Annotated in this window: 55 protein-coding genes (2 of these 55 only partly in view); 24 read left to right on the top strand and 31 right to left on the bottom strand. The window is 51.7% G+C overall.

Annotation, left to right across the window (positions count from 1 at the left end):
• A protein-coding gene (gene rimP, locus LWL52_RS00200; RefSeq protein WP_242916109.1) for a ribosome maturation factor RimP crosses the window boundary here: on the bottom strand, positions 1-121 show its 5' end (the start). 353 nt of this gene lie to the left of the window's left edge; only the first 121 of its 474 coding nucleotides appear in the window; the start codon lies at positions 119-121; its stop codon lies off the left edge, out of view.
• Positions 122-443: 322 nt separating this feature from the next.
• Here rimP and LWL52_RS00205 point away from each other — a divergent pair, with 322 nt between their 5' ends.
• The 5 genes from LWL52_RS00205 (at position 444) to LWL52_RS00225 (ending at position 7,458) form a co-directional block, all read left to right on the top strand.
• Positions 444-1,577: an endonuclease/exonuclease/phosphatase family protein gene (locus LWL52_RS00205; RefSeq protein WP_242916110.1), complete on the top strand. Its 1,134-nt coding sequence runs from the start codon at positions 444-446 to the stop codon at positions 1,575-1,577.
• A 121-nt stretch (positions 1,578-1,698) separates the two neighbouring features.
• Positions 1,699-3,192, top strand: coding sequence for a cysteine--tRNA ligase (gene cysS / locus LWL52_RS00210; protein WP_242916111.1), 1,494 nt, complete (start codon positions 1,699-1,701; stop codon positions 3,190-3,192).
• A complete protein-coding gene (locus LWL52_RS00215) occupies positions 3,182-4,195 on the top strand; it encodes a M28 family peptidase (protein ID WP_242916112.1) in 1,014 nt (337 codons plus the stop codon). The genes cysS and LWL52_RS00215 overlap by 11 nt, the downstream gene beginning before the upstream one ends.
• Positions 4,196-4,758: 563 nt before the next feature.
• Positions 4,759-6,060 (top strand): amidohydrolase family protein, encoded by a 1,302-nt coding sequence (locus tag LWL52_RS00220; protein WP_242916113.1) that lies wholly within the window; start codon positions 4,759-4,761, stop codon positions 6,058-6,060.
• Between the two features lie 180 nt (positions 6,061-6,240).
• Positions 6,241-7,458 (top strand): amidohydrolase family protein, encoded by a 1,218-nt coding sequence (locus LWL52_RS00225; RefSeq protein ID WP_242916114.1) that lies wholly within the window; start codon positions 6,241-6,243, stop codon positions 7,456-7,458.
• A 37-nt stretch (positions 7,459-7,495) separates the two neighbouring features.
• On the opposite strand, the gene LWL52_RS00230 is transcribed toward LWL52_RS00225, so the two are convergent.
• Positions 7,496-7,681: a hypothetical protein gene (locus LWL52_RS00230; protein WP_242916115.1), complete on the bottom strand. Its 186-nt coding sequence runs from the start codon at positions 7,679-7,681 to the stop codon at positions 7,496-7,498.
• Between LWL52_RS00230 and LWL52_RS00235 the strand changes: the two genes are divergently transcribed.
• From LWL52_RS00235 to LWL52_RS00255, 5 genes are all read left to right on the top strand, one after another.
• The gene (locus tag LWL52_RS00235; protein ID WP_242916116.1) at positions 7,665-8,723 is read left to right on the top strand and encodes a class I fructose-bisphosphate aldolase; all 1,059 of its coding nucleotides are present in this window, start codon (positions 7,665-7,667) and stop codon (positions 8,721-8,723) included. The two genes, LWL52_RS00230 and LWL52_RS00235, sit on opposite strands and share 17 nt — an antisense overlap.
• A gap of 155 nt (positions 8,724-8,878) precedes the next feature.
• Positions 8,879-9,784: an acetyl-CoA carboxylase, carboxyltransferase subunit beta gene (gene accD, locus LWL52_RS00240; protein WP_242920613.1), complete on the top strand. Its 906-nt coding sequence runs from the start codon at positions 8,879-8,881 to the stop codon at positions 9,782-9,784.
• A 241-nt stretch (positions 9,785-10,025) separates the two neighbouring features.
• The gene (locus LWL52_RS00245) at positions 10,026-10,775 is read left to right on the top strand and encodes a YiaD family glycine zipper/OmpA-like lipoprotein (protein ID WP_242916117.1); all 750 of its coding nucleotides are present in this window, start codon (positions 10,026-10,028) and stop codon (positions 10,773-10,775) included.
• Positions 10,776-11,068: 293 nt separating this feature from the next.
• Positions 11,069-11,776, top strand: coding sequence for a YiaD family glycine zipper/OmpA-like lipoprotein (locus LWL52_RS00250; RefSeq protein WP_242916118.1), 708 nt, complete (start codon positions 11,069-11,071; stop codon positions 11,774-11,776).
• 175 nt (positions 11,777-11,951) lie between these two features.
• Positions 11,952-12,317: a hypothetical protein gene (locus tag LWL52_RS00255; protein ID WP_242916119.1), complete on the top strand. Its 366-nt coding sequence runs from the start codon at positions 11,952-11,954 to the stop codon at positions 12,315-12,317.
• A gap of 93 nt (positions 12,318-12,410) precedes the next feature.
• On the opposite strand, the gene LWL52_RS00260 is transcribed toward LWL52_RS00255, so the two are convergent.
• Together LWL52_RS00260 and LWL52_RS00265 are read right to left on the bottom strand one after the other, a co-directional pair.
• Positions 12,411-13,049 (bottom strand): DUF2238 domain-containing protein, encoded by a 639-nt coding sequence (locus LWL52_RS00260; protein ID WP_242916120.1) that lies wholly within the window; start codon positions 13,047-13,049, stop codon positions 12,411-12,413.
• A 149-nt stretch (positions 13,050-13,198) separates the two neighbouring features.
• On the bottom strand, positions 13,199-13,888 hold the full coding sequence (locus LWL52_RS00265) for an MBL fold metallo-hydrolase (RefSeq protein ID WP_242916121.1): 690 nt from the start codon (positions 13,886-13,888) through the stop codon (positions 13,199-13,201).
• Between the two features lie 220 nt (positions 13,889-14,108).
• Here LWL52_RS00265 and LWL52_RS00270 point away from each other — a divergent pair, with 220 nt between their 5' ends.
• Positions 14,109-14,816, top strand: a complete 708-nt coding sequence (locus tag LWL52_RS00270; RefSeq protein WP_242916122.1) for an endonuclease III domain-containing protein — start codon at positions 14,109-14,111, stop codon at positions 14,814-14,816.
• 198 nt (positions 14,817-15,014) lie between these two features.
• Here the strand turns inward: LWL52_RS00270 and LWL52_RS00275 are convergent, their stop codons facing one another.
• The 6 genes from LWL52_RS00275 to LWL52_RS00300 form a co-directional block, all read right to left on the bottom strand.
• Positions 15,015-16,163, bottom strand: a complete 1,149-nt coding sequence (locus LWL52_RS00275) for a DUF3179 domain-containing (seleno)protein (protein WP_242916123.1) — start codon at positions 16,161-16,163, stop codon at positions 15,015-15,017.
• 38 nt (positions 16,164-16,201) lie between these two features.
• Entirely contained in the window at positions 16,202-16,516 is a 315-nt protein-coding gene (locus LWL52_RS00280; RefSeq protein WP_242916124.1) for a putative quinol monooxygenase, read from the bottom strand.
• Positions 16,517-16,633: 117 nt separating this feature from the next.
• Positions 16,634-17,827: a hypothetical protein gene (locus LWL52_RS00285; RefSeq protein ID WP_242916125.1), complete on the bottom strand. Its 1,194-nt coding sequence runs from the start codon at positions 17,825-17,827 to the stop codon at positions 16,634-16,636.
• A 326-nt stretch (positions 17,828-18,153) separates the two neighbouring features.
• Complete coding sequence (locus LWL52_RS00290; RefSeq protein WP_242916126.1) at positions 18,154-18,867, bottom strand: hypothetical protein; 714 nt, start codon at positions 18,865-18,867, stop codon at positions 18,154-18,156.
• Between the two features lie 230 nt (positions 18,868-19,097).
• Positions 19,098-19,991, bottom strand: a complete 894-nt coding sequence (locus LWL52_RS00295) for a S66 peptidase family protein (protein ID WP_242916127.1) — start codon at positions 19,989-19,991, stop codon at positions 19,098-19,100.
• 121 nt (positions 19,992-20,112) lie between these two features.
• Positions 20,113-20,721, bottom strand: coding sequence for a porin family protein (locus tag LWL52_RS00300; RefSeq protein WP_242916128.1), 609 nt, complete (start codon positions 20,719-20,721; stop codon positions 20,113-20,115).
• Positions 20,722-21,015: 294 nt separating this feature from the next.
• On the opposite strand from LWL52_RS00300, the gene LWL52_RS00305 reads away from it, so the two are divergent.
• Entirely contained in the window at positions 21,016-21,468 is a 453-nt protein-coding gene (locus tag LWL52_RS00305) for a hypothetical protein (protein ID WP_242916129.1), read from the top strand.
• A gap of 9 nt (positions 21,469-21,477) precedes the next feature.
• Here LWL52_RS00305 and LWL52_RS00310 read toward each other — a convergent pair whose 3' ends face one another.
• The gene (locus tag LWL52_RS00310; RefSeq protein WP_242916130.1) at positions 21,478-21,861 is read right to left on the bottom strand and encodes a RidA family protein; all 384 of its coding nucleotides are present in this window, start codon (positions 21,859-21,861) and stop codon (positions 21,478-21,480) included.
• A 327-nt stretch (positions 21,862-22,188) separates the two neighbouring features.
• Between LWL52_RS00310 and LWL52_RS00315 the strand changes: the two genes are divergently transcribed.
• Together LWL52_RS00315 and LWL52_RS00320 are read left to right on the top strand one after the other, a co-directional pair.
• A complete protein-coding gene (locus LWL52_RS00315; protein ID WP_242916131.1) occupies positions 22,189-23,172 on the top strand; it encodes a radical SAM protein in 984 nt (327 codons plus the stop codon).
• Positions 23,173-23,299: 127 nt separating this feature from the next.
• Positions 23,300-23,818 carry a gamma carbonic anhydrase family protein gene (locus LWL52_RS00320; protein ID WP_242916132.1) on the top strand — a complete coding sequence of 173 codons (519 nt, stop codon included), beginning with the start codon at positions 23,300-23,302 and terminating at the stop codon, positions 23,816-23,818.
• 79 nt (positions 23,819-23,897) lie between these two features.
• Here LWL52_RS00320 and LWL52_RS00325 read toward each other — a convergent pair whose 3' ends face one another.
• Complete coding sequence (locus LWL52_RS00325; RefSeq protein ID WP_242916133.1) at positions 23,898-25,211, bottom strand: hemolysin family protein; 1,314 nt, start codon at positions 25,209-25,211, stop codon at positions 23,898-23,900.
• 1,149 nt (positions 25,212-26,360) lie between these two features.
• On the opposite strand from LWL52_RS00325, the gene LWL52_RS00330 reads away from it, so the two are divergent.
• Positions 26,361-28,577: a cytochrome c biogenesis protein CcdA gene (locus LWL52_RS00330; RefSeq protein ID WP_242916134.1), complete on the top strand. Its 2,217-nt coding sequence runs from the start codon at positions 26,361-26,363 to the stop codon at positions 28,575-28,577.
• Between the two features lie 88 nt (positions 28,578-28,665).
• Here LWL52_RS00330 and LWL52_RS00335 read toward each other — a convergent pair whose 3' ends face one another.
• The 5 genes from LWL52_RS00335 to LWL52_RS00355 form a co-directional block, all read right to left on the bottom strand.
• On the bottom strand, positions 28,666-29,661 hold the full coding sequence (locus LWL52_RS00335; protein ID WP_242916135.1) for a DUF1574 family protein: 996 nt from the start codon (positions 29,659-29,661) through the stop codon (positions 28,666-28,668).
• A gap of 1 nt (position 29,662) precedes the next feature.
• The gene (locus tag LWL52_RS00340) at positions 29,663-31,144 is read right to left on the bottom strand and encodes an MBOAT family O-acyltransferase (RefSeq protein ID WP_242916136.1); all 1,482 of its coding nucleotides are present in this window, start codon (positions 31,142-31,144) and stop codon (positions 29,663-29,665) included.
• 257 nt (positions 31,145-31,401) lie between these two features.
• Positions 31,402-32,010 (bottom strand): superoxide dismutase, encoded by a 609-nt coding sequence (locus LWL52_RS00345; protein ID WP_242916137.1) that lies wholly within the window; start codon positions 32,008-32,010, stop codon positions 31,402-31,404.
• Between the two features lie 77 nt (positions 32,011-32,087).
• Entirely contained in the window at positions 32,088-32,543 is a 456-nt protein-coding gene (locus tag LWL52_RS00350; RefSeq protein WP_242916138.1) for a nucleoside deaminase, read from the bottom strand.
• 103 nt (positions 32,544-32,646) lie between these two features.
• On the bottom strand, positions 32,647-33,174 hold the full coding sequence (locus LWL52_RS00355; protein ID WP_242916139.1) for a hypothetical protein: 528 nt from the start codon (positions 33,172-33,174) through the stop codon (positions 32,647-32,649).
• Between the two features lie 199 nt (positions 33,175-33,373).
• Between LWL52_RS00355 and LWL52_RS00360 the strand changes: the two genes are divergently transcribed.
• From LWL52_RS00360 to LWL52_RS00395, 8 genes are all read left to right on the top strand, one after another.
• Positions 33,374-33,817: a hypothetical protein gene (locus LWL52_RS00360; protein ID WP_242916140.1), complete on the top strand. Its 444-nt coding sequence runs from the start codon at positions 33,374-33,376 to the stop codon at positions 33,815-33,817.
• A gap of 639 nt (positions 33,818-34,456) precedes the next feature.
• Complete coding sequence (locus LWL52_RS00365) at positions 34,457-35,323, top strand: glycerophosphodiester phosphodiesterase (protein WP_242916141.1); 867 nt, start codon at positions 34,457-34,459, stop codon at positions 35,321-35,323.
• A gap of 67 nt (positions 35,324-35,390) precedes the next feature.
• Positions 35,391-37,148: an aspartate--tRNA ligase gene (gene aspS, locus LWL52_RS00370; protein ID WP_242916142.1), complete on the top strand. Its 1,758-nt coding sequence runs from the start codon at positions 35,391-35,393 to the stop codon at positions 37,146-37,148.
• 34 nt (positions 37,149-37,182) lie between these two features.
• Complete coding sequence (locus LWL52_RS00375) at positions 37,183-37,731, top strand: GNAT family N-acetyltransferase (protein WP_242916143.1); 549 nt, start codon at positions 37,183-37,185, stop codon at positions 37,729-37,731.
• Between the two features lie 316 nt (positions 37,732-38,047).
• Positions 38,048-39,787, top strand: coding sequence for a GMC oxidoreductase (locus LWL52_RS00380; RefSeq protein WP_242916144.1), 1,740 nt, complete (start codon positions 38,048-38,050; stop codon positions 39,785-39,787).
• 17 nt (positions 39,788-39,804) lie between these two features.
• A complete protein-coding gene (locus LWL52_RS00385) occupies positions 39,805-40,476 on the top strand; it encodes a gluconate 2-dehydrogenase subunit 3 family protein (RefSeq protein WP_242916145.1) in 672 nt (223 codons plus the stop codon).
• A gap of 61 nt (positions 40,477-40,537) precedes the next feature.
• Complete coding sequence (locus LWL52_RS00390) at positions 40,538-41,311, top strand: 3-keto-disaccharide hydrolase (protein WP_242916146.1); 774 nt, start codon at positions 40,538-40,540, stop codon at positions 41,309-41,311.
• Between the two features lie 116 nt (positions 41,312-41,427).
• On the top strand, positions 41,428-42,228 hold the full coding sequence (locus LWL52_RS00395) for an NIPSNAP family protein (RefSeq protein ID WP_242916147.1): 801 nt from the start codon (positions 41,428-41,430) through the stop codon (positions 42,226-42,228).
• Positions 42,229-42,315: 87 nt separating this feature from the next.
• Here the strand turns inward: LWL52_RS00395 and LWL52_RS00400 are convergent, their stop codons facing one another.
• The 6 genes from LWL52_RS00400 to LWL52_RS00425 form a co-directional block, all read right to left on the bottom strand.
• Entirely contained in the window at positions 42,316-42,513 is a 198-nt protein-coding gene (locus LWL52_RS00400) for a lipoprotein (RefSeq protein WP_242916148.1), read from the bottom strand.
• A gap of 228 nt (positions 42,514-42,741) precedes the next feature.
• Complete coding sequence (locus LWL52_RS00405) at positions 42,742-44,127, bottom strand: NADH-quinone oxidoreductase subunit N (RefSeq protein ID WP_242916149.1); 1,386 nt, start codon at positions 44,125-44,127, stop codon at positions 42,742-42,744.
• 36 nt (positions 44,128-44,163) lie between these two features.
• Positions 44,164-45,627, bottom strand: coding sequence for a complex I subunit 4 family protein (locus LWL52_RS00410; RefSeq protein WP_242916150.1), 1,464 nt, complete (start codon positions 45,625-45,627; stop codon positions 44,164-44,166).
• A 12-nt stretch (positions 45,628-45,639) separates the two neighbouring features.
• On the bottom strand, positions 45,640-47,598 hold the full coding sequence (gene nuoL / locus LWL52_RS00415; protein ID WP_242916151.1) for an NADH-quinone oxidoreductase subunit L: 1,959 nt from the start codon (positions 47,596-47,598) through the stop codon (positions 45,640-45,642).
• A gap of 46 nt (positions 47,599-47,644) precedes the next feature.
• Positions 47,645-47,974, bottom strand: a complete 330-nt coding sequence (gene nuoK, locus LWL52_RS00420; RefSeq protein ID WP_242916152.1) for an NADH-quinone oxidoreductase subunit NuoK — start codon at positions 47,972-47,974, stop codon at positions 47,645-47,647.
• A 101-nt stretch (positions 47,975-48,075) separates the two neighbouring features.
• A complete protein-coding gene (locus LWL52_RS00425) occupies positions 48,076-48,222 on the bottom strand; it encodes a hypothetical protein (protein WP_242916153.1) in 147 nt (48 codons plus the stop codon).
• A gap of 96 nt (positions 48,223-48,318) precedes the next feature.
• Between LWL52_RS00425 and LWL52_RS00430 the strand changes: the two genes are divergently transcribed.
• Positions 48,319-49,335, top strand: a complete 1,017-nt coding sequence (locus LWL52_RS00430; protein WP_242916154.1) for a DUF6929 family protein — start codon at positions 48,319-48,321, stop codon at positions 49,333-49,335.
• Positions 49,336-49,902: 567 nt separating this feature from the next.
• On the opposite strand, the gene LWL52_RS00435 is transcribed toward LWL52_RS00430, so the two are convergent.
• The 8 genes from LWL52_RS00435 to LWL52_RS00470 form a co-directional block, all read right to left on the bottom strand.
• On the bottom strand, positions 49,903-50,418 hold the full coding sequence (locus LWL52_RS00435) for an NADH-quinone oxidoreductase subunit J family protein (protein WP_242916155.1): 516 nt from the start codon (positions 50,416-50,418) through the stop codon (positions 49,903-49,905).
• 4 nt (positions 50,419-50,422) lie between these two features.
• On the bottom strand, positions 50,423-50,932 hold the full coding sequence (locus LWL52_RS00440) for a NuoI/complex I 23 kDa subunit family protein (protein ID WP_242916156.1): 510 nt from the start codon (positions 50,930-50,932) through the stop codon (positions 50,423-50,425).
• Positions 50,933-51,006: 74 nt separating this feature from the next.
• A complete protein-coding gene (gene nuoH / locus LWL52_RS00445; RefSeq protein ID WP_242916157.1) occupies positions 51,007-52,062 on the bottom strand; it encodes an NADH-quinone oxidoreductase subunit NuoH in 1,056 nt (351 codons plus the stop codon).
• Between the two features lie 3 nt (positions 52,063-52,065).
• The gene (locus LWL52_RS00450; RefSeq protein ID WP_242916158.1) at positions 52,066-53,046 is read right to left on the bottom strand and encodes an NADH-quinone oxidoreductase subunit G; all 981 of its coding nucleotides are present in this window, start codon (positions 53,044-53,046) and stop codon (positions 52,066-52,068) included.
• Between the two features lie 192 nt (positions 53,047-53,238).
• Entirely contained in the window at positions 53,239-54,585 is a 1,347-nt protein-coding gene (gene nuoF, locus LWL52_RS00455; RefSeq protein WP_242916159.1) for an NADH-quinone oxidoreductase subunit NuoF, read from the bottom strand.
• A 142-nt stretch (positions 54,586-54,727) separates the two neighbouring features.
• Complete coding sequence (locus LWL52_RS00460) at positions 54,728-55,261, bottom strand: NADH-quinone oxidoreductase subunit NuoE family protein (RefSeq protein WP_242916160.1); 534 nt, start codon at positions 55,259-55,261, stop codon at positions 54,728-54,730.
• A 61-nt stretch (positions 55,262-55,322) separates the two neighbouring features.
• On the bottom strand, positions 55,323-56,531 hold the full coding sequence (gene nuoD / locus LWL52_RS00465; protein WP_242920615.1) for an NADH dehydrogenase (quinone) subunit D: 1,209 nt from the start codon (positions 56,529-56,531) through the stop codon (positions 55,323-55,325).
• A gap of 100 nt (positions 56,532-56,631) precedes the next feature.
• Positions 56,632-56,980, bottom strand: partial view of an NADH-quinone oxidoreductase subunit C gene (locus LWL52_RS00470; RefSeq protein WP_242916161.1) — the 3' portion only. Its footprint extends 158 nt past the window's final position; 349 of the gene's 507 nt are visible here — the last part of the coding sequence; the start codon falls outside the window, past its right edge; its stop codon occupies positions 56,632-56,634.

Genomic DNA, 56,980 nt, shown 5'->3' on the forward strand with positions numbered 1-56,980 from the left:
CCAGCACCGTGATCTTGGGCCGCACCGGCGTGTCAGACACGGCCACATCCACAACAAACAGGTCCTCTTGCGGAAGACTGGCTTCCGCGGCCTCTTTTATGAATTTTGCAGTTATTGCCATAGCTAACGGTTAAGAAATAAAGAAGGGGACTTCGTGTCCCCTCAACTCTCCTTGGAAATATAGCCACAAATTTACGATAAAAACATCATATACACAATAGTGTTCGTTTGAGGCGTATATTTTAATTCTGTAACAGAACTATATTCCAGCAAAATCCGGGGCAGGGCCATTGCACGTTGCGCAATAACCAGTGGAGGGTTTGTTCGGTAATAACACGCCGCAGTGCGTTAAAGTTCGCGCGTTTACTGCCCCTGCAGCCTGCAGGCAAGATATTATACCCTGGCATGAGATAGATAGACGCTTTCTTTGTAAGTTTGCTACAATGGCGGAAACGTTTAAGAAAATAAGACGGCGGATATGGCTCATTTTCAACATCGTGGTGGTGTTGTGGGTGCTGGCGGGCGTGCTATGCCTGCAGGTGCCGCCTTACAAGTTCTGGCCCGCCGGTTTTGTAGCCTTTTCGCTGCCCGGTGCCCTTGTCTTAAATTTCCTGTTTCTGCTGTACTGGGCGCTGCGCCGCTCCTGGGTAGTAGTGCTGCCGCTGGCGGTGCTGGTGCTGGGCCACAATTATTACAGCCGGCTGGTGGCTTTCCGGGTTGGGGAGAAAACAGCGCCCGCAGGTGCCAAAACGCTGCAGGTGCTTTCTTACAACACGCATATTTTTAATGCTTATTTAGGCACCCCAAAGAGCCAGCAGACCACCGCCGGCGAAATGATCGACTGGATTGCCACCCACCCGGCCGATGTGTACTGCCTGCAGGAGTTTTACAGCAAGCGCCATTCCAATGTATACAACACCATCAGCAAAATAGGCGTGCGCTACGACAAGTATAGGTTCTTTTCTGTAGCCAACATAGACCGCGAAAAGGGCGATATCGGCATTGTGATCTTTTCCAGGTACCCTATAGTTAAAAGGGGCGTGATCAACTTCGAGATGGCCAGTGCCAACCGCGTAATCTGGGCAGATATAGATGTGAAAGGTGACACGGTGCGCATCTACGCGGCTCACCTGCAGTCGATGAGCATCAAGTCGGAAGATATCGAAAACACGTATTATGCCATTGGCGACGAGGCAAGCTTTAAGAAAGAAGGGCGCAACGTAGCGCGCCGGTTGCGGAAAGGGTTCATAGCCCGGGGCCACCAGATCGAGACGCTGCTGGCGCATGTGGCCGAGTCGCCGTACCCGGTTATTGTTTGCGGCGATTTTAACGATATCCCTTTCAGTTATACTTACAACCAGATGGCCAAGCTGCTGGAGAATGCTTTTGTGGAGGCGGGCAGCGGGGTGGGAGCGACCTACAACGGGCCCATACCGTTTCTGCGCATCGACAACCAGTTTTACAGCCCCAGCCTGCAGGCTTACGAGTATAAAACACATTATGAGATGGGCCTTTCAGACCACTTTCCGGTATCGGTTAAGTATGTGCTGCACCCCGACACCGTACCGGCCCGTTAGGAGATAGCAGACAATATGTATAATTTTGGCCCGAATACAGCCAGGCACCGGTTGCCGGCTACACTACTACAACAAAACGCAGCCGTATAAGACCCTCGGAGCTTATGCGCTTACCCATACCATGCAACAAAAACTGAATCTCTACAACACACTTACACGCAAAAAGGAAGAATTTGAACCCCTGCACGCCCCCTTTGTGGGCATGTATGTCTGCGGACCTACCGTGTATGGCGAACCGCACCTGGGCCATGCCCGCAGTGCCGTTACCTTCGATGTGCTTTACCGCTACCTCAAATACCTGGGGTATACCGTACGCTACGTGCGCAACGTAACGGATGTAGGCCATCTGGAAAATGACGCCGACGAAGGAGAGGATAAAATTCAGAAAAGAGCGAAGCTCGAGCACCTGGAGCCCATGGAGGTGGTGCAGCACTACACCAATATTTACCACGAGGAACTGCGCAAGCTCAACGTGCTGCCGCCCGATATTGAGCCCCGCGCCTCTGGCCACATCATCGAGCAGATCGAGATGATCCAGGAGATCCTGAAGAACGGCCTGGCCTACGAGGTAAACGGCTCGGTATACTTTGATGTGCCGGCTTACAACAAGGGGCATCATTATGGCAAGCTCTCGGGCCGCAACATAGACGATTTGCTCAGCAACACCCGCGCCACCGAAGGGCAGGAAGAAAAGCGTTCGCCGCTGGACTTCGCGCTCTGGAAAAAGGCCTCGCCACAGCACATCATGCGCTGGCCTTCGCCCTGGAGCGAGGGCTTTCCGGGGTGGCACCTGGAGTGCTCGGCCATGAGCCGCAAGTACTTAGGCATAACCTTTGATATACATGGCGGTGGGCTGGACCTGATGTTTCCGCACCACGAGTGCGAGATAGCGCAGAGCCAGGCCAGCGACAGCCACACGGATGCTGCCAAATACTGGGTGCACAACAACATGATCACGGTGAATGGCCAAAAGATGGGCAAGTCGCTGGGGAACTTTATCAACCTGAGCGAGCTGTTTAGTGGCAACCACGCCATGCTGGAGGAAAAATACTCTCCCATGACGATCCGCTTTTTCATCTTGCAGGCCCACTACCGTAGCACCCTGGACTTTAGCAACGAAGCCCTGCAGGCGGCGCGCAAAGGCTATACCAAGCTGATGAACGGCCTGCGGGTGCTGGCCAAACTGAGCACCGCCGTGGAAGACGCAGGCACGCCGGATGCCCAACTGAACGAAGAGCTGCTTAAGCTGAGCGAAGACTGCTTCCGGGGCATGAACGATGACCTGAATACTGCGCGCACGATTGCCGCGTTATTTAACCTGCTCAAGAAGATCAACAGCCTTTACCTGGGGCAGCTTCCGATGGCAGCGATAACCAGGGGCACCTTCGACACGATCCGCAGCACTTATACCCAGCTGGTACTGGATGTGCTGGGCCTGCAGGAGGAGCCTTCGGGCGATGTAGAGGAGATGCTGGAGCTGGTGCTGGGCTTTTACAAAGAAGCAAAAGAAACCAAAGCCTACGACAAAGTGGACCACATCCGGGCTGAGCTGAAGAAACAGGGGATCGTAATTAAAGATTTGAAAACAGGAATTGACTGGGCTTATGAAGAATAATATGATAGCGCTGGTGCTGTTGCTCGCTGGTTCGCTGGCCATGTATAGCTGCGACTCTGCCACCAACGGCGGCAGCCAGCAGGTGGCCAGCACCGAAGAAGCCAAGCCGGCGGTAAAAGCGCCGGCTTTTAATGCCGACTCCGCTTATAAGTTTGTGGCCAAGCAGGTGGCTTTCGGGCCGCGCGTGCCCAACACACCGGCGGCACAGCAAACGGGCGACTGGATCATCAGCAAGCTAAAGGAATATGGAGCCGAGGTAAAGGTTCAGAGCTTTCAGATGCGCGCTTTTGACGGCAAAATGCTTAACCTGCGCAACATCATCGCCTCTTATAACCCGCAGACGGCCAACCGCGTGCTGCTGGCTGCCCACTGGGATACGCGCCCTTTTGCCGACAAGGACAGCAGCAACCAGGATAAACCCATTGACGGGGCCAACGACGGCGGCAGCGGCGTTGGCGTACTGCTGGAAATGGCCCGCACTATACACACCGCGCAGCAGAAACCTGCAGTAGGCGTGGATATGATCTTTTTTGACGGCGAGGATTATGGCCAGCCCGATAACAGCGGCATACCCTATAAGGAAGATACCTGGTGCCTGGGCGCGCAATACTGGAGCAAAAACAAACACGTGCCCAACTATAAAGCCAACTACGGCATCCTGCTGGACATGGTCGGCGCTGAGAACGCCAAGTTTGCCCGCGAAGGTACTTCGATGCAACATGCCAAAGGGATTGTGGACAAAGTATGGAAAGCGGCTAATCACATCGGCTACTCCGACTACTTTAAGTATGAGAATGCTCCCGCCATTACCGACGACCATTCTTATGTGAACAACTGGGCCAATATTCGCATGATCGACGTGATCGAATATAACATGGGCGCCCCCGACGGCGATTATTTTGGCCCTTACCATCACCGCCATACCGACAACATGGACGTGATCAGCCCCCGGACGCTGAAAGCCGTGGGCCAGACCATGCTGCATGTAGTGTATAACGAGTAAGTTATACTTCAAAGCACTTCATAAAAAAAGGTCACCACGCGGTGCCCTTTTTTTATGCTTAACACGATTTTATTTTGCACTTACTAGCTTATCCTGGCCCATCTGTTCGATGGTTACTTTTGCGATATTCTGCGAGGTTTTCTGAAAGTCATTCTCCACTTGCTGCCTGATCACTATGTTATGCGACATAGATACAGTGATCATGTTGCTGTATTGCTTGGTAGCTGCTTGGGGCTCTTCCAAGCACCTGTTAGTTGCGCGGACTGGGCACAGGCATAAAGGAGCATCAACCCAAATAGCAGGAGCGCTGCCAGCACATTTTTGACCGGGAAGTTCATACCTTTTTCATTGCGACCGGGAATTAAGTAAAACACTATAAGAAATAACTGCAAACGGGAAATTGGGATTTGATTTCAAGTAACTGTATATAAAGAAGTTGTGCTTGTAAAAAGGGTGCTTGAAACACATAGAGCAAGCAATTGCCGGGTGAGAATTTTATTTATGCCGCTAAACTCTTAAGTTAAGGCACTCAACTAAACAAACGATTTACTTTACCCTTATTTATGAGATCTGAGAAGCAGTTAGTGGTGGCGCTTGGCCTGGCGGTGCTGCTGGGCAGCAGCCCTGTGCTGGCACAGGAAAAGCCGCATGTTTTTAAAGGGGCCCGCATTATTCCCGTTTCCGGCGAGCCCATTGCACAGGGCGTACTGGTGGTGCAGCATGGCAAAATTACCGCCCTAGGGCCTGTTGGCAAAGTGAAGGTGCCCAAAGATGCCGTGGAGTTTGATATGACCGGCAAGGTGCTGATGCCCGGCCTGGTAGATACGCATTCGCACCTGGGCGAAGGCTCCGGTGGCGATGGGTCGGCGGCACTGCACCCCGATGTGCGGGTGATGGATGGCATCAACCCCATAAGCGATACCTTCAAGCGGGCGCTGGCCGGCGGCATTACCACCGTGAACGTGATGCCGGGCTCAGGCCATTTGATGAGCGGCCAGACAGTATACCTCAAAATGCGCGAAGGCAAGACCATCGAAGACCTGACCTTCTGCACCGATGTGACCAACGGCATCTGCGGCGGCATGAAAATGGCCAATGGTACCAACCCCATGCGGCCGGCTCCTTTCCCGGGCACCCGCGCCAAATCGGCGGCCATGGACCGCCAGCTGTTCCTGGACGCGCAGCAGTATCAGAAAAAAATAAAAGCCGCCAAAGGCAAAGCCGATAAAATGCCGGAACGCAAGCCGCAGCTCGACCCGATTGTAGAGATACTAGATGGCCGGCGCATTGTGCACTTCCACACCCACCGCTACGAAGATATTTTAACGGCCCTGCGCCTGCAAAAAGAGTTTGGCTTTAAGCTGGTGCTGCACCACGTGAGCGAAGCCTGGAAAGCGGTGGATGAGATTAAAGCAGCCGGTGTGCCTGCCTCCATCATCACCCTGGATTCGCCGGGCGGTAAGGTCGAAGCCGTGGGCATTCACAACTCCAATGGCGCCGTGCTGGAGCGGGCGGGCGTGCTGACAGCCTTCCATACAGACGATGGTATTACCGACTCCCGCCTGTTTATGCGCAACGTATCGCTGGCGGTGCGGGCCGGCATGAGCAAGGAAAAAGCGATTGAGGGTATTACGCTGGCCGGCGCCAAAATGCTGGAACTCGATGGCCGCGTAGGATCGCTGGAGAAAGGCAAAGATGCAGATTTTGTGGTGCTCAGCGGCGAGCCCTTCAGCGTGTACACGCACGTGGAGCAGACGTGGGTAGAGGGCAAAAAACGCTTTGACCTGGCCAACCCCGAGGATAAGAAGTTTGCCACTGGTGGCTATAATGCCTACAATGGTGCACTGGATTTCCACACCGATTAAATCTGACAAAGGACATTTTGACAAAGGATAAAAGACGTTCTGAAGCAAGCACCTTATACTTGGCGAGCAAAGCAGAACGCATCGCAATTAATTTGCCGCTTCTATCTGAAAAATCCTTTGTCTAGCAGTCCTATGTCTAACATCTAACATCCTGCAACTAACAGCTAAAACAGAGTCAACATGCATAAAAATATACAAAAGGCTTCTGCCATACTTGCCGCCGGGCTGGCCATACTTGGTGGGCAGCAGGCGCGCGCGCAGATCGCCATCAAAGGTGAAACCGTTTATACCATGGCAGGCGCGCCGGTTAAAAATGGTGTGGTGCTGATAAAAGACGGCAAAATTGAAGCCGTAGGCGCTAACCTGGCCGTGCCGCAAAACTACAAAGTATACCAGGCCAAAGTAGTCACGCCGGGGCTGGTGGATGCCCATACTTCGGTAGGGTTGGCCGGCATTTACAACATCCCGGCCGACCAGCAGCAGCTCGAAAAAACGGCGCCGTTGCAGCCCGAGCTTCGCGCCCTGGATGCTTACGACCCTAACGAGGAGCTCATCGACTGGGTGCGCCGCTATGGTGTTACCACCATCAACACGGGCCACGCGCCGGGCGCCCTGGCCAGCGGGCAAACCATGGTCATCAAAACATCCCCGCAGGGTTTTAGAACGCTAATGGATACCACCAGCATGGTTGCTTTTACGCTGGGATCTACCGTGGCGGAGAACTATAACTCGCCAAAGACCGCTGCCAAAGGACTGGCCATGTTGCGCTCCGAGCTGCAGGCGGCGCAGGTATACGGCAAGAAAATGGCCAATGCCGATGCCAGCAAGCGCCCGGACCGCAACCTGAAACTGGAATACCTGGCCGGTGTGCTCAGTGGCAAGTATAAGGCGCTTGTTACTGCCAACAAAGCCCAGGATATTATGGGCGCCCTGCGCCTGGCCAAAGAGTTTAACCTCAAAATGGTGCTGGATGGCGCTGCAGAAGCATACCTGCTGGTAGACGAGATAAAAGCGGCCGGTGTTCCCGTGATCATTCATCCCACTATGGCGCGCGCCAACGAAGACCTGAAGAACATGTCGTTCGAGACGGCGGGCGTGTTGGCAAAAGCCGGCATCCCGGTGGCTATCCAGAGTGGCTTTGAGGCCTATGTGCCACGCGCCCGCGTGATCCTTTTTGAGGCAAGCGTAGCTGTAGCCAACGGTATGAGCCCCGAGCAGGCCCTGGCCGCCATTACCTCCACCCCCGCCCGCATCATTGGGCAGGAGCAGCGGGTAGGCTCGCTCGAAAAGAACAAGGACGCCGACGTGGTGCTCTTCGATGGCGATCCGTTCGAGTACACCTCGCATGTATGCGCCGTGATCATCGATGGCCAGGTGGTCAGCAACGAGTGTATGTAAGCTGCTGTGGCAGCTATTGGTCTTGGCTACCAGTAGATTAGGGTAACTTTTTGAGGAAATGCAAGTATGGGAAGGAGTTCTGCGTCTGGAATGGCTGCTTGCCCGTTAAGTATAAGGATGGATCGCGTGGCAGCTTCCGGGAGTAGCTTATTTTAGCCGGTTTGCATCCCGGAGCCCACGCATCTTTCATCCCAAATACACGACCCATGACGTTCGATTCCATCGTTTCTCTACTTGCCGCCGATGCCGACAGCCTGCTGCAGCACGAAAGCAAAACCTTCTCCCGCGAGCTGTTGCACGTACCGGGACCTGACTTTGTGGAAAGGATCTTTGTGCCTTCTAACCGCAACCCGCAGGTGCTACGCAACCTGCAGCAGCTCTTCGACCACGGACGCCTCGGCGGAACGGGCTACCTGTCCATCCTGCCTGTAGACCAGGGCATCGAGCATACGGCGGGCGCCTCATTTGCGCCCAACCCGATCTATTTCGACCCGGAGAACATTATCCGGCTAGCCATGGAAGGCGGCTGCAATGCCGTGGCCACCACCTTTGGGAACCTGGCCATCTTGTCGCGGAAGTATGCGCACCGGATCCCTTTTGTGGTGAAGATCAACCACAACGAGCTGATGACCTTTCCCACCAAGTATAACCAGATCATGTTCGGTTCGGTGGAGGATGCCTGGAACCTGGGCGCTGCAGCGGTAGGTGCTACCATCTACTTTGGATCGGAAGAGTCGTCGCGCCAGATCGTGGAAGTGGCCCAGGCTTTTGAGCGGGCGCATGAGCTGGGCATGGCCACCATCCTGTGGTGCTACACCCGCAACAATGCCTTCAAAAAAGACGGCGTAGATTACCACGTCGCTGCCGACCTGACGGCGCAGGCCAACCACTTGGGCGTTACCATCCAGGCCGATATCATCAAGCAGAAACTGCCCGAAAACAACGGCGGCTTTAAAGCCATCGGTTTCGGAAAGACACATGAGAAGATGTATAGCGAGCTGGCCACCGATCACCCCATCGACCTGTGCCGCTACCAGGTAGCCAACTGCTATATGGGCCGCGCCGGCCTGATCAACTCCGGGGGCGAGTCGAAAGGGGAGTCGGACCTGGCCGATGCAGTGCGCACGGCAGTCATTAACAAACGGGCTGGTGGCATGGGGCTGATCTCGGGCCGCAAAGCGTTTCAGAAAGATATGAACGCTGGCGTGGCGCTGCTGCAGGCCATTCAGGATGTTTACCTGGCACGTGAGATTACACTGGCGTAATTTGTAGCACAACTGCAGATAATTACATATTTTTGTAGCCTGCCTTTTTTCCGGCACCTCTGCAGGCGCCCGGAAGGGGCAGGCTACCATTTTTATGCCTTGCTGCAAGGTATACTTGTAAACTTTAATGTGCGGTGAGCACGCTTTGAACTATGATGCCTTGGTTTAAAAGAGTAGAAAAAGGAATCCATACCCCAACCGAAGAGAAAAAAGAGACGCCCGACGGGTTGTGGTACAAGTGCCCGGCCTGCAAAACGGTGACCAGTATGGCCGAGCACCGCAAGAACCTGAGCACCTGCGTAAAGTGCGATTACCACGACCGCATCGGCTCCAAGGAATATTTCGCGATCTTGTTTGACGACAACACCTTTACAGAGCTGGATGAGAACCTGACCTCAGGCGATCCGCTGAACTTTGTAGATTCCAAGCCCTACCCGCAGCGTATAGCCGCCACCCAAAAAAGTACCGGTCTGAAAGACGCCGTGCGTTCGGGCTACGGCAAAATGAACGGGCAGGACATCACCATCGCCTGTATGGACTTTGCCTTTATCGGCGGCTCGATGGGCTCGGTGGTAGGCGAGAAGATTGCCCGCGCTGTGGACCATGCCCGTAAAACCCGTACGCCTTTCCTGATGATCTCCAAATCGGGTGGTGCCCGCATGATGGAAGCTGGTTTCTCGCTGATGCAAATGGCTAAAACCTCTGCCCGCCTGGCCTTGCTGGCCGAAGAGAAGCTGCCCTATATCTCGCTGCTCACCGATCCGACTACGGGCGGCGTAACGGCATCATATGCCATGCTGGGTGATTTTAACATTGCCGAGCCAGGCGCCCTGATCGGTTTTGCCGGCCCGCGCGTGATCAAGGAAACCATTGGCAAAGACCTGCCAAAAGGCTTCCAGAGCGCAGAGTTTGTGCTGGAGCACGGCTTCCTGGACTTTATTGTGGACCGCAAGGCCCTGAAGCAGAAACTAAGCGATTTGCTGGCCATGCTGCGCCCTGCAGATGCAGAGGCACCGGCAGAACCCAAGCTGAAAAACGGCAAAGTGGCAAACGCATCCTAACGTTGGCCTTACGCTAGTATAAAGAGCCGCCTTCTGGGTTATTCCGGAAGGCGGCTCTTTTGATACTGGCCAGCTACATTTTGGCAGTACTACCGCATCAAAAATATATTCTTAAAATATAGAAGCCTTGTTATATAAGTTTGGCATTAGTATTGCGTTAGGCATTGTAACGTATGGCAACATACCTAAAACAGCCCATTTAAAACAGTAAAACGATTCAACCTTTACCAAAGCAAGTATTATGAAACTTATCAAAATGTCCCTCAGCTCCCTGCTGGCAGTTACGCTGTTATTTTCTTCGTGCCAGTCGTCCAAGCCTGTGGCAGGCGTAGGAAACGACGGAACAGTAGTGAGCCAGCCAAAACCTGCCGAGAATGAAAAACCGGGCATGAAAAAAACAACCAAAGGCGGTATTATTGGTGCCGGTGGTGGTGCAGTGTTAGGTGGCCTTATCGGTAACAGATTGGGCAACACGGCAGCAGGCGCTATTATTGGGGCCGCCGTAGGAGGTGCCACAGGTGCCGTGATCGGCCGCCGCATGGACAAGCAGGCCGAAGAGCTGGAGAAAAGCATGGAGAATGCCAAAGTGGAGCGCGTAGGCGAGGCCATCCGGATCAACTTTGACTCCGGCATTTTATTCAAGACCAACTCTGCCGAACTGAGCGCTACAGCCAAACAGGACATTCAGAAGTTTGCCCAGACGCTGCAGAAGTATGAGGGCACCAATGTGATCATCGAAGGCCACACGGACAACACCGGTAGCTATGAGCTGAACCAGCGCCTGTCGGAGCGCCGTGCCGAGTCAGTGGCAGCCTATGCCCGCAGCCTGGGAGTGGATGGCTCGCGCCTGCAGGCCAAAGGCTACAGCTACGATCAGCCGATTGCAGATAACAATACCGTGGAAGGCCGTAGCCAGAACCGCCGCGTAGAGATCATCATTGTTGCCAACGAGGAGCTGAAGAACGCTGCTGAAAACGGCGAAGTAAAATAAATCACTTGCTGCCGCAGGGCAGCAGGAAAATAAATAAGCGCCTGCTCAAAGGCCGGGCAGGCGCTTTTTACAGCAAAGCGGCACGTGCGGCGGAACCCGCAAAATCTTTGCACGTTTAAGTATACAAAATAAGGTATATAATGTATTAAACATCAGCGGAATGGCCGTTGTGGGTTAACGCAAAGCGGCCAGGCACTGGGCAAAACAAGGGTGCAGAACCAAACTTTTACGCGTCTTTGGAGTATTATGCTCAGAATCTGACGGTTCTTTAACACTGACTTAACGAAACAATTATGAAAAATTTAAGAATTTATCTATCCATTATTGCCATACTAGGTATCTTTTTCACTTCGTGTACTAAAAACCAGACAGCCAACACCAGCACTACTGAAAGGAAAGGCATGAGCAAGACTGCCAAAGGTGGCATTATTGGTGCCGGCTCTGGTGCGGTAGTAGGGGGCGTTATTGGTAGAGTAGCAGGTAACACAGCTGCCGGTGCCATTATTGGTGCCGCTGTGGGTGGTACTGCCGGTGCTGTAATTGGCCGCCGTATGGACAAGCAGGCCGAAGAACTTCGCCGTGACCTGGAAGGCGCCCAAGTGGAGCGTGTAGGCGAAGGTATCAAGATCACGTTCAATTCCGGTATCCTGTTCCAGACCAGCTCTGCACAGTTGCAGCCAGCTGCCCAAACAGATATTGCGCAGCTTTCTGAAACACTGAAGAAATACCCGGATACCAACGTGCTGATCGAAGGCCACACCGATAATACCGGTTCCCGTGAGCTGAACCAGCGTCTTTCTGAGCAGCGTGCCCAGTCGGTAGCGGATTATGCCGCCTCTATGGGTGTAGATCGTAGCCGCATGACCACCAAAGGATATGCCTTTGACCAGCCGGTGGCAGACAATTCTACAGAAGCAGGCCGTCAGCAGAACCGCCGTGTAGAGATCGCTATCTATGCCAACGAAAAAATGAAGAAAGCTGCTGAGCGCGGTGATCTATAACCTGCATTTGTGATTAGTGAATAATTGGTGATTTTTTACAGCCGCATCCCCCTGAGGGTGCGGCTGTTTTTTTGAAAGCGCCTCCTGTTAACTCCGCACGTGCCATTTGCGTAAGCGGAGCAGTAACTTTAGGATAGAAGGGAAAATGAGAAGGCGATTAACAATAGTTTGGGGAATGCTTTTGCTGCTTGCTGCCAGCGCCTGCGACCGTGGGACAGCAGCTAAAACGGACAGTGAAGGGGTTGTAAGCCTGACTGCCGCAGGAAGTATAGCGGCGCAGGAACAGCAGGTGCAGCAAGCACTGCACCACGATGCCCGGCTTGCCCGTACCATGCCGCTCACTGAGTTTGCCCGCCATATGCATAGCCGGCAGGCCTATTATAAAAAGTTTGACGAGGTGAATTACGAGGATGACTTTGTGAAGATCGAACTGGCCGGCGAAGTGCTGAAAATAGAAACCCCCGAGGGCAAAGCAGAATTTCATAACGACAAATCAAAGATAAGGGCAAATAACTTCAAGCGGAAGCGGGAATACCGCTAAGCTGCCGTTAGCTTCCTGGCCCGGCAGGGTCGCACACTTGGCTAGTATAGCTTGAATTTCTTTCACAAGCCGCCGGCCCAGAACTACTGCCACTTAGGCTTGCTCTCTCCGGTGATGCAATAGGTATGTGGCCCCCATCGCCAGCAGGGCGCCTGCCAGCGCAAGAGCCATATCTTTCTGGGCATCCCAACTATCGCCCTGCATGCCCAGGTAAGCCATTCCCTGCTGTTTACCCCCAAATACCAGGTCTGCCACAAGCCACTCCACAATTTCATACAGGGCCCCCAAGGCCAGCGTTAGCTGCAGAGGCAAAAGGTAGCGCCAGGGCGAACTTGGTTTTAAGCCATGGCCAAGCACTTCCTGCATGGGGTACGCCAGCAGCAAGCCAAAGCTAAAATGCACAATCCTGTCGTAGGGGTTGCGTTGCAGGTGGTACGTTTGCTGCAGCCACTCTCCCAAGGGGTTTTGGGCATAGTTATACTGGCTGCCGTACACATGCAGGAGCAAAAACAGGAAAATAAGCGTATAACTGCTATCGGAGAGGCGGAAGATGTTGTAAAAAGCTGCCAGCAGGATCAGCACCGAGAGCGTCAGCGAGTTTTCGGTGGCCCAGTTCAGCAGGTCGGGCGTGGTAAGCCCGGTATAAAGCCAGAAAATCACAAAAACCCCGCCGTATACTTTGTGCAGCGTAGGTACCTTTGTTTTGGCAGCAGGCATCATGACCTTCATCATCGTGGGCGCAGCTTGTTTTAGTTCCGGAGCAGGAACAGGTTTAGATAAGACTTGTTTCAGCTGCCAGGCTTGTTTAAGATAGTTAGCTGAATTTAGAGGTTTCGCTTATTTCGACCAATGGCTTTTGAGGCCAGGTATACGGGCCATGCTCATGCCATCAGCTCCTGCTGAAAGTATACCAAGCGAATAGGATTATCGTCCGGATTCTGGGACGGATCGCAGTGATACCCGAATATGTCGACGCCATTCATATAAGGCAATAGCTTTTTGTAATAGGTATGGCTGGTGTTATCGGCATTAAAGGTAATGTCATGAAACACGCAGGTCTTCTTTTTGGGCATGCGGTTGAGTTTATCAAAAAGCGCTTCTGGCCTGCCCAGGTCGCCGGAATACGCAATGCGGTAATCGTTGTCGAATATATAAGCGTAGGTCTGGTAGCTTTCCGAGTGCTGGCCATAGGTATCCACGCACGTAATGCCCTCAAAATGCTCGATTGGTACAAAGTCAGCATACTTGTCAGGGTCTTTCAGCTGTATCTCCAGAAAAGTATAGAGCTTTTGCCTGAACTGTTCGGAAGGATAAATGAGCACAGGCCGGCGGCTCTTTTCTATAATGGCTTTGTGGAGCAGCAGGTTAGCCAGGCTGCCGCAATGGTCGTTGTGCAGGTGCGTGAGCAGGATGTGGTCTACCTGCTGTATCAGGTTTTTCCTGACCAGCTCCGGGTATACGGTAAACCCGCAGTCCAGCAGCAGGTGCATGTCTCCAAATGCTAAGAGCGCCGCCGAATTAAGATAGTCTGTGTCAAAAGCTCCGCCTGTTCCTAAAAATTTTATCTGCATACGTATACCCTGTCAAGCTGTGCTGGCAGGGCATAGGCACCCTGGCTACCACGTATAGCGAAAAATATTGCAAATAGTTGTCTGTTTAATGCTAGCTGATGCGCTAATAAAGCAAGTATAAATGCATGTAAAAACCAGGCGCAGGCAAACCCGGCAGCCGGGCGCTTTAACGCGCTTGCGGCACGTTCGTAAAGAAGAAAATCACCAAGAACCATTGCCGATGGATGCGCATGATCTGCCTGCCGAAGAAAAAATAAAGCTGACCCACGAGCTGCTGAACAAAGCCTATAAACGGCTGAAACTGGATAACCGGCGCGAGCCCATGCACGAGCTGATATCCACCATGCTCTCGCACCGCACCAACCACGTTGACGAGGAGAAAGCCTATTATACGATGCTGGAGCGGTTCGGGGATTGGGAAGGCGTGATGAACGCTGATTTTGATGCGTTGGCTGATGCCATTAAAACCACCCGCTACCCCGGCCAGAAAGTACCCCAGATACAGCAAACGTTGCGAATGATAAAAGAAAGGTGCGGCACGATCAATATCGATTTTCTGAAGGACATGCCTGTGGACGAGGCCATTGCCTGGCTCACCAGTTTGCCGGGCGTGGGCCTGAAAACAGCCACGCTGGTGTTGCTCTTTAACTTCCATAAGCCCGTAATGCCCGTCGATACGCACGTTTTTCGGGTAAGCCAGCGCGTAGGTATACTTGGGGCTAAAGTTACAGCCAACAAAGCCCACGAGGTGCTGCTGCACTTGCTGCCCCCGGACCCGGTAGAGCTCTTTAATTACCACATTCACCTGCTCTGGCATGGGCAGCGCATCTGCACGTTCTACAGCCCCAAGTGCGAAAAGTGCGTGCTCAGCAGCATCTGCAATTACTATGAGGACGTGCGCGAAAAAGGCGTGGACAAAGCAGCCTGAGCGGCGGAAAGATCAGCAACGATTTTATACTTGTAAAGCCAGCTGGCAAATATCCGTTTCTTCGCAGCCGTTACAGGCATCGCTTCCTGCGCTTGCTGCAACAAGCTAAAGTATACTTCAAGGCCCGAAGTATAAAGGAAGGATATTACCAGAACTAACAGAAGTATAAGCTTCAGGAAGTATGGAATTGGCGGTTGTTTACCACTTGGTCATCGGGTGGAAGGTTTTCCAGCTGTGCCAGTATTCCTGGTAGGCGGTTACGCTTTTCAGGTCCGGCTGAGCGGCATCCAGCGATTTTCCAAAAAACGAATAGCGGTTCCCCTGGCTGATGAGCGTGTCGTTTTGAAGGGTAAATGCCTGCTCCCTGTTTTCTCTCGCTAACACGACAAAGCTGCTTTTGTCTTCGGAAAGTATAACCGCAATGGGCTGGCCGTGCACCACATCGTAAATAATGCGCTCCTGCTGCAGCCTGTTCCAGTCGTACGATTTGCTGTCGTTGCCGAGAGATACGCCCACTACCCACGATTTTGGCTGCCACGAACTGGTGTCGCGGCGGGTTAACGTTCCTGTCAGCCTTCCTTTTTCGTAGGTTTTCAAACTATCATATTCTGCCTGAAATTTCTTGTCCGGTTGCATGATCAGGGTTTGCGGGTGCAGTTCCAGCCATTTGGTTAAGGTGGTTTGCATAGAGGGATATTCGGGCAACGTATGGCCGGCCAGTTTGCCTGCAACGGCCTGGCCGGTAGCCTGTCGCCACCACGAGCCGGTTGTTTCGTCCTCGAACATCGCATTGAAATGGTCCATACCTACTAACCTGAAATTTTCAGGCTTGCCGTTCACTACAGGCTCAAACACCCGGCCTGTTCGGCAAACGGTGCAATAAGTTACCATAACCGGCTTGCCCCCTATACTATCGCGCACCTGGTGGTGATAGCCCAGGTACTGAACGGGATACGCTTTTGCCTGCCCTTTGTAGGTTATCCCCAACACCAGCCGGTCTGGGGCAACCGTATTCTGCGCCGCATTTGTGAGCTGCAGTTTGGTAGGCTGGTAGAACATGGTATCGGCTGCCATTTTAAAGTTGGTACCGTAGGCGATCCCGATCACCAGTAAAAGGGCCGCATAAGGCAGCCAGCGGTTCCGGCGTAGCGCACTCCGCAGCCCCAATACCACCATGGCCACAAACAGCACCCGAAAGACCCAGCGCCACGTGTATAGGAAATAGGCCAGCCCGATGCTGTTTATTTCCTGGCTGCCCGGCATGGGCATGATGAAATAAACATTGGCAAGCTCGAACAGGAGCAGTCCGGCAATGCCCAGATAAAACAGTTTGGCTTTTCCTTTCATGGTTATAGCAGTAATGTCTTCCGTGTTCTGGCTTTAAATCAGCGGATGCCTGTGCCTCCTAAGATCGTCAGTTCCTGGCCTTTTTGGGGTTGCCCTGCCAGAATGGGAGTGGCCTGCCCGATCAGTTCTCTTACCCCGGCCACTTTCAGGGAATCGTCATGGTCTTCTTTGCTATCCCATACTTCGGTTACCCAAACGGCGTCCGGCTCGTTTTTATCTTCGCTGATCAGGTATACCTGACAGCCTTTTGCCGTGGAAACCAGCCGGGAGGCCTCCAGCAAGATGGATGCAAGCTTGTCCTTTTGACCGGCGGCAGCTGTTAGTTTTCCGTGAAGCCCGTATTTCTTTGTCATGCTTTTGTTGGTTAGGTGGGGATTGGGAGATAGCTGATTAGTAAGAGGCTTTGGCTAACGGACTTGGCCATAAGGCGGCGTAGCTGGCTTATGGGTGTGGTTAGCCATATTGCTCTTTTATCTTTGATGTTTTGGTAAACACTTATGCCATTTGATTAATTGGGATGCAGCTAAACTTAAAAACTTATTAAACTGACTTAATTCTTCTGCTTTGCATTCATTTCCTTCACTTTCGTAATTTGATTTTGCATGAACAATAGAATTTCTTGTTGAGTATAAAGATTGTGCTACTCTTGTTTTTAACTCTGTAAAATCCGTCTTTTTTCTAAGTGTCTTTGATAAATATGAAGGTAGTTCGCCTTTAATTATTTCTAAATCTATACATTTCTTGAATACTTCCTTCAGCATTCCTAAGTCATTACTTCTCTTATTATATTTCGTTACTAACTCAATAATTGATGTTAAATATTCTGAATCTGGGTCATTTACTTTAGGGTTGGAAAGTTTCTTAGCTAATTCTTCTTGTGTTTCCAGTTTAATGACAATAGGTCCAAAATATTCAAATACTTTATATAGTAACATCAATCTGATTTCTTCATTGTCTGTATGTTTAGAATTTAGATATAATTCAATTGCCTGTGTGTTATAATCGGGTAATTGATTTTCTGAAATCTTTCTTGCGATTACTTCTAATTGATTAAATTCTTTTTCTCTTGGAAAATCATTTATATTAAAAGATGGGCCTGGATGTGGATGATTATAATCAAGAAATTCAAATTTTAAATCATAAGTATTCTCAAGTTCAAACAAAAAGGAATTAATTATGTGATTACATTCTTCATCAATAGGATTTTTGTCACCAAAATTTATTTGAACGACTTGAGGATACTCTGACATAGGGGACATTCTCGAAGTCAGCTGCTTATCAATGATCGCAACCGAATGAATCAATGAAGAACTTTCAATACTTACTTTAATTTCATTGAGAGTTGTTTGAATTTTGTCCTTTGGTGGTTTGTATTTATAAGCAATTGCATTTTTATTTACTGGGTTGACAATTTGGAATGCGTATGACTTTGTTCTCAATCTACCTTTTCCTAATATTTTAACATTCTCTATCTCAGTTGCAGCTTCAATTACCTCATCAAAACCGTAATCTTTTCTTTCGTTTGTATAGATTCCTTGATAGTGATTAAATTTAACTTTCTCCTTTGTCTTATACTTTTCGAAATAAGGTTCTTCTCCTTTTGGATCCCAAATGAAGTAAATGCTTATATCATTTAGTTTGTCGATAGCTTCGTCAATAGTCATTATTTCTTTTTCATTATGCCTAACTATTGTATAACAGTAAACATACGTTTTCTGCAATATGTACGAAGGTGATCGTTTCTGTTAAAAAATAGAGGGAGAATAGCATAAGAACCGTTTTTGGGCGCAACGGCGATTCCCTTTCACAATATAGAAAAATCGTATATAATTGCAATACAAACCATTGTATTGCTGCCACTGTTGATGTTCTCACAATCAGTTCATACTCTAGCAAGAGCCATAAGAACTTAAATGCGGGCAAATAAGGAAATGCTACACAGTTTCTACTTCCGGTTAAGCAGCTGCTGTAGGTAGCTGTAGTTTATTTTTCAGGTGCCGGTTTCTGTATTGTTTGGATTTGCTTCCCGGTATAACTTCTCGCCTATTTTACCTTTATCTCCCAAAGCACGTCCTTTTATAAGCCAGGCTATTCCGAATACCAGCAGCGATAAACCTTCGAACAACAGTGTAGCGTATTTAAAACGGTGACAATGCGCCGAAATGGGCACCATAATGAGGAACAGAATAATAGAATATCCGCAGAAGCGGTAAATATTATTTTCGTTGATGATGCTCACAGGCGTGTTAACCTGATTTTCCTGCCCTATGGTAAAAACATTGATCGCTAAGATCGAGAATGTGCCAAACAATACGGCCGCAAAGCCATAATGCAGGTAGCCCAGGAACGCTGCGTCATACGGAATGATGGTGTACACTTTTTCGCTAGGGTGATTGGGGCTTGTTGGTATCAGGGCAACGCCGATCGCCATAAAACCGGCAATATTAGTCAGTAAGTTGTCATTTTTCCATATCGAAACATTTCCATGGCCTTTATACCGTATCAAAAATAAGCCAACGGCGCATAAGGTTCCGGTAAAGATCTCCCTCAGGTTGGTATAATAGTAATAACTGATAGAGGATTGTACCTGCGTTTTGAAGAAAGGGAACTGAGATAAAAGCACTAACATAACAGGCAGGCTTACTCCTAAATAGCCTATTGCTCTGCGTAGGCGCCGGTATGTATAAACATTAAAATTTTCCATGCTTTATCTGAAAGGGCGAATTCCACAGCACGTGTGTCCGGTTGCTGTTGCATGCCACGGCTTTTACCCGCTCTAGGTAGGAAGGCATTTCTCTTAAATAATAGCGGTAGCAGGCAGCACAACCGGTTTTGAGCGCAACAGCAATTCCCTTCTACAATATATTAAAATTGTATAGCACGGCCATACGAGGTGCTGGCTTTTCTAGGGGATAAGCAGATAATGCTCAATCATTAACAATAGGCCAGTTGCACGCCTATTTCATTCACATTCAGTTGTGCGGTGCGGCCGCAGATCATGGCCAGGTTCAGGGGCTCGTGCCCTACCGGAAAGCCAAAGCTGACTGGGTATCTATACTTGCCTGTGTGCTCCAGGATGATTTCGTAGGCTGTTTTGCCAAAGGGAATGGCATTGTCGTGCATGTCGCTCATGTCGCCGATGAGCAGGCCGGCCAGGTTGGCCAGTTTGCCGCTGCGGTCCAGGTGCACCATCATGCGGTCGATGTGGTAAAGGTATTCGTCCAGGTCTTCGAGGAACAGGATCTTGCCGTCGGTGCTGATATCGGAGCGGGTGCCGGTAAGCGTGAGCAGCATCGACAGGTTACCGCCCACCAGCTGGCCGGTAGCAATGCCGGTCCGGTTAAAGGCATGCGGCGCGGCCGTATAAATAAACTCCTCGCCAAACAATGCCCGGCGCAGCGTTTCGATGGAGGGGGCGGTACCTACTTTTGGAAAAAGCACCGGCATGATGGCATGTATACTTTCCAGCCCTAATGTATGAATGTGGCAATGCAGCGCCGTTACATCACTAAAACCCACCAGCCATTTGGGGTGCTGCTGAAACCTGCTGAAATCAACCTGGTCTACTATGCGGGTGGTGCCGTAGCCGCCGCGGGCGCAGACAATGGCTTTTATACTATCGTCGTCCAGCATATGCTGCAGGTCCTGCAGGCGCTGGGCATCGTCGCCGGCAAACTGGTTGTAGCTGGCCCCGATGGTATTTCCCAGCACCACCTCCAGGCCCCAGCTTTCAAAAGTGCTGATGGCAAGCGCTATTTCCGGTACAGTTATTTTGCGGGCAGGGGCGATAATGGCGATCTTGTCGCCGGGGCGTAAGGATGCAGGCATAGGATGGGTGTTTTATACTCTGAAAGCGAAGGTATGCTTTTTAGCCGACATGTGCCTGAAAAGCAAAAGTGCCTGCGTGGGTGTTACCCCAGGCAGGCGCCTGTTATTTTGTTTGGGCCGCTTACTTGCCAATTATTTTCAAGCCCAGGCTCAGCATGATCTGGCCGTTCTTGATATCATAGTTGCCATTTACGGCATCTTCGTAGCCGCTGTTCAGGGCCTGGTAACGCAGATCGGCTACCAGGTTGCCCACATCCACGCCAAGGCCGGCCTGCCAGCCCCATTCGGCATTGTTCATGTACTGGTCTATTTTATCGCCCTCAAACTTGCCGTTGAGCAGCACACTGGCCACTGGACCGGCATTTACGTGCACCACGTTAAACACCTTGTACCCCAGCAGCAGGGGCACGTCGAGCCGCGTAAATTTAAATTTTTCCACGTGCAGGTCGGTGGTGTTAGGATCGTTGCTATACTCTACCTTACCGCCGGTATAAGTAAAAAGTCCCTCGGGCTGCACAAAAAGATTACCCGCTGCCAGCCGCAGAAATGCCCCGGCATGATAGCCCGTGATGTTATCGCTTTCTTTAAACTGGGTTAAGTTGTTCTTTACATTTTCTACGTCCACGCTGGAGGAGCTAACGCCAGCCTTAATGCCCGCCGTAAAGATCTGTGCCTGCGCTGCCATACTGATGGCACAACAGGCAAGTATGGTTAAAAATAGATGCTTCATAACTGGTTTGTTTTAAATGACACTGCTTTCTCTTGTTGTATTTCAGAGATAACGACAAACAAATAGCCTTTTAGTACGCAGCAGCATAGATATAAGGTAAACGCAGGGTGCAGGCATAATTTCAGATACCGGGTGTGGTTTTGGGGATTTATGATCTGCGCCACGGAAAGGGCAGGGCATAAAGGAGCGATGAAATTCAGCAGATACCGCCTGATCCGAATAAATAAAGCAGGCCTTGCAACCTTCTTATTGAAAAAGGGTCCTATAACAAACCTCACTTTATAAGCTGATAGTATGAAACGACTCTTACGCGCATTCACCCTCCTTTTTGTCGTTGTTTTTGCAGCGGCCTGCAATGCTGATAAAGAAGAAGTAGCGCCTGTTACCTTTACAGGAACATGGCAGTTAGCTACTTATGAGCCAGGCTTAGTTGGAAGAGTCTATTCAGCAAACGAACTCACATACCAACAGTATTATACCCTGTCTGCCGACAGCACTTTCCGCAAATTCCGTTCTAGCGGCGAAGAAGCTACAGGTACGTTTACCAGGAAATACAGGGACGGTAAAAATTATATTGCGCTGGAATACCTGGATGTCAAAGAGCAGAAAGGCGGCTTTTCCATTGCCGCGAGTTGCTCTCCAAACCAAACCTATCTGTGCCTTAATCCTGACGGCACATTATCGGACAACAATCTTGCCTGTGATGTAGGCAATGATATTTACAAAAAAATAAAAGAAGTTAAGTAGCGCGACATACTAGCCTATAATCGCTGTTGCCTCTATCTCCACCAGTAGTTCCGGGTTGATCAGGGCGCTTACCTGGACCATGGTAGTGGCCGGTTTTATACTTTGAAAAACCTCGCCATGTGCACGGCCAACGGCTTCCCACTGGCTGATATCGGTCACAAAGATGCGGGTGCGGATCACGTCCTGCAGCGTAGCGCCGGCTTGTAGCAGGGCTTTTTCTATTTTCTGCAGGGCATACGTTGTCTGTGCGTAAGCATCTCCTTTGCCTATCACTTCATCGCCTTCGGTAGCTGTTGTGCCGGCCACCTCTACGATATTGCCTATGCGCACGGCGCGGCTGTAGCCCACCAGGTCTTCCCACACGGCCCCGGATGAAATGTTCTGTCGGATCATAAAGTTAGAAAGTTAGAAAGTTAACGCTCTTGCTGCGTGTTTTTGCTAGCAAGTCATTAGCTGTAGAAGTATAACTTGTTGGTTAGAGCATATACAAAGGCGAGCGCTTGATGGCTAGTTGCTGGTTGTTAATTGCTGATTCAGCTTTCAGGAGGCGCGAAAGCAAGTATAGCTGACGGAATGCACGACAAAAGCAGAGCAACAAAGTATAACACCCCCCTCTAACCATTCAACAAACAACAATTCAGCAATTCAACAATCAACCTACATTTCCGATTCTCAGGTCAAAACTCGTAATTCGTAATTCTTAATTCGTAATTACAAAAGATGCGCCTTCGGTCCAAACCTGTGCTTTGCAATTATTACGTTACCTACCGCTGTAACGCAAAGTGCTCGTTCTGCGACATCTGGGAGAAACCATCGCCTTATATTACGCCGGAAGATGTGCAGCAAAACCTGCGCGACCTGAAGCGGCTGGGCGTGCGGGTAATTGACTTTACTGGGGGCGAGCCCCTACTGCACCGCCAGATAGACCAGCTGCTGGGCATGGCCCACGACATGGGTTTTGTGACCACGCTTACCACAAATGGCATGCTGTACCCTAAACTAGCCGCAAGGCTGAAAGGCAAGGTAGACATGCTACACTTTTCGCTGGATGCTGCCGATAAGGAGCAGCATGATGCCGGGCGTGGCGTGGCGTGCTTTGATTTTGTGATGGAGTCGATTGAGGTGGCGAAAGCGTTGGGGGAGCGGCCCGATATCCTGTTCACCGTATTTAAAGACAACCTGCACCAACTGGAGGAGGTCTACCAGAAGATCATACTTCCAAACAAGCTGTTGCTGATTCTGAACCCGGCTTTTGCGTATAATGCCGTAGCTACCGGTGCGCAACTATCAGACGAGGAGCTAAGCTACATAACTGCTTTTGGCAGGCGCCGGCAGGTTTACCTCAACGAGGGCTTTATTGCGCTGCGCCGCGACGGAGGCAACCATGTGGCCAACCCGGTCTGTAAAGCAGCCAGCACCACGCTGGTCATTTCGCCGGAAAACGAGCTGGTGCTGCCCTGTTATCACCTGGGCACCAAAAGCTTTCCGATAAACGGCAACCTGTACGAAGCATACCAAAGCCAGGAAGTAACGGCGCTGAAGCAGCAGGAGGGACGGCTGCCAGCCTGCGAGGGTTGCACCATTAACTGCTACATGCAGCCCAGTTTTGCCGTGGAAGTGAACAAATACTTCTGGAAAGCCCTGCCCGGCACCCTGAAGTATAACTACCTGAAAGGCACCTGGAAACGCCTGCTGCCGTTTTAAGACGTTAGCTACTAGACATTAGGCACAAGACGCAGGACTTAAAAGATAATGCCAGCAAGGCTTTCACCTGGATATAGTTTGTAATTACATTCACTCATTCAAAATTCAGTTATTCAAAATTAAACCTATGCCACTTATACTTCCGGTAAAAGGCGTGAAGCCGCAGATGGGCCAGGATTGCTTTATTGCTGAAAATGCCACCATGGTAGGCGATGTGCAGCTGGGGAACGAATGTTCGGTGTGGTTCAATGCCGTGATCCGGGGCGATGTGAACAGCATCCGGATCGGGGACAAGACCAACATCCAGGACGGCGCTGTGATCCACTGCACCTTCGAAAAAGCTGCTACCACCGTTGGCAACAACGTTTCTATCGGCCACCGGGCCATTGTGCACGGCTGTACCGTAGCCGATAACGTGCTGATCGGGATGGGCGCCATTGTGATGGACCATGCCGTGGTGCAGCAGAACTGTATCATTGCCGCCGGCGCTATCGTGCTGGAGAATACTGTTTGCGAGTCGGGGTGGATCTATGCCGGCATCCCGGCTCGGAAAGTGAAACAGCTGAGCGCAGAGCAGGTGGCCGGCCTCGACAAAGTGGCCAACAATTACGTCATGTACAGCGGCTGGTTCACGGGCAAAGAATAAGCGCAAGAGAGGCTGGCACTGCGCCAGCCTCTCTTGCGCTTAACTTCCGGCCAGTGCCGGCAAGTATTAAAGCGGCCTTTTAGCTTTCAGTTGCTTCTGCGGCGTGGCGAACGGTGAGCAGCACCCACTCCACTTTGCGTTCCGAGCGTTCCACTACTTTTATCTCGTATTCGTTAAATAGGGCCGCTTCGCTGATGTCTTCTGGGATCTGGCCGTAGAGCACGTTGATCATGCCACCCACGGTTTCATAATCTTCGCCTTCGGGCAGCGGATAGGGCAGGAAATCGTTGGCATCGGAGATCGCAGCCGAGCCGCTGACCTTGTACGAATACTCGCCTATTTTTTCTACGATCGGCGGTTCCTCGTCATACTCGTCCTGTATCTCGCCCACCAGTTCTTCAATAATATCCTCGATGGTCACGATGCCCGATACCCCGCCAAATTCGTCGGTGGCTACGGCCATGTGCATGTGGCGGCGCTGAAACTGCTTGAGCAGGAGGTTGATCTTCTTGGTTTCCGGCACAAAATAAGCCGGGCGCATCAGCTGCTCGATCACGATGGGCTCGCCGAGGCGCATAATGCTTAAAATGTCTTTCACGTAAAGGATGCCTACTATATTGTCGATGTTGCCGTCGTAAACAGGCAGGCGCGAATATCCCTCCGTAAAGATCACTTCCATCAGATCCTGCTCGGCAATGTGCACATCAATGGCCACCATTTTGGTACGCGGCACCTGGATCTGCTTCACCATGCGCTCGTTAAACTGAAACACATTCTCGATCAGTTCGTGCTGCGAATCCTGGATAGCCCCGCTCTCCACACTTTGCTCAAAGAGCAGGCGCAGCTCTTCGGCCGAGTGCACTTCCGAACCGTGGGCAGGCGTTATTTTAGCCAGGCTCAATACGGCATTAGCCAGTCCGTTCAGCATCCAGATAAAGGGGCGGAAAAGCAGGTAAAAGAAGCGAAGCGGCACTGCCACGGCCAGCGCCGTGGACTCAGAGCGCTGAATAGCCAGGGATTTAGGCGCCAGCTCGCCAAAAACGATGTGTAGCACCGTAATAATCGCAAAAGAGATAGGCAACGCAATGCTGTGTGCCAGCTCCTCGCCGCCACTGTAGCCAAAGGCGTGCATGGCCTGAATTACGATCCGGGACACCACGCTCTCTCCGATCCAGCCCAGCCCCAGCGAGGCCAGCGTAATGCCCAGCTGCGTGGCCGAAAGGTAGGCGTCGAGGTGGACGAGCATGTGCTGCGCAATTTTTGCCATGGCGTTGCCGGTCTGGGCCCGCAACTCGATCTGGGAAGCCCGGACCTTCACAATGGCGAATTCGGCTGCCACAAAGAAGCCATTCAGAAGTACAAGAAATAAAGTCAGTAAAAGGTCTAAGGCCATAGTTTTTCCCAGGTGTGTTTACCTGCAAGGGTGTAAAGTTAACTAAAATACGTGCTTTTACAGTATGTAGTATACTTTGCCCCAGGCAGTTTAAAAGCATTAGCGCCAGGTAGCTGGTTCTGTTGCTCTTAAATATAGGCATTTTACGGATGCCCGTAGCGGCAGTGGGGTAAAAAACGAAAAGGTGCCGGATGGCACCTTTTGCGGTTAGATATTTCTTCAGAAGGTCGTTACCAAATGGATGGGCGCCACCTAGTAAGTGTTGAACAGTTCACGGGCATTATCCTGGGAAAGATGCGGCAAAAAAATTTGCTTTGCCTCCGACTCAGAAATCAGCCTGTAAATATTGCCTGAAGAAGTATCCAGGAAAGGATTGCAAAAAGAATAAATATACTCGCCTGCAAAAGTCTTATACACCACGTGAAAGTTATGCCGCTCGTCACGCATAAGCTGCACTGCTTTAAAGACTGAGGCAAACATTTTGCCGCATTCCGTTGTTAAGATAAGCGGTTCCTCGTGTGTGTAAAGGTTTTGTATCATACTATACTTATTCCCGTTTTTAATTTGATATTAATAAGACAAAAGCCGCCTGCTAAAGATTCCTGGTATGCTCCTGATTTATCTGATTGTCCGTAAACAGCTTTCTTTTAAGGGTGCAGCTAGCTCATTATCAGTTAAATGGAACGCTGTAGTGTGCAACCCTGTAATGTAGTGTGCTATAAATGAGAGTAGATACGGGAGATATTAAAGAAGGTATATGTTTTTATATAATAATTTTATTATGTTTATTTTTATTTGGACATAATTTATACAAAAAGAGCATCTACAATTGAAATTGAAGCCTCCTGAGAGGTCTGTTTCCTTCACTGGGCTACTTCTGGCCTGGATCGGGCAGGCGCAAAATTGTACTGCCTGCAGCACAAAATATTTTCAAAGGCAAGTAGGGCGAGGAGCATGTGGCGGCTTTCTGTAGCCGGCAGGCAGGCATGAAGCCTTTTAAAATGGCTGTCTGTCCGATAACCCGGATCTGAAATTGCCGGAGGCTGCCGTATGATGCCAAAATTCCATACTTTTGTAGTATAAATCAGTACAAAAGAACACTAACCGGCTGCGGCACATTGCCAGCGCGGGAAAGATAACGCAAACACCATGTACCCACACAACATAAGAAAGCCCTTGCTCACGCTGCTGCTGTTCTGGCTCACCGTGCTCGCAGCTCAGGCGCAGATCCTGAAGCCCGCCACCTGGAGCTATGATGTTTCTAAAAAGCAGGTGGCCGTAGGCGAGGAAGTGGAGCTCATCTTCAACGCCCGCATCGATAAGAACTGGTATCTGTACTCCTCCGACTTTGACCCGGAACTGGGCCCGATGGTGACCGAGTTCAAGTTTGCAAAAGACCCTTCGTATGAGTTGATAGGTAAGATCGTGCCTGTGCACCCGAAAAAGAAGTATGATGAGCTGTGGGAAGGAGAGTATACATACTTTACCGGCACGGGCCAGTTCAAGCAGAAGATCCGTGTGTTACAGCCTAACCTGCAGGTAAAAGGCACTTACGAGTACCAGGTATGCTCTGATGTGGATGGCAAGTGCATTCCTTTCGATGATGCCTTCACGTTTACAAACAAGCAGATTACCGTAACGGGCACTGCCGCTCAGCCAGCCACTACCACGCCGGCGGCAAGCCAGCCAGCGCCTGCAAAAAATACCCCCACAGAAGCCCCGCAGCAGGAGCAGCCTACTCAAGCCGCCGCCCAGCCCGACGCATCGGTTGCGGCGCCTGCCACAGCACAGGACACTGCTACGAGGCCTGTTGGCACAGTAGCAGCAGCACCTGCTGAAAACACGCCCCGGTCAGCAGTTGCCACTTCTGCCGCCGTTCCGGCAGCCAGCATAAACTCAGGCAGCTTGTGGGCCTTTATACTTGTAGCCTTTGGCTCGGGGCTGGTGGCGTTGCTTACGCCCTGTGTGTTTCCGATGGTCCCCATGACGGTGAGCTTTTTTACAGGCAGCAACTCCAGGGCGCAGGGCATTGTGAAGGCGCTGTTCTACGGGCTTTCCATCATCGCTATTTATACTATTATCGGTACCGTGGTGGCGCGCTTGTTCGGGGCCGATGGCGCCAATTTCCTCAGCACCCACTGGCTGCCCAACGTGCTGTTCTTTCTGGTGTTCGTTGTTTTTGCTATGTCCTTTTTCGGACTCTTCGAGATCACACTGCCAAGCTCTTTTTTGACTAAAGTGGATGCGCAGGCAGATAGAGGTGGCTGGGTTGGCATTTTCTTTATGGCCTTTACGCTGGTGCTGGTGTCTTTTTCCTGCACCGGCCCAATAGTGGGAAGTATACTTGTTGCCTCTGCCGGTGGCGAAACGCTGCGCCCGATAGCGGGCATGTTCGGCTTCTCACTGGCGTTTGCACTGCCCTTTACCTTGTTTGCGATCTTCCCCTCGTGGCTGAGCAGTTTGCCCAAATCCGGCGGCTGGCTTAATTCCGTGAAGGTAGTGCTGGGCTTTATTGAGCTGGCCCTGGCGCTTAAGTTTTTAAGTGTAGCCGACCAGGTCTACCATTGGCGCCTCCTGGACCGTGAAGTATACCTGGCTCTCTGGATCGTGATCTTTACGCTGATGGGCTTTTACCTGCTGGGCAAGCTCAAGTTCTCGCACGACTCCGAGCTGAAGTATATCGGCGTGCCGCGCCTGTTCCTGGCCATTGCTACCTTTGCCTTTGTGGTATACCTGGTGCCGGGCCTGTTCGGGGCGCCCCTCAAAGCCTTATCCGGTTACCTGCCGCCGCAGTCTACCCACGACTTTGACCTAAACCGCATTGCCCACCAGAATGCCGGCGGCGGGACAAGTATAGCCAGTGCCGGAGAGCTTTGTGCCACCCCCAAGTATGGCGACCTGTTTGAGTTGCCCCATGGCCTGAAAGGCTACTTTGACCTGGAGCAGGCAAAGAAATGCTCAGAGGAGCAGGGTAAGCCCATCTTTATCGATTTTACCGGCCACGGCTGCGTGAACTGCCGCGAAATGGAAGCCAACGTCTGGTCGGACCCGGCGGTGCTTCAGCGCCTGCGCGATAACTACATCATTGCAGCCCTGTATGTGGATGATAAAACCGAGCTGCCGCAAAGCGAACGCTACGTAAGCACCTACGATCAGAAAGAGAAAACCACGATCGGCAAGAAGTATGCGGATTATCAGATCACAAAGTTCAACGTGAACGCCCAGCCATACTATGTGCTGATGAATGCGCAGGAAGACGTGCTGGTAACGCCGATTGCCTACGACTTGAACGTCGAGAATTTTACTAAATTTCTGGATGCCGGCGTAGCTGCCTACAAAGCTAACCGGGAGGTAGCAGCGAAGTAAGGTTTCTAAGTATAAAAGGATAAAATCCCTGCTGTAGCTATTTTGCTGCGGCAGGGATTTTATGTTTAGGCAAGTATGCTCTACTGTGTTACTTTCGCGATAAGCTTAATTGCGAGACGCCCAGCTTACCCAAGTCTTTTATAAACAAACTGTCAAATTTCTCTGCCCCACTTTGGGCCAGGTGGTTTCGGTCTGAGAAATCTTCGGATGACACCAGCGAAAGCTCCTCCCGCTGATTGTAGTCTAGAAATGGAATCTTGTTTTCCTTGGCAATACGGGCTATCTTATTGGTGTAACTGTTGTAGTTGGTCACCTTGCGCTTATATTCTTTTGTAACCGGGGTCAACACAAAAATCAACTTTGTGTTGCTCGACTTACATAAAGCGATAATCTTTTTAAGATATTCTAACTGGAAATCATTCATATTCGCTTCCAGCGGTTTCATTTTTTGCAGGTCCTCGGCATCCAGTTTATTATTTGTTGCCAAAGATTTAGTAAACCCACCAGAGATGTATTCGGAATCTCTAAACTCTTTTTGCTTAACTTGATAAATAGGGGTGCGTAATCTTAAGATGGCATTCGCAGCTAAACTTCCAAATACTGTTCCGTTTTTCAAATCAAGAACCATCTCAAGCGTACTCTCATCGAAGTCCGAATTTGATAAAATATCGATTGAAGGTTCCACGCCATCATTCTTGGCTACACCCCAGTATAGGTCCAGCACTACATGCTTGGGCTTGCTGGTGGGCAAGTACTCCTTTAATAAATAATAAGAGTTGAAAAGCGTTTGAGCTGATGTGCCCAGGTTGAAAGCCTTTAACCCATTCTTTTCAAATATACGCACATCAAATCCTCTGTTTACCTGGGAAGACCCCACAAAAAGAATATCGACATCCGAAGCCTTTTCTGCCTCGTTCAGCCTTAGCAGGGTATAGCCTTGGCCACCTGAGGTGCTTAGCGCATTAGGTATCCAGCTGTTAAAGGTATGTGGCCCTATACTGTAACAGGCAAGTATAAAAGCAGCATAAAAGACAACAGTAGTAATAGCTACTGTTAACCCGCGTAAAAAGAATAACTTTTTCATCTTAGAACTGGAAATAAATAAATTCTGATTCAGAGAAACTACCGAAGAGCAAAATAGCAACAATCAAAGCGTTGTATATTGCTACGCGCACAGGAAAAGGATAGGAGGCTATACGTAGCCGCAGGCTTCCCTGCTGTTGTACAAGCTCTATAAGTATAAGCAGCACTACAACGCCAATGGCCAGGGTAAATATCTCTTTAGACTGCCCCAGATAAAGGAGCTGAAGCCTGATGCCATCCGGATTGGCCGCAATAGCCCGGGCGCCTTCCAGCAAGCCGCTAAACATATGCGAAGAAATATACCAGGCATCATGTATGGTGTTTGCTCTAAAGAATATCCAGGCAAAGCAGACCAGCACAAAGGTGGTACCCCATTGCAGGAACTTATGAAAGGCGGGGAACCTGTTTAACCCAACCAGATCGGCCATTTTATTGCGTGCATCGGCCGTTATGGTGCCAAATACCTGGTAGAAGCCATGCAAAGCTCCCCAGATAATGAATGTCCAACTGGCCCCATGCCACAAGCCGCTCACCAGAAACACGATAAAAAGGTTGTAATACCAGCGCCACTTCACTACACGGTTGCCTCCCAGCGGAATGTACAGGTAGTCGCGGAACCAGGTGGAAAGTGAAATATGCCAGCGGCCCCAGAACTCTTTAATAGAGGTGGAGAAATATGGCCTGCGGAAGTTTTCCATCAGGTTAAAGCCCATTACCTGCGCTGAACCAATGGCAATATCAGAGTAGCCCGAGAAATCGCAGTAAATCTGAATAGCAAAGAAGATAGTAGCAAGGATGAGCGGGATGCCCTCATAATCTGTCGGGTTGTTGTACACTTGGTTTACCATCACAGCCAGCCGGTCAGCAACCACTACTTTCTTAAATAAGCCCCAGGTCATTAATTTAAGGCCGTTAGCCGCATCGGCATAATTAAAATAATGCTTTCGGTGAAACTGGTGCAGCACGTTCTGAGGCCTTTCTATCGGGCCGGCCACCAGTTGGGGGTAAAACATGACGTAAAGCGCATAAATACCAAAATGGCGCTCTGCCTTCTGATTGCCTCTGTATACCTCAAACGTATAGCTCATGGCCTGAAACGTGTGGAAAGACAGACCGATGGGCAGGAGTATTGTCAGATAGGGGATAGGGTTGGTAACACCCATCACTTCTGCTAACGAGGTAATGTTGTCGTTGAAAAAGTTAAAATACTTAAACACGGCCAGTACCCCGATGTTAGCCACTAAGCTGGCCGTCAGATACCTTTTGCGTTGCTTTTGTGTCTTGCTCTGCTCTAGCAAGATGCCGGCATAATAGTCTATTACAATCGTGAAGAACAGGATCAGAATGTAGACCGGCTTGAAAAACATATAAAACACACAGCTGGCTGCAAGCAGCAAGGCCCACCGGAACCGATGCGGCAGCAGAAAGTAAAGTAGCGTGACTACCGGGAAAAAAATGAGGAACTCAAATGAATTAAACAGCATACAATAAGGGGTGAAACCGTTAATTTTTTTCTTCCTGAATGGAAACTCTAAATATGATGGCCTATATACTGCTTATAGTATATTTAGGTTTTAAGTTTATAAAAAAATAGCTATAGATTTAAATAAAAGCAAGAAGGGATTCAACCATATTACCCGTAGCAGAATCCATTAATACAAAAAAGCCCTGCCGGTTAAGGTCAGGGCTTTTTCAAATTGGTAGGCGTATAATACCTATAACTATCGTTTAGTATCTGTCACTATTTCGCTTCGTTGTAGCGGCGTGTTACTTCTTCCCAGTTCACCACATTCCAGAAAGCGGAAATATAGTCGGGGCGGCGGTTCTGGTAATTCAGGTAATAGGCATGCTCCCATACATCCAGGCCCAGGATGGGCTGGCCGGTGCAGGCCTGGTCCAGGTTCATGATAGGCGAATCCTGGTTGGCAGTAGAGCAGATGCTCAGCTTGCCGCCCTCATTTACGCAAAGCCAGGCCCAGCCGGAGCCGAAGCGGGTGGTCGCTGCTTTGTTAAACTCTTCTTTAAAGGCATCGAAAGAGCCGAATGCACTGTTGATCGCCTCAGCCAATTCGCCGCTAGGCTGTCCGCCACCATTTGGCGACAGAACGGTCCAGAACAGGTTGTGGTTGTAAAAGCCACCCCCGTTGTTGCGCACAGCTGTATTGCCGCCCACGTTCTGCAGAATTTCTTCGATGGATTTATTCTCCAGTTCTGTGCCCTGGATCGCGTTATTCAGGTTAGTGGTATACGCCTGGTGGTGTTTTGTATGATGAATTTCCATGGTACGCGCATCAATATGCGGCTCCAGTGCGTCGTAAGCATACGGTAGTTTCGGTAGTTCGAAAGCCATAGTTTTATGTCTATTTATGTTTGAAAAAATGATGTTTCTACACGCTGTTAAGGTGTACGTCGTGGTTTCAAAGTTAGTTAATTTCTTTTACTGGCAAAGAAAGCAGCCATCAGCGCGGCACATTCCTCGGCCATAATGCCACTCACCATCTCTGTTTTCGGGTGCAGCAGGTTGCCTACTCTTCTGTAACCGCGCTTGGGCTCTGTTGTTCCGAACACCACCCGTTGCAGCTGCGCCCAGTAACTGGCACCCGCGCACATCACGCAGGGCTCCACGGTTACATATAGGGTGCAGTCGTGCAGGTATTTGTTGCCCAGGTATTCGGCCGCGGCTGTCAGGGCCAGCATTTCGGCATGGGCTGTTACATCGTTCAGCTTCTCGGTCTGGTTGTAGGCTTTGGCAATGATGCGGTTATTGCTCACCACCACAGCCCCGATCGGGATCTCGCCTTCTTCAAACGCATACTGGGCCTGCAGGTAGGCCTGCTGCATGTAGTGCTCATCGCTGTAGATATGTAAAAAGTCTGTCGCCATTGGTTTTTATTTGCGCAAGTATAAACAAGCGTTAAGGGTAAGTATAAAAAAAGCCCCACCAAAAGGGAAGGGCTTTCAGAGCTTTGGTTTAGCCGGTATGGGCCTACTCTAATTTAACAGAGGCCATGATCTGGCGGGCAGTAGCCTGCCATTCGTTTTTCATGTTTACGGGCAAATGCAGCGTAAAGATCAAAAGCTGGTCGCCTTGGATGGTGTATTCGATGATGCTGTATTTGTGTACCGGGGCCAGGTTGCTGGTTTTGCGCTCATCAGCCAGCGTAGATACAAATTCAAAAACGATAAAGTCCTTGCCTTTGACCTGGGTGATGTCCTGGCGGATAAAGTCCACTTTCGAAAAACGCTCCAGCAGGTTTGCTTTGTAAAACTCGCGGAGCATGCTCAGGTCCTGGGCACGGAATTGTGACGGCTTCTGGGTTACGCTGAAATCGATCTGGCCATCGGGGCTGGAATAAACAGCCAGCGGCTTCACCGGAGCGGGGTATTTGCGGGCAATGCCATCGTCGGGGAGCGGGGCGAAGTCTTTGGGCAGCTGCACCAAAATGTCCTTGCTGATCTCCACTTTCCGGAGCCTGGCTTGGCCAAAGGCTGTGCCAGCAAAAAAAATAAGCATTAAAAAAGCTAGGTATCGCATGTTCATGGGTTTGGAAGGGCAAAGCTATAAAATTCGGATAATGTTTAGCGGTGCAATTTCTTTGCCAAACCCAAAACGCGGCCTTGGTTTCCGTATTGTCCCGGTTGGGGGTATCTTAAATGGCTGGCTGCCGTTAAACTTTCTAAGAGCGTTTCATCATTCATTTAAGTATAAGACCATGCTGGATAATTTGATAAATAGTATAAAAGGGCAGCTTAGCGGCCAGCTGCAGGACAAGTATCAGCTGCAACCCGACACGGCCAGCAAGTCTGTAGACCTGGCACAGGACCATCTGAAAGAAGGGCTGAAAGACCAAGCGGCCAGCGGCGACTTCGGCGGCATCATGGACATCCTGAAGGGCAACAAAGGAGCCACCGAGCATGCCGGCGTAAACAGCATGATCAGCAAGTATGTAAATGATTTGAGCACCAAACTGGGCGTGCCCGAAAGTATAGCCCGGCAGGCAGGCCCTTTTGTGATCACCTTTATCATGCAAAAGCTGGGGTCCAAAGTGAGCGGCGAGGGAATGGGCCAGTCCGATATCATGGGCACGCTGCTGGGGAGCGGCCTCAAAGACAAGCTGCCCGGCGGACTGGGCGATAAACTGGGCGGCCTTTTTTAAGCTCTTGGGATATAAACGCAAAGAAGCCATACCCAGCAGGTATGGCTTCTCTTTCCATTCGATTTGTAGATTTTTAAGTGCGGAAGGCTACTTAATTTACATCTCACCTTAAACAAGTATGCCTCTGATTGCCGGAACTGGCCGGCAAGATCGTTATAATCAAATTTATAAGCTTTTTAATAATGCCAGGGCTTGCCTGAGCAGGCTGCGCTGTGCGTGAACAATGGCCGTTTGCCATCTGGCGGATCAGCAGAACGACTGCTGTCCTGTTTACGTCGGTTTCAGAACTAATCCGGCTTGTATAAAGTTTCCGGGGTCGCTGTTTTAACGCTTTTTTTCTGCTAGCCGGGCAGCAGGCCTGGCGCAGGGGCACATCTGCCACCTGAAATGGATGTTGAAATAAGCAAAATAGGTAGCCATCTCAAAATAAACTATACTAACCCTCCTTTTCTCTCGACAAATGCCGGAAAGCCGGTGTAGGCATGCCCCGGCATCTTTCCCTTTATTCCTGGAACCCTATTTTTCCGGATAAAGTAAAACAGGAAGGAAAGCCTGTGCGCCGCGCCCGTGTACGCCTGCTTACGTGGGTGCAATCCCCGTTTTACTACCCGGGCAAGTATAGTATAAACCATCAGAAATATGTTGCTAAAGCCAGTTGTGTTGTGGGTGGTGCTCATGGGCGCTATCGGGGGCTCGGGTTACCTGGGCTTCCGGAGCCATCGGTCCGCGTCGAGCAGGCCCCACCCGCATGTGCTCGTGATCGGGCATGCGGGCTCCGGCTTCCTCTCGCCTGTCAGCCCGTTTAACCCCTTGCCACCCAATAGTATGGGCTCCATTAAAAAGGCGTTCGAGGATGGGGCTGACGGCGTTGAAGTGGATGTGCAGCTGAGCAAAGACAATACGCCTATCCTTTACCACGATGTGTTGCTGGATTCGTTTACCGACGCCGCGGGCCTGATCGATACGCTGCCCGCTGCCCGGGTGCTGGGCCTGCCCTACAGGGCGGGCTTTCCGTATGAGCCTTTCCAGCATGAGACCATTATCTCGCTGGAGCAGCTGCTAAAATACCTTGGTACCCGGCAGGAGCTGTCTTACCTGCAGCTGGATTTGCGCAACCGCCTGCCCGAACACCATCCGGCCTATGTCCAAACAGTGCTCCGGCTGCTGGCCAAGTATAACTACCCGCTCCCCAAAGTAGCCTTTATCTCGCCGGATGTGGCGCTGCTGGAACAGTTCAGGACTGCTGCGCCTACCGCCGTGCTGCTGCTCGATGCCGAAGGCGACTTTGAAGGAACCCGCCAAAAAGTGCTGCAGCATAGATTCCAGGGTTTTGTGATCGCCTCTAAAGTGGTACAGCGCGCCCAGGTGCAGCAGGCAAAGCAGCAAGGGCTTCAGGTTATTTTGTTTGGCGGCAGGTCGGCATCTGCTATAGCCGGAATACTGGACAAAGGCCCCGATGCCATTGAGGTAAACAATGTGCGCCGGCTGCGCAAGCTGCTGGAATAAATCCCCTTTAAAAGCTATTTATTTTATTAAATTTGCCCTTATACATACATCGATTTAGAAAAGAACTATGCTTCGAACTCATACTTGCGGCGAACTGCGGACAGACAACGTTGGCGAAGAAGTTATACTTACCGGATGGGTGCAGCGCCTGCGCGACAAAGGCGGCATGCTTTGGATTGACCTGCGCGACCGCTACGGCATCACGCAACTTGCTTTTGAAGAAGGACTAACCTCCGCCAACTTATTTGAGCAGGCCCGCAGCCTTGGCCGCGAGTTCGTGATCAAGGCCGTTGGTAAAGTGGTGGAACGCTATGCTAAAAACGATAAAATGGCTACCGGCGATATCGAGATTCGGGTGTCGCGGCTGGAGGTGATCAACCCTTCTAAAATACCGCCATTTCTGATAGAAGACGAGACCGACGGGGGCGATGACCTGCGCATGAAGTACCGCTACCTGGATCTGCGCCGCTCGCCGGTGCGCCATAATTTAGAATTGCGCCATCGTATGATGCGCGAAGTGCGCAGCTACCTCGACAACCATTATTTTATAGAGGTGGAAACACCCGTACTCATCAAATCAACACCGGAAGGTGCCCGCGACTTTGTAGTGCCCAGCCGCATGAATGCCGGCGAGTTTTATGCCCTGCCGCAGTCGCCGCAAACCTTTAAGCAGCTGCTGATGGTAGCCGGCTTTGATAAGTATTACCAGATCGTGAAATGCTTCCGCGACGAAGACCTGCGCGCTGACCGCCAGCCCGAGTTTACCCAAATCGACTGCGAGCTTGCTTTCGTGACCCAGGAAGATATCCTCAACCGCTTCGAAGGCCTGATCCGGCATTTGTTCGAGAAAGTAAAAGGCGTACACATCGAGCGCCTGCCGCGCATGACGTATGCCGATGCCATGAAGTTCTACGGCTCCGATAAGCCGGACACCCGCTTCGACATGCGATTTGTGGAGCTGAACGGCATTGCCAAAAACAAAGGCTTTAAGGTGTTTGATGACGCCGAGCTGGTGGTGGGCATCAACGCCAAAGGCGCCGCCGCTTATACCCGCAAGCAGCTCGACGAGCTGACCGACTTTGTGAAGCGCCCGCAGATCGGGGCCACCGGCCTGGTATATGCCCGCGTAAACGAAGACGGAAGTATAAAATCATCAGTTGATAAATTCTTCTCTGCCGAGGACCTACAGGCCTGGGCCGCCGCCTTCCATGCGCAGCCCGGCGACCTGCTGCTTATACTTGCCGGCCCGGCCGACAAAACCCGCAAAGCCCTGAACGAGCTGCGCCTGGAGATGGGCACGCAACTGGGGCTTCGGGATAAAAATGTGTTCTCGCCGTTGTGGGTAGTCGATTTTCCGTTGCTGGAATGGGACGAGCATTCGCAGCGCTACCATGCCATGCACCACCCGTTCACCTCGCCTAAGCCGGAAGATATCGACCTGATCGATGACCGCCCGGGCGACATCCGCGCCAACGCCTACGACATGGTGATCAATGGTGTGGAAGTAGGCGGCGGTTCGATCCGTATCCACGACCGCCGTTTGCAGGAGCAGATGTTCCGCTTGCTGGGCTTCTCCAAAGAGGAGGCAAAAGCACAGTTCGGCTTTTTGATGGAGGCTTTTGAGTATGGCGCGCCGCCACACGGAGGCATTGCCTTTGGTTTCGACCGCTTGTGCTCGCTCTTTGGCGGCTCCGATTCCATCCGCGATTACATTGCGTTCCCGAAAAATAATTCAGGCCGCGATGTGATGATCGATGCCCCGTCGCCTATTGCGCAGGAGCAGCTCGACGAACTCCACATCCGCATGAAGAACCTGCCGCATTAAGGCAGGTTTTTAGTGTGGTCAAAATACCGCTTTCATGAAGATAGCCGAACAGACGTATACGCTGAAGACGGGGGAGGAGATCCTAATCCGCGAAGGAAGTATACCTGATTCCGGGGCGCTGCTGGACATGGTGCGGGAGTATGTGCTGACAAGCAAGTTCCTGATCGTCTCGCCGGAGGAGCTGGCCCAGACCGTTGCCGATGAGGCCCGCTGGATCAAGAGCCTGCGCGATAGTCAGAACAGCCTGCTGCTGCTGGCGCTGCACGAGGGCCGCCTGATTGGCAACATTGATCTGACAGGCAGCGACGAACCGGGCGAGAACCCTACCGGCCTGATAAGTATGGGCATGCTGCAGGCTTACCGCAACAAAGGGCTGGGCTCTATTCTGCTCAAAGCAGTAGTAGACTGGGCCCGGGCCAACCACCAGTTACAGGTGCTTTGCCTCCAGGTAGTGGGGGCCAACACCGGCGCTATGAAGCTCTACCGCAAACAGGGCTTTGAGGTAGCCAACCGGCAAACCAACGGCTTCAGCGATGGGGAAGGCAACCGGAGCGACAACGTAGTCATGACCCTGAGCCTGTAGCTGCAAAGGCTACCAATATACTTTCGTTCTATTATACTTTACAAGTTATACTTTACAAGGCCTGCTGCCCTCTTGGGAGCAGGCCTTTTCGTTTGCGGAGGTTGTGAAATTGGCGCCATGGGGCTGTAACCTGCTTCCAGTCGGGTGGCTCTTTGCGGGTAATTTTAAGCAAGATTTTGCACTTGCCAGGGTAAATGTGTATCATAGGGGGAGCAAACAGTATCTTGCTACGGGAGGTGCATGCCATGTATAAAATAGGCCTCCCGCTGCTGTTGGTGCGTTGCCTGTTTTTAACCCTTCATTTCGCATTCGCTTTATGGCCGATTTTCAAGTTAAGAAACAACCTAAGAAATATGATGCTGTGATTGTTGGCTCCGGTGCCGGGGGCGGTATGGCAGCGTATGTGCTGGCAAATGCCGGCCTAAAAGTATGCCTGCTCGAAGCCGGGCCCATGTATGATCCTGCTACTGACTCAGCGCAATTAAAGAACCCTTGGGAGTCGCCGCGGAGAGGCGCCAGCACCAAGTTCCGCCCTTTCGGCGATTTTGACGGCTGCTACTGGGGATGGGAAATTGACGGCGAACCCTACACCAAGGCCGAAGGCACCGACTGGGACTGGTGGCGTGCCCGCATGCTGGGTGGCCGCACCAACCACTGGGGGCGTATCTCGCTCCGTTTCGGGCCTAAAGATTTCAAGCATAAAAGTATAGACGGCCTGGGCGAAGACTGGCCCATCGGCTACGACGACGTAAAGCCCTACTATGATAAGGTAGATAAGCTGATCGGCGTGTTTGGCACCAACGAGGGGCTGGAGAACGAGCCCGATGGCATTTTTCTGCCGCCGCCCTTGCCGCGCCTGCACGAACTGAAGATCAAAAAGGCTGCTAACGGTATAGGCATTCCGGTGATCCCGTCGCGCTTATCTATTCTGACCCAAAAAATAAACGAAGAGCGCGGGCAGTGCTTTTACTGCGCGCAGTGCGGGCGCAGCTGCAAAGTATACGCCGACTTCTCGTCTTCTTCCTGCCTTGTAAAACCTGCCATTGCCACCGGCAACGTGGATGTGATCCCGAACGCCATGGCCCGCGAAGTGATCACCAATTCCGAAGGGCTGGCCACCGGCGTATCGTTCGTAAACAAGGAGGACATGCTGGATTATCAGGTAAATGGTAAAGTGGTGATTCTGGCTGCCAGTGCCTGCGAGAGCGCACGCCTTCTGCTCAATTCCGTGTCGCGGCGCCACCCTAATGGCCTGGCCAACTCCAGCGACGTGGTGGGCAAATACCTACACGACTCTACGGGTGCCGGGGTGAGCGGCGTATTGCCTGAGCTGATGGGCCGCAAGCGCTACAACGAAGACGGCGTAGGCGGCATGCACGTCTACACCCCCTGGTGGCTGGACAACAAAAAACTCGACTTCCCGCGGGGCTATCACATCGAGTACTGGGGCGGCATGCAGCAGCCGGCCTATGGCTTTGGCTGGGGCGTAGAGGGGCTGAACGGCAAGCTGCAGATGCACGGCAAAACGAAAGAAGCCGGCGGTTATGGCAAGTCGCTTAAAGACGATTATCGTTTTATGTATGGCGCCAGCGTGGGAATGGCCGGCCGCGGCGAAGCCATCGCGTTTGAACATAATTACTGCGAGATCGATCCCAACGTGGTGGATATGTATGGCATCCCGGTGTTGCGCTTCAACGTGAAGTACTCGGACTACGAGATAAACCAGGCCAAGCACATGAACGAGACCTTCAAGGAGATCATGCACGAAATGGGCGCAGTGATCACCTACGGAGGCGATTCGGGACCGCATGACAACTGGGGGCTACAGGCGCCCGGCAGGATCATACATGAGGCAGGCACCGTACGCATGGGCAATGATCCCAAAAAATCGGCCCTGAATAAATGGAGCCAGGCGCACGACTGCAAAACGCTGTTTTGCGTAGACGGAGGGCAGTTCGTGTCGCAGGGCGATAAGAACATCACCTGGACGATCCTGGCCTTGTCTATGCGGGCATCCGAGTACATTATTGATCAAATGAAAAAGCAGAACATCTAAGCAGAACGCATACGCTTATGGACAGAAGAAAATCACTCAAAGCCATTGTGCTGGGAACCGTCTCCTCGGCATTCATACTGGAAGCTTGCGATACCAAAGAGAAGCAGACCGCCGAGGTGATGAAAGCCCCTGCGTCTACTTCCAATGCCGGCCGTATGGCCGAAGAAGTAGCGCGGTTAAAAGAGATCCGTTCCAAAAACTTCTTTACCAAGGAGGAAATGGCCACCATCACGGTGCTGGCCGATATCATCATTCCGAAAGACGAGGTAAGTGGCAGTGCCTCTGATGCGGGCGTGCCAGATTTTATCGAGTTTATAGTTAAAGACAAGCCCGAGAACCAGACGCCCATGCGTAGCGGCCTCAAATGGCTCGATATCCAAACGCTGAATCGCCACGACAAACCGTTCCGGGAGTGCAGCGAACAGCAGCAACTGGCCCTGGTGGATGCCATTGCTTACCCTGAGCGGGCAAAACCGGAAATGAAAAAAGGCGTTACGTTCTTTAACCTGATGCGCAACCTGACTGCCACAGGCTTTTTCACTTCTGAAATAGGCGTGAAGGACGTGGGCTATGTAGGCAACCGCCCTAATCAGTGGAAAGGTGTGCCGGCCGACGTGCTGAAACAGCATAACGTGGCCTATACCGAAAAAGAGCTGCGGGAGTGTGTGAAGTTTGAAGAAGAAGCGTAATCCGGTAAGCAAGTATAAAAGCAATCAGAATTTAAGTAAACGTATACCTAAGCAGCATACCATGACCCACAAACTAATGATGACCGCCCTGTTGGCAGGCAGTTTTTTTATGGCACAGGCACAGCAAAAAGCAAAACCCGAAGACACCGAAGTATGGGACCCCGCTCCCAAGGTCGTGACGCCCGGACAGGTGCAGATCGCGGCCCCTTCCGATGCAGTGATCCTCTTCGATGGCAAGAACCTGGACAAGTGGGTAATGACCGAAGACCGAAGCAAACCGGCACAGTGGACGGTGGCTGACGGGGTGATGACGGTAAATAAAAAGACCGGCAACATTGAGACGAAGGACGCTTTTAATGATTACCAGCTGCACATCGAATGGCGCATTCCGGCCAATATCACCGGCGAAGGACAGGCCCGCGGCAATAGCGGCATCTTCCTGGCCTCTATCGGTAAAGGCGATGATGGCTATGAGTTGCAGGTGCTGGACGCCTATAACAACAAGACCTACGTGAACGGCATGGCCGGCAGTATCTACAAGCAGTTTGTTCCGCTGGCAAACCCCGCCAAAAAACCAGGCGAGTGGCAAAGCTATGACGTGTTCTGGAAAGCGCCTACCTTTAACGAAGATGGCTCCGTGAAAACGCCTGCGCGCGTAACGGTGCTCTTTAACGGGGTGCTGGTAGAGAACAACGTAGAGCTGCTGGGCCCGACGCAGTATATCGGCAAGCCCTCCTACAAAAAGGCGCATGGGGCTTCGCCCATCAAACTGCAGGCGCACGGAGATAAAAGTGAGCCGATCAGCTTCCGCAATATCTGGATCAGACCGCTCTAAAGGCTGTCTGCCGGGCGCGTCCGGGCCAGCTGTGGCCGGGGACGCGCCCTTTTTCTTTAACCTAAAAGCCATCGGCGGGAGCGTTTAGGTCGCCCTGTTATACTTAACCACCACATATGAAAAGACGGTCATTTGTCAGAGCCTCGCTTGTGAGCTGTTCTCTGGCCGGGTTTGCACCGGCTGTAAACGGGGCATCCCGCCTATTTTCGGAAAAGAAAGGCGCCAGCCAGGAGTTTTACGAGCTTCGGGTGTATACCCTGAAAAACGAAGACCAACAGCAGCTGGTCGAAAATTATTACCAGCAGGCTGCCATTCCTGCGCTGAACCGGCTAGGCAGCAAAAACATCGGGGTATTCCGCGACCTGAAGCCCGAAGGCATCACCAAGCTGTATATTCTGATCCCGTATAAGTCGCTGGCTGATTTCGGCACCATACAGGAGAAGCTTGGGACTGATGCGGCCTACCTTAAAGCAGGATCCGCTTACCTGCAGGCGCCTGCCACAGCGCCAGCTTATGAGCGGATCGAAAGCTCTTTGATGAAAGCGTTTGCCCAAATGCCGGCACTGGCGGTGCCTGAAAAGAAAGATAGAATGTTTGAGCTGCGGCGCTATGAAAGTGCCAGCGAGAGCGCCGGCAAAAAGAAGATCGAGATGTTCAACAAAGGCGAGATCGACATTTTTAAGCGGACGGGGCTGATGCCGGTATTTTTCGGTGAGACCCTGATCGGTGAGCAGCGCCCAAACCTGACGTATATGATCACTTTTGAGGATATGGCCAAGCACGATGCCAGCTGGAAAACTTTTGGCAGTGATCCGGAGTGGAAAAAGATCAGCAGCATCCCCGAGTATGCCGACGCAAAGATCGTATCGCATATCACGTCCACTTTCCTGACACCAACTGCTTTCTCCCAGATCTAACGTATGCGCTCCATTTGGGCGCTTTAGCACACTGGCCTGCTTATACTTCTTTACAAGTATGAGCAGGCCATTTTTTGCCGCACAATATCAGAGAGTCATGTCGTGCTCGGTGGCCGTATCAGGGTCCAGGGTTACGGTCGTATCAGCTTCGGAAGGCATGGTGGTGCTGTCGTTGAGCTTCTCGGTGGTGCCATTACCCTGATCTTCATTCTTGTTCTGCTCACCGCAGGCCGAAACGGTGGTAAGTATAAAGGCCAGCAGGGCTGCTCTCAGTATATTCTTCATAGTGTGTTCCTCCTTGCTTTTAGATGTTCTCCCTACTTACGCAAAGCGCCGGAGAAGGGCGTGGGTTTGAAAGCTTTGGAACGGAATAAGCCTCCTGCTGAGCTGTTTATACTTATACTTATACTTATACTTATACTTACACTTGCGGCGGCGATCAAAGCAGGTAAAAACAAAAGCGGCTGCCCTTTTCAGAGCAGCCGCTTTTTAACTATAAATAACGTTATTTTCCTACAGCAGGTCGCTTACCAGGGCAGGCGCTATGCCCAGCAAGATGGTAAACACTGTGATAAAGATCAGCACAAAAGAAGCAAAGCTGCCCATGCGGATCTTCTCTACATTACCAGCCGGATGCATATACATGGCGATCACAACTTTAAAGTAATAGTAAATACCTACTGCTGCCATCAGCACTGCCACTACCACCAGCCACATCAGGCTGGCATCCTGCACCACGGCCGAGAAGATAAACAGCTTGCCGAAGAAACCGGCCGTTAGCGGAATACCGCCCAGTGAGCACATGGCAACCGTCATGGCAAAAGCCAGCAGCGGGTTTGTTTTGCCCAGGCCATTAAAGGCTTCAAAGGTTTCGTTGCCCTCGCGCTGGGCGGCTACATACTTGAGCACGGCAAAAGCCGCCACCGTGGCCAGCGAGTAAGAAAGCGCGTACAACATAATGGAGGCGTCTGAGCGCTCATTAAAGGCAACCAGGGCCATCAGCAGGTAACCTGCATGCGATACGCTGGAGTAAGCCAGCATACGCTTGGCGTTGTGCTGCACCACTGCGCCGATGTTGCCCACCACCAGGGTAAGCACCGTAATGGCGATCAGGGTCGGGAACCAGGCGGCATACGATGCGGCAAACGCCGCTGCCATCAGTTTATAGAAAGCGGCCACACCGGCAATCTTCACCACCGTAGACATGAACCCGGTGAAAAGGGTAGGGGTGCCTTCGTATACATCGGGTGCCCAGAAGTGGAACGGCGCAGCAGATATTTTAAAGGAGATACCAATAACGATGAGCAGCAAGCCCAGCGTGAACATGGCCGTCATGGTACCATCGTTTGTGGCGGCTGCAGCGGCAATGTCGGTCAGGTAAAAAGAACCGGTAGCGCCGTAGATCAGCACCATGCCAAACAGCAGGAAGCCCGTAAAGAAAGAGCCCATCAGAAAATACTTCAGCGCCGCTTCGTTCGAGCGGATGCGCTGTTTATCGCTGCCGGCCAGCACATACATGGCAATAGAAAGGATCTCGATGCCCACAAACAGCATCAGCAGGTTCTCGTAGCTCACCATCATCACGGCGCCTACCAGCGAGAAAAGCAGCAGCGAGTAGAACTCGGCCAGGTTCTCGTTTTCTTCTTCTACATAACGTTGCGAGAAAGGGATCAGCAGCAACGTGGTTAGCACCATAATGCCGGTAAACGCCACCGCATAGTTATCGATGGTGAGCATGTGGTTAAAGTAGCTCTGCGCATCGTTCCAGCGAAGCAGGTTGGCGCCAAACACGACCGCCAGAAACAGCAGTGCCAGGGGCAGCAGTATCCTTTTAGACTTCATAAACCCAACAAAGAGGTTAATGACGCCGAAAACGGATAGAAGGATGATTGAAGTCATGTCGTTTTATTCCTGTAAAACTCGTTATTCTTATTCTTAGCGTTTGATCACGTTCAGCAGCGCATGTATAGCCGGCTCCGAAAAGGTCAGAAAAGTATTCGGGAACAAACCGATCCAGAACACCATTACAACCAGCGGAATCAGCACGGCTTTCTCGTTAAAGGTCAGGTCCGCGAACACCTCGGTGTGGGAGGACCGTGAGCCGAACATCACGCCCTGGAACATGCGCAGCATGTATACCGCCCCCAGTATAATGGTAAGGCCGGCAATAGCGCCCATCCAGCCGTTGAACTGGTAAACACCCGACAGCAGCAGAAACTCGCCCACGAAACCGCTGGTGAGCGGCAGCGCGATAGAGGCCAGCAATAGCACCATAAAATTGATCGACAGCGCCGGCGTGGTTTGCGTAATGCCACCCAGGCTGGTAATATCGCGGGTTTGGGTGCGGTTATAGATGATGTCGATGATAAAGAACAGGCCGGTAACCACCACGCCGTGGCTCAGCATCTGGATCACGCCGCCCTGCAACCCCTGCTCGTTCAGGGTAAAGATACCTGCCGAGATAAGGCCTACGTGGGCGATGGAAGAGTAAGCAACCAGGCGCTTCAGGTCGCGCTGGCGGATGGCAATGATGGAAGCGTACACGATGCCGATGATAGAAAGGATCAGCACCACTTCGTCCCACTGGCTCACGCCTAGCGGCACCACCGGCAACAGCCAGCGCAGCACACCATAGATACCCATTTTGAGCATAATGCCCGACAGTAGCATGGTGCCTGGCGTCGGCGACTCGGTGTAGGTATCGGGCTGCCAGGTATGGAACGGGAACACCGGCATTTTAATGGCAAAGGCAATGAAGAGGAACCAGAAGATCCAGCTTTGTGAGCTGCTGCTCAGGGCCAGATCATAAAAGGCGGTCAGGCTGGCAGAGTGCGGCGAGGTTGCCGTTGCACCCGTCTGGAAGTATAAGTATACAAAAGCAGCCAGCATCAGCAGCGAGCCGAAGATGGTGTACACAAAGAACTTAAAGGTAACCGGCACCCGGTTGGCCCCGCCCCAGATAGCGCAGATAAAGTAGATCGGAATGAGGGCAAGCTCCCAGAAGAAGTAAAATAGGAACGCATCCAGGGCCACAAACACGCCCAGCAGGCCCGTTTGCATAAACAGGATGAGTGCGTAGAAAACGTTCGGGTTTTTATACGTGTGCTTGAAAGACGACAGGATGATGAGCGGCACCAGGAACGTGGTCAGCAGTACCATCAGCAGGCTGATGCCATCGATGCCGATAATAAAGCCGATGCCGGCGCTGGGCACCCACGGAATATTCAGGGCATATTGAATGCTGCCACTCTCGGTGTTAAAGGTTGAGGTAGCAAAAAGCGCCAGGGCAAATTCCACGAGCGCTGCGATAAAAGCCACTCTCTTGGCACTTTGTCCTTTTATCAGCAGCACGAGCAGTGCGGCCAGGGCAGGCCAGAAAAGTAATAGAGCTGTAATCATCTTCTAAGAACCTTATCCGATAAAGAAGTTTAAAAATAGAATCAGGGCGATGCTGCACACCATTACCAGCAGGTAAAAGCTGATGGCCCCGCTCTGTGCGTAGCGCAGCGTGCGGCCGCTAAGTATAACAAACTTACCCACGCCGTTCACAAGGCCATCTACCAGCACCACGTCCACAAAGCGGTACACAGTATGGGAGAGCCACATTACCGGGCGCACGATGAGCGTGTTGTACAGTTCATCGATATAATATTTGTTGTAAAGCAGGTTGTGCACAGGAGCCAGGTGGGCACCTTCTTCGGCGGGCACTTCCTCTTTTTTGATGTACATAAAGTAGGCAATGATAATGGCCAGCACAGCTACACCCACCGAAACCGCCATCAGAATGAATTCCAGTTCGTGTGAGATAGCGCCGGTTTCGAAGGCTGCCGGGTTAATGCCCCGCGCATAAGTATAAAGCGGTGCTAGGTACTCGCCCAACACGTGCTTGGCACCAAATACCTCCGGAATGCCCAGGAAGCCACCAACGGTAGCAAGTATGGCCAGCACGATCAACGGAATGGTCATCACGGCAGGCGATTCGTGCAGGTGATGTTTCTGCTCTGCTGTGCCGCGGAACTTGCCAAAGAAGGTAAGGAACAGGGCCCGGAACATGTAGAAGGCCGTCATAAAGGAGGCCAGCACCCCGATGCCCCACAACACCTTGTTGTGCTCGAATACGTGGGCCAGCAACTCGTCTTTAGAGAAGAAACCGGCAAACGGCGGAATACCGGAAATAGCCAGCGTACCGATCAGGAAGGTGATAAAGGTGATAGGAAGTACTTTGCGCAGACCGCCCATGCGGCGCATGTCCTGCTCGTTGCTCATGGCGTGGATCACAGAACCGGCACCCAGGAAGAGCAGCGCTTTAAAGAATGCGTGCGTGAGCACGTGGAACATCGAAGAAGAGAAGGCCATCACACCCAGCGCCAGAAACATATAGCCTAGCTGCGATACGGTAGAATAAGCCAGCACCTTTTTGATATCGTTCTGCACCAAGCCGATGGTGGCAGCCAGAAGCGCGGTAGCCGCACCGATAATAGCGATCACATCCAGGGTGGTAGGAGCAAGTATAAAGAGCACGTTCGAGCGGATCACCATGTAGATACCGGCCGTTACCATGGTAGCAGCGTGGATCAGGGCCGAAACCGGCGTAGGACCCGCCATCGCATCAGGCAGCCAGGTAAACAAAGGGATCTGCGCGCTTTTACCCATTGCCCCGATAAAGAGGAACATAGTAATGGCGATCATCACGGGTGTGTCCAGGCCGGTCATTTTGCTGGCCTCGGCAAACACCTGCGGGTAACTCACGCTGCCGAACGTAATAAAGATCAGGAAAATGCCCAGCAGAAAGCCCAGGTCCCCGATACGGTTCATGATAAAGGCTTTCTTGGCGGCGTTGTTATAGTTGGTGTTCTTGTTCCAGAAGCCGATGAGCAGGTAGGAGCAAAGGCCTACGCCTTCCCAGCCCACAAACATCATTACATAGTTGGAGCCCATCACCAGCAGCAGCATCGAGAACATGAACAGGTTCAGGAACGAGAAGAACTTGCCGAAGCCTTCGTCGTGGCTCATGTAGCCGGCCGAGTAAAGGTGGATCAGAAAACCAATGCCTGTCACCATCAGCAGCATGAGCAGCGTGAGCTGGTCAATGAGGAAAGAGAAACCGATATGCAGGGTGCCCGCCGAGATCCAGTTGTAGTAATCTACGGTATAAGGCTGGCTGCCATTGGCTTTGAAATCAAGGAACAGGTAGATGGAAATCAGGAAGGAGGCCAGCACGGTGGCGCAGCCAATCAGTCCTACCAGGCCTTTGGCAATTTTGCGGTTGCCCAGCCCATTCACGATAAAGCCAAGCAGTGGCAGCAACGGAATAAGCAAACAGAGCAGTGCCATGTCCTGGTTTATGCTGGGCATTACTATCTCTTGCATCTGGTTTTAGAGTTTAAGAAGGTATTCAGGGAGAAAAATAAAGGGACTACCATTTGAGTTCGTTCAGCAGCTGCACGTCAGTGGAGCGTGTATTGCGGTAGGTCATCACGATAATGGCCAGCCCCACACATACTTCAGCGGCCGCCACAGCCATGATAAAGAAAACGAATACCTGTCCGCTGGAATCAGCGCGGTAAGAGGCAATGGCGGTAAGCAGCAGGTTTACGGCGTTGAGCATCAGCTCCACACACATAAAAATGACGATCGCATTGCGGCGGGTCAATACGCCGATCACCCCGATAGCAAACAGGGCCGTGCTGAAGTATAAATAGTAGTTAAGCGGAATAGTTCTGATAATATCAGGTATCTGGTTCATGGTAAGTGGGCCTGAACGTATTAGGAGTTATAACAATCCAAAAATCAAGTCGCAAAGTTATCCCCATTTTTTAAAAATCCATAACATATTTCCTATTCTTCTTAGCTGTTTCGATAACCGGGCTGCTTGTTTTGGTACAATTCGACAAATGCAGTGGCAATGCCGAAATAGTCCGCTTTAAGCTGCAGTAAATCCAGTCCGGCCGCACCTGCAGCCTGCTTGCCGCTATCTCCGGTGCAGGCGGCCACAGCAGCATCAGGGTTGGTGGGGCATGTTCGGGCGCGCCAAACTTTACGTATGACGGTTTATACTTCTAAAGAACTTCTATGCGCTTGTTTAAAACGATGGCTATACTCTTCTCTGCGGCTTCGCTGGCAGGCTGCCAGCAAAAATCAACGCCCGTTTCTTCTCTCCCCGCGGAGGATATGGAAGCGGTGATACAGAAAAAGGTCTTCTACCAGGATCTGCCTTCCGGTTCAGGCATCGAGGCAGCCGGAACGGGTTTTTATGTGGTGGGCGATGACTCGCCTTATTTATACTTGCTGGATGCCAGCTATACGATTGTGGAGAAAACCGCCTTGTTCGATACGACCAGCTTTGCCAGCGGCCGCATCCCCAAGCTGGAAAAGGCAGACCTGGAAAGTATGGCCCACTTCCGCTACAAAGACGCCGATTACCTGCTGCTGCTGGGGTCGGGTTCTGCGGCCACGCGCAACAAGGCGTTTATCGTAAAGCAATCTGCCCCGGCGGAGCAAGTACGGGCCCTGGATATCAGTCCTTTTTATACTTTCCTGCAAAAGATACTGGCCCGCCATAGCAGCGAAGTGCTCAACATTGAAGGCCTGGCTGCCGACGATGCGCATTTTTACCTCTTGCAGCGCCGGCTGGCTCCTGGCGTAAACACCATTTTCCGATTCGACAAAACAAAATTGCTCGAGTACCTGATGGAAGGGCGCGCGTTGCCCGATGCAGCGACCTTCTACATCCGTCTGCCGCAGCTAGGGCCTTATGAGGCCGGCTTTTCGGGTGCCTGTATCTACGATGACAAGCTGTTCTTTTCCGCTTCTATTGAGCAGTCGCTTAACCCGGTGGATGACGGGGACGTGCTAGGCAGTTTTATCGGTTTTATCCCGCTTTATACTTTAGGAAGAGCCGGCAATGCCACCGAACCCCTTTCGGTTACAGCCTTGCCGCTCCACCATGCCGACGGCTCGCTGTATACCGGCAAAGCAGAATCGGTGGTAGTGCAGGAAAAAGACGAGAACGGCGGCTATAAAGCCCTGCTGGTGTCTGATGATGATCTGGGCCACACTGAACTACTGGAGGTAACGCTGCAACCGAAGACTAAAGTGAAGGAATAAGTATGAATAAAGTAGAAGGAATAACGGAAAGGCTTAATCCTTTCCTTGTCATCCTAGAAGGATTTTGTGGGCAAGTTGCGGAGGCTCCTCTATACTTCAATTTGCAAAGCAAGAGCAAGCTTTTCGCCTCGCCGGCGGGGCCTTCCTTTTCTCCTTGATGGGAGTAGGGGCCCTCGATAAGAGAAAAGTAAGCAAAAGAATCAAGACGATTTTGAATCGAGGGCCCCTACCCCCACTCGCTGAACGCTCAAACAAAAAATCGTCAAATACTGCACCTGGCTCAAGTGTTCGCTTGAACGGAGGTAAGCCACACTTTTTGTTAAACGCTATGGCCTTCGCTCGCCTCTGGCGAGTGTGCGAAATTTCGTGGCGTCCCGCCATGTACTGACATAAACAAATCAAATTGGCCGGAGGCCGCCGAATAGCTCACACTCGCCGGAGGCGAGCGAGGGCAGAAACAAAAAAGCCGGCACATCCGCGCCGGCTTTATACTTTATATGATATTGACCAAGCATCCGCTTGTGCCTTGTTCTATCAACTAAATTGATTCTTTGTAGCGGCTCGTTTTTAGAAGTGGCGTTCGCCTACTTCTCTCTTGCCCAGCATAACGGCACCCACCATGGCTACCAGGAACAGCACCGAGGCCAGCTCAAAAGGCAGCAGGTATTGGGTAAACAGCACGGCGCCCAGGTTCTCCACCATACCTGTCTGCGAGGTAAAGGTGTCGGCATCGTAGCCCGCTACGGTTGTGTCTTTTAACGCTGCGAACATCACCACGAAAAGCAGGCCACCAGCAATAGTACCGGCAAACTTGCTCAGCGTAGAAGCTTTTACAGCAGTATCCGAATGCTTATTCATGTTCAGGAACATGATCACGAACAGGAAAAGCACCATAATGGCGCCGGCATATACGATGATGTTCACGGCCGCCAGGAACTGCGCATTCAGCAGAATATAATGGCCCGAGATGGTAAAGAACGTAATGATCAGGAACAGCACGCTATGCACCGGGTTTTTGGAAATTACCACCATCAGGGCGCACAGCAGCGTAAGGGAAGCAAGAAAGAAAAAAAGACTCTCCATCAGATTATTTTGTTTCAGTGGTTTTCAGAGGCTCTACCAGGCGGTCTTTGCCATAAATGAACTCGTCGCGCTCGTAACGGGCCGGCGCAAGTTTATCGTCTTGTAAGAAAATGGCAGCTTTCGGGCAGGCTTCTTCACAAAGGCCGCAAAAGATGCAGCGCAGCATGTTCACCTCGTATGTCACCGCATACTTCTCTTCGCGGTACAGGTGCTCTTCGCCTTTCACGCGCTCGCCGGCCGTCATGGTAATGGCTTCGGCAGGGCAGGCCACGGCACAAAGGCCGCAGGCGGTGCAACGCTCGGCGCCATTCTCATCGCGCTTCAGCACGTGCAGGCCACGCCATACATCGCTGCGCTCGCGTGTTTGCTCAGGGTACTGTACCGTTGCTTTTTTCTTGAAGAAGTGTTTTATGGTAATGCCAAGCCCCTGGGCAATAGCAGGCAGGTACGCGCGCTCCGCGAACGTCATCTCCTTCTTCTCCAGTTGCTTTCTTCTATTAGATAGTGGTTCCATTTCTTTCTGCTTATGAGTGTTGGCGTGTGTCTGATCTTTTAACAGCGATCAGGGGGCCAACATTCAAGTTTAAGTTAAAATAAGTAATCTTTTAGCAGAACCCCGCCGCCTGTCAGGATAATGTTCAGGATAGCTAGCGGGATAAGGATCTGCCAGCCCAGCTTCATGAGTTGGTCGTAGCGGAAACGCGGAAGCGTCCAGCGAACCCACATGAAGAAGAAAATGAACAGGAATATCTTGGTAAACATTGCGGCTACGCCTACCAGCGTTACCACGTTGTTGCCCAGTACCGGGTCCGTAAAGGCCTGGCGCAGGTTGTCCATGAACGGGAAGTTGTAAGCGCCAAAGTATAGCGTCGACATCACAGCTGAAGCTACAAAGATGTTGATATACTCAGCAAACAGGTACATGCCCAGTTTCATGGAGCCATACTCGGTATGGTAGCCACCGATCAGTTCGGCCTCCGATTCCGGTAAGTCGAACGGCGTACGGTTTGTTTCGGCAAAGGAGCACACCAGGAAAATAATGAAGCCCAGCGGCTGGTACCAGATGTTCCAGTTAAAACCGTGCTGCTGTTCTGCTATTTCACGCAACGACAGCGAGCCGCTCAGCATCAGCACTGCAATCAGCGTAAGGCCCATGGCCAGTTCGTAGCTGATGTTCTGCGATGCCGCCCGGATAGCGCCCAGCAGCGAGAATTTGTTGTTCGAAGCCCAGCCCCCGATCATCAGGCCATAAACGCCCAGCGACACGACGCCAAACACATACAACACGCCAATGTTTACTTCTATGGCCTGCAGGTATATTTCGCGGCCACCGATCAGCAGCATGTCGCCAAATGGAATCACTGCGCTCGACATAGTCGCTACCAGCATGGCAATGCCGGGCCCGATGATGAACAGCGCCTTGTTTGCTTTGGCTGGGATAAAGTCCTCTTTAAAGAACAGCTTGCCGGCATCAGCCAGCGGCTGCATCAAACCGGCAGGGCCGGCGCGGTTCGGGCCTACGCGGTCCTGGATAAAGGCGGCTATTTTACGCTCAAAGTAGGTAGAGTACGTCGCTATCAGCAGTGTGATACCGAAAATCACCAGAATGTAAATCCCTTTGTATAGTAGGTCTACTGACTCCATATGTTATTCCTGCGGCAGGCTTTTCTTGGTAGATACTGGTAAATTAGGTACGATCGGTACGTTGATCACCGGCAGCTCGTAATGGTTAGCCGAGATAACCGAATGCCGGTCGATGTGGCGCGGACCTTCGATGGTCCAGTCGCTTACCTCCTTTTTATCAAAGCGGCAGGTGTTACAGATAAACTCTTCCACCTCGTTGTACTGGTCCTTGCGGGCTGTTACCCGAAGTACGGCATCGCCGCGTGTCCAGAGCGTTACTTTACCAGAGCAGGTCGGGCAGTCGCGGTGCGCATCCAGCGGCTTTGTGAACCATACGCGGTTTTTAAAGCGCCAGGTTTTGTCTGTCAGCGCGCCCACCGGACACACATCAATCACGTTGCCGGAGAACTCGTTATCCACAATGTTCTCGATATATGTTCCTATCTCGGCCGCATCGCCACGACCCAGCACACCATGCACACGCTCAGGCGTCAGTTGGTCGGCGGTATACACGCAGCGGTAGCACAGGATGCAGCGCGTCATGTGCAGCTGGATGTATGGGCCCAGATCCACTTTGTTAAAGGTGCGGCGCTCTTCCTCGTAGCGGGTGGCGCTCACGCCATGCTCGTAGGAGAGGTCCTGCAGGTTGCACTCGCCGGCCTGGTCGCAGATAGGGCAATCCAGGGGGTGGTTGATGAGTAGCATTTCCACGATGCCTTTGCGGGCGTTGAGCACTTCTTCGTTGGTGGTGTTCTCCACTACCATGCCGTCCTGCACCTGCGTGATGCACGAGGCAACCAGCTTGGGCATAGGGCGGGTGTCTTTGGCAGAGCCCTGTGTTACTTTTACCAGGCACACGCGGCATTTGCCACCGCTGCCTTTCAGCGGTCCGTAATAACACATGGCGGGCGGCACTACTTTGCCTCCTATTTTTCTAGCGGCCTGCAGGATGGTAGTTCCATCTTCTACCTCTATCTCGATGCCGTCTATCGTTACTTTAGCCATTTTAATTATCGTTATTCGTTATTCGTTGTTCGTTATTGGCAAACACTCCAAACGATTTAAGCTATACTTTCCTTTTCAGGATATTTATACTTTCATTTTTTGTCATCCTGAAAGGATCTTGGTTGAAGGGAACTTAGGCCTTTGCTATTATCCCACAAGTTTCTTTCAGAATGACAAAAGTGTATTTATTTTTTAGGCTACAATTTCCGCCAGCTGGCCACGGTAAACTGCGCCCGGTAAAGTTGCCTCTTTCGGGTGCTTGATGTGCCACTCGAATTCGTCGCGGAAGTGGCGGATAGCAGCCGCTACCGGCCATGCGGCCGCATCGCCCAGCGGACAGATCGTGTTACCCTCAATCTGCTTGGCTACGCTTACCAGCAGGTCGATGTCCTGCTGATGGCCGTGGCCATACTCGATGCGGTGCAGCACTTTCTCCATCCAGCCGGTACCCTCACGGCATGGGCTACACTGGCCACACGACTCATGATGATAGAAGCGGGCATAGTTCCACGTGTTACGCACAATGCACTGGTCCTCATCAAACACGATAAACGCGCCCGAGCCCATCATAGAGCCTGTCACAAAACCGCCGTCAGCCAGCGATTCGTACGTCATCAGGCGGTCTTCGCCGGCAGCGGTCTTCAGTATAAGGTTCGCAGGCAGGATCGGAACGGAAGAACCTCCCGGCACCACGGCCTTCAGCTGCTTGCCCTTCCAGATGCCACCGCAGTACTGGTCTGAGTAGATAAATTCTTCTACCGGCACGCCCAACTCGATCTCAAATACGCCCGGGTTGTTGATGTTACCGCTGGCCGAGATCAGTTTAGTGCCCGTGCTGCGGCCAATGCCTATTTTGGCATACTCGGCGCCGGTGTTGTTCACGATCCACGGCACCGCGCAGATCGTTTCCACGTTGTTTACCACCGTAGGGCTCTGGAACAAACCTTTCACTGCCGGGAACGGCGGCTTGTTGCGCGGGTTGCCGCGTTTGCCCTCCAACGATTCCAGCAGGGCTGTTTCCTCGCCGCAAATGTAGGCGCCCCCTCCGGGCGCAACATGCAGGTCCAGGCTATAGCCGGAGCCCAGTATGTTTTTGCCCAGTAGACCGGCTGCGTATGCTTCCGCAATCGCTTTTTCAAGTATGCGCAGCACAAACATAAGCTCGCCGCGGATGTAGATATAGGAGGTGTTGGCTCCCAGCGCATAGCTCGAGGTGATCATTCCTTCGATTAGCGCGTGCGGGTTGTGCTCCATAAACCAGCGGTCCTTAAAGGTGCCCGGCTCCGACTCGTCGGCATTGCAAACGAGGTAGCGCGGAATACCTTCGGGCTTAGCCAAAAAGCTCCATTTCATACCTGTCGGGAAGCCGGCGCCCCCACGACCACGCAGGCCGGAGGTTTTTACCTCTTCCACCACCTCATCCGGAGTCATCGTTTTCAGGGCTTTCTCTACCGAGCGGTAGCCGCCCTGCTTACGGTATACTTCCAGCGTTTCGATGCCGGGTACGTTGATATGTTCGGTTAGTATTTTAAGTCCCATTGTAGCAGGATGTATGTATGGCCGCTTTTATACTTAAGGCTGCCGGTTTGCTATACTTGACAAAGGATTTTTTGACAAAGGACAAAAGAGATAAAGGATTAGGTCTTTTGTCTGCCTGTCTTTTGTCACAAAGTCCAAAAACTTACTTCTGATGATAAGGCGTTTCAACCGGGGTGTTGCGCATCATCTCCAGGAACTCGTCTACCCGCTGTTCGCTGTCGATGTTCTCGTAGAATTTTTCACGCACCTGCAACATCGGCCCTGATCCGCAGGAAGCCAGGCATTCTACCGGCTTAAGCGTAAACATGCCGTCAGTGCTTGTTTCGCCTTCTTCGATGTTGAGCTTCTGCTTCAGCGTTTCGATCAGCTGGTCGGCGCCACGCAGGCAGCAAGGGCCCGTGCGGCATACTTCCAGCACGTGCTTGCCAACCGGCTTAAGGTTGAACATGGTATAGAACGTGGCTACCTCGTATACTTCGATGGGCTGGATGTGCAGGATCTCGGCAATGGTGTCCATTGCTTCGGGGCTTACCCAGCCGCCCAGCTCAGCCTGCGCAACGTGCAGGATCGGGAGCAGGGCAGACTTCTGCCGGCCCTCGGGGTAATGGCTGATGTAGCGCTGCATTTCGGCCATGGCCGCATCAGAAAACGTCACTTTGTTTATAGTCTCTGCCATTTTTAGATTGTCATCGATCCTCTTTGCAGGGAGCAATGTGAAATGGTATATAAATGAATGTTTAAGCGTCCAGCTCGCCGGCAATTACGTTCAGGCTGCTCAGCGTCAGGATCGCATCCGCCAGCTGGCCGCCTTTGATCATCTCGGTGTAAGCCTGGTAGTAAATAAAGCAAGGGCGACGGAAGTGCAAACGGTATGGTGTGCGGCCACCGTCAGAGATCAGGTAAAAGCCCAGCTCGCCATTGCCACCTTCCACGCTGTGGTATACTTCGCCCACCGGAATATCAGCCTCGCCCATCACAATTTTAAAGTGATAGATCAGGGCTTCCATGCTGCGGTATACTTCCTGCTTTGGCGGCAGGTAAAAGTGCGGCGCATCGGCGTGGTAAGAGCCTTCGGGCAGGTTGTTGTAGGCCTGCTCAATGATCTTTAAGCTTTGCCATACTTCCTCGTTGCGCACCAGGAAGCGGTCATAAGTATCGCCTTTGGAGCCTACCGGTATTTCGAACTCGAAGTCCTCGTAAGACGAGTAAGGGTTCATTACGCGCACGTCGTAGTCTACGCCGGTTGCCCGCAGGTTAGGGCCCGTAAAGCCATAGCTCAGTGCACGCTCGGCCGAGATAGCACCTACGTCAGTTGTTCTGTCGATGAAGATCCGGTTGCGGGTAAACATCTTCTCAAACTCGGCCCATACTTTAGGGAAGCGCTTGAGGAACTCGCCGATCAGGTGCAGGGCTTTGGGCGAAAGATCGCGCTCCATGCCCCCGATGCGACCCATGTTGGTGGTCAATCGGGCGCCGCATACTTCCTCGTAGATATCGTAAATGTGCTCGCGCTCCTGCATCACGTATAGGAAGCCGGTAAAGGCGCCGGAGTCCACCCCCAGGATCGAGTTACAGATCAGGTGGTCAGAGATACGGGCCAGCTCCATCATGATCACGCGGATGTACTGCGCACGCTTCGGAATGGTGATGCCGAGCAGCTTTTCTACTGTCATATGGTAGCCCATGTTGTTGATAGGCGACGAGCAGTAGTTCATGCGGTCGGTGAGCGGCGTGATCTGGTAGAACGGCCGGCGTTCCGCTATTTTCTCGAAGGCCCGGTGAATGTAGCCGATGGTGGGCACTGCGTCCACGATCTTCTCACCGTCCATCTGCAGGATATTCTGGAAAATACCATGCGTGGCCGGGTGGGTGGGGCCCAGGTTCAGCGTGGTAAGGGGCCGCTCCTCCGTCAGGGCTAGGCCATGTTTCAGGCGGAACTGCTCCATTTCGGTAAGCGCTGCGGTTTTATTTTCAGTAGCCATGCTATTGTGTCCTTTGTTAGCTGCCGGTTATACCTGTTCTAAAGTAGGGCGGCAGTAAATTGGCTTAACGCCCGAAAAACGTATCTATCTTATCTTCCCTTGTCTGGTCTTCCAGCGGGTATTGCTTCAGCATTGGGTGGTACTCCATCTCTTCGATGTTCAGGATCCGGGTCAGGTTCGGATGGCCTGTAAAGATAATGCCATAGAAGTCAAATGCCTCGCGCTCCATCCAGTTGGCGGCTGCGTAGAGGTTGGTCAGCGTAGGCATCACCGGGTCGCTGATAGGGAAGAACACCTTGATGCGCACACGGTAATTATAGCGCAGGCTGTGCAGCTGGTACATCATGCACAGCTCCTTGTCCTTCTGGTCAGGGTAATGGATACCGCACATGGTGGTGAGGAATTGGATCTGC

Source organism: Pontibacter liquoris (assembly GCF_022758235.1).
GTDB lineage: Bacteria > Bacteroidota > Bacteroidia > Cytophagales > Hymenobacteraceae > Pontibacter > Pontibacter liquoris.

Coding starts and splice junctions, on each gene's coding strand:
- LWL52_RS00330 (WP_242916134.1), top strand. CDS start 26,361: ATGTACCCACACAACATAAGAAAGCCCTTGCTCACGCTGCTGCTGTTC.
- nuoK (WP_242916152.1), bottom strand. CDS start 47,974: ATGAACCAGATACCTGATATTATCAGAACTATTCCGCTTAACTACTAT.
- LWL52_RS00375 (WP_242916143.1), top strand. CDS start 37,183: ATGAAGATAGCCGAACAGACGTATACGCTGAAGACGGGGGAGGAGATC.
- nuoD (WP_242920615.1), bottom strand. CDS start 56,531: ATGGAGCAGTTCCGCCTGAAACATGGCCTAGCCCTGACGGAGGAGCGG.
- aspS (WP_242916142.1), top strand. CDS start 35,391: ATGCTTCGAACTCATACTTGCGGCGAACTGCGGACAGACAACGTTGGC.
- LWL52_RS00395 (WP_242916147.1), top strand. CDS start 41,428: ATGAAAAGACGGTCATTTGTCAGAGCCTCGCTTGTGAGCTGTTCTCTG.
- LWL52_RS00345 (WP_242916137.1), bottom strand. CDS start 32,010: ATGGCTTTCGAACTACCGAAACTACCGTATGCTTACGACGCACTGGAG.
- LWL52_RS00340 (WP_242916136.1), bottom strand. CDS start 31,144: ATGCTGTTTAATTCATTTGAGTTCCTCATTTTTTTCCCGGTAGTCACG.
- LWL52_RS00300 (WP_242916128.1), bottom strand. CDS start 20,721: ATGAAGCATCTATTTTTAACCATACTTGCCTGTTGTGCCATCAGTATG.
- LWL52_RS00435 (WP_242916155.1), bottom strand. CDS start 50,418: ATGGAGAGTCTTTTTTTCTTTCTTGCTTCCCTTACGCTGCTGTGCGCC.
- LWL52_RS00325 (WP_242916133.1), bottom strand. CDS start 25,211: ATGGCCTTAGACCTTTTACTGACTTTATTTCTTGTACTTCTGAATGGC.
- LWL52_RS00335 (WP_242916135.1), bottom strand. CDS start 29,661: ATGAAAAAGTTATTCTTTTTACGCGGGTTAACAGTAGCTATTACTACT.
- LWL52_RS00215 (WP_242916112.1), top strand. CDS start 3,182: ATGAAGAATAATATGATAGCGCTGGTGCTGTTGCTCGCTGGTTCGCTG.
- LWL52_RS00360 (WP_242916140.1), top strand. CDS start 33,374: ATGCTGGATAATTTGATAAATAGTATAAAAGGGCAGCTTAGCGGCCAG.
- LWL52_RS00270 (WP_242916122.1), top strand. CDS start 14,109: ATGGATGCGCATGATCTGCCTGCCGAAGAAAAAATAAAGCTGACCCAC.
- LWL52_RS00295 (WP_242916127.1), bottom strand. CDS start 19,991: ATGCCTGCATCCTTACGCCCCGGCGACAAGATCGCCATTATCGCCCCT.
- LWL52_RS00380 (WP_242916144.1), top strand. CDS start 38,048: ATGGCCGATTTTCAAGTTAAGAAACAACCTAAGAAATATGATGCTGTG.
- nuoF (WP_242916159.1), bottom strand. CDS start 54,585: ATGGGACTTAAAATACTAACCGAACATATCAACGTACCCGGCATCGAA.
- LWL52_RS00405 (WP_242916149.1), bottom strand. CDS start 44,127: ATGACTTCAATCATCCTTCTATCCGTTTTCGGCGTCATTAACCTCTTT.
- LWL52_RS00235 (WP_242916116.1), top strand. CDS start 7,665: ATGACGTTCGATTCCATCGTTTCTCTACTTGCCGCCGATGCCGACAGC.
- LWL52_RS00430 (WP_242916154.1), top strand. CDS start 48,319: ATGGCTATACTCTTCTCTGCGGCTTCGCTGGCAGGCTGCCAGCAAAAA.
- cysS (WP_242916111.1), top strand. CDS start 1,699: ATGCAACAAAAACTGAATCTCTACAACACACTTACACGCAAAAAGGAA.
- LWL52_RS00230 (WP_242916115.1), bottom strand. CDS start 7,681: ATGGAATCGAACGTCATGGGTCGTGTATTTGGGATGAAAGATGCGTGG.
- LWL52_RS00280 (WP_242916124.1), bottom strand. CDS start 16,516: ATGACAAAGAAATACGGGCTTCACGGAAAACTAACAGCTGCCGCCGGT.
- LWL52_RS00450 (WP_242916158.1), bottom strand. CDS start 53,046: ATGGCTAAAGTAACGATAGACGGCATCGAGATAGAGGTAGAAGATGGA.
- LWL52_RS00390 (WP_242916146.1), top strand. CDS start 40,538: ATGACCCACAAACTAATGATGACCGCCCTGTTGGCAGGCAGTTTTTTT.
- LWL52_RS00220 (WP_242916113.1), top strand. CDS start 4,759: ATGAGATCTGAGAAGCAGTTAGTGGTGGCGCTTGGCCTGGCGGTGCTG.
- LWL52_RS00205 (WP_242916110.1), top strand. CDS start 444: ATGGCGGAAACGTTTAAGAAAATAAGACGGCGGATATGGCTCATTTTC.
- LWL52_RS00255 (WP_242916119.1), top strand. CDS start 11,952: ATGCTTTTGCTGCTTGCTGCCAGCGCCTGCGACCGTGGGACAGCAGCT.
- LWL52_RS00320 (WP_242916132.1), top strand. CDS start 23,300: ATGCCACTTATACTTCCGGTAAAAGGCGTGAAGCCGCAGATGGGCCAG.
- LWL52_RS00275 (WP_242916123.1), bottom strand. CDS start 16,163: ATGAAAGGAAAAGCCAAACTGTTTTATCTGGGCATTGCCGGACTGCTC.
- LWL52_RS00260 (WP_242916120.1), bottom strand. CDS start 13,049: ATGATGAAGGTCATGATGCCTGCTGCCAAAACAAAGGTACCTACGCTG.
- LWL52_RS00355 (WP_242916139.1), bottom strand. CDS start 33,174: ATGCTTATTTTTTTTGCTGGCACAGCCTTTGGCCAAGCCAGGCTCCGG.
- LWL52_RS00410 (WP_242916150.1), bottom strand. CDS start 45,627: ATGATTACAGCTCTATTACTTTTCTGGCCTGCCCTGGCCGCACTGCTC.
- LWL52_RS00315 (WP_242916131.1), top strand. CDS start 22,189: ATGCGCCTTCGGTCCAAACCTGTGCTTTGCAATTATTACGTTACCTAC.
- LWL52_RS00365 (WP_242916141.1), top strand. CDS start 34,457: ATGTTGCTAAAGCCAGTTGTGTTGTGGGTGGTGCTCATGGGCGCTATC.
- LWL52_RS00250 (WP_242916118.1), top strand. CDS start 11,069: ATGAAAAATTTAAGAATTTATCTATCCATTATTGCCATACTAGGTATC.
- LWL52_RS00265 (WP_242916121.1), bottom strand. CDS start 13,888: ATGCAGATAAAATTTTTAGGAACAGGCGGAGCTTTTGACACAGACTAT.
- accD (WP_242920613.1), top strand. CDS start 8,879: ATGCCTTGGTTTAAAAGAGTAGAAAAAGGAATCCATACCCCAACCGAA.
- nuoL (WP_242916151.1), bottom strand. CDS start 47,598: ATGCAAGAGATAGTAATGCCCAGCATAAACCAGGACATGGCACTGCTC.
- LWL52_RS00460 (WP_242916160.1), bottom strand. CDS start 55,261: ATGGCAGAGACTATAAACAAAGTGACGTTTTCTGATGCGGCCATGGCC.
- LWL52_RS00310 (WP_242916130.1), bottom strand. CDS start 21,861: ATGATCCGACAGAACATTTCATCCGGGGCCGTGTGGGAAGACCTGGTG.
- LWL52_RS00225 (WP_242916114.1), top strand. CDS start 6,241: ATGCATAAAAATATACAAAAGGCTTCTGCCATACTTGCCGCCGGGCTG.
- LWL52_RS00350 (WP_242916138.1), bottom strand. CDS start 32,543: ATGGCGACAGACTTTTTACATATCTACAGCGATGAGCACTACATGCAG.
- nuoH (WP_242916157.1), bottom strand. CDS start 52,062: ATGGAGTCAGTAGACCTACTATACAAAGGGATTTACATTCTGGTGATT.
- LWL52_RS00285 (WP_242916125.1), bottom strand. CDS start 17,827: ATGACTATTGACGAAGCTATCGACAAACTAAATGATATAAGCATTTAC.
- LWL52_RS00290 (WP_242916126.1), bottom strand. CDS start 18,867: ATGGAAAATTTTAATGTTTATACATACCGGCGCCTACGCAGAGCAATA.
- LWL52_RS00245 (WP_242916117.1), top strand. CDS start 10,026: ATGAAACTTATCAAAATGTCCCTCAGCTCCCTGCTGGCAGTTACGCTG.
- LWL52_RS00400 (WP_242916148.1), bottom strand. CDS start 42,513: ATGAAGAATATACTGAGAGCAGCCCTGCTGGCCTTTATACTTACCACC.
- LWL52_RS00385 (WP_242916145.1), top strand. CDS start 39,805: ATGGACAGAAGAAAATCACTCAAAGCCATTGTGCTGGGAACCGTCTCC.
- LWL52_RS00440 (WP_242916156.1), bottom strand. CDS start 50,932: ATGGAACCACTATCTAATAGAAGAAAGCAACTGGAGAAGAAGGAGATG.
- LWL52_RS00305 (WP_242916129.1), top strand. CDS start 21,016: ATGAAACGACTCTTACGCGCATTCACCCTCCTTTTTGTCGTTGTTTTT.